This window comes from Massilia atriviolacea, assembly GCF_003953935.1.
GTDB lineage: Bacteria > Pseudomonadota > Gammaproteobacteria > Burkholderiales > Burkholderiaceae_D > Telluria_A > Telluria_A atriviolacea.
The window spans coordinates 1-54,213 of sequence record NZ_RXLQ01000025.1 but is presented as its reverse complement, the minus strand read 5'-3'; the positions used below and the strand labels follow the sequence as shown (position 1 = coordinate 54,213).

Here is a 54,213-nt window from a genome sequence, read left to right as displayed (position 1 = left end):
TACCCCTGCATAGATAGCCCATCCGACAAGCAGAGGCAAGCCGCCGCTGACGCGATCGATATCATTTTCTGTCAAAACGCCTAATGCCGGCGGTGCTTCCGTGTCGATGATCGAGGTCATAAAAACTCCAGATAGTTGAGATTAAAAAACACGTTCCGCTGGCTTATCAGAGGTCGAAAAATAGCGCCTTGCCGATGCTCCAGCCGCCCCAAGTTCCCAACACAAAAAGAACAGTGCCGATCATCTGTGCCAGCGAAGGTTGTGCCGTCATGTTTTTCTCCAGGAAGATATCAGGCCCACATTGCGCGGCCAACAGTCCAGCCGCCGACACATCCAGCGATGAACGCGCCGGCGTAGTAAGCCGCCACAACCATCGGTAAGCCACCGCTGATATTGTCGATATCGTCGTCATTCAGGACTTGCAGTGGCAAGCTTGCTTGAGGGATGACCATGTTCATAGCGTTTCCTTGTCGAAGTTGGAGGGATGCAGTGCAAGTGCACGTGGTAACAAAACTCAACCACGATGCACTAGGGGAAATCATATTCCGCAGCATTCTTTTGTCAGAGAGAATTATCAAATGGGAAGCACTGAGCTAGCCTCCCATTTGATTGCCGCGTCTTGGATTTTTGGCAAACTGCGATTTTTCCGAGAGGCTGGACTTCGTGTCCGGGCGAGTCGCGACCTTTTGCGCGATTCGCGCATGCGGAAACAAACGCCAACGCGACACTTCTATCTTGAAAGGAATGTCATGAACGGATCAGGTATCCAATTATCGAAGTCCCGGTCGACGTTCGCTCTTCAATGACGCGCGCAGCGTTTCCTGACCGGGCCCGGCCCGGCCAGCACGCGTTCATGCGCGCGACTTCACATTCACCGCATACCCAGCGCACACGCGCTGCCTACACTGGCTCCACCATCAATCGGGAGCCTCCATGCAAAAAACACTGTTGTACAAGATACTCGCCATCCTGGCGCTCACCTTGCTGATCTGCCTGCCGTTAGTGATGATCCAGGGCACCATCCGCGAACGCAGCGAGTTCCGTGCCGAAGCGGTCTCCAGCATCGCCGCCGATTCGGTGCGCGAACAGTCGATCGTCGGTCCGGTCATGGTCATCCCCTACACCGACGAATTCGACGCCGTGGTCCCGGCCGCCGATGGCACCGCCGGCAAGACCGAAACCATACGCCGCTCGGTCAGCCGCGTGCACCTGGTGTTTCCGAACCAGCTCAATGTCGACGGCAAGTTCGATACCGACTACCGTTATCGCGGCATCCACCGGGTGCTGTTCTACAGCGGCCAGCACAAGCTGAGCGGCGACTTCGACCTGCCGCTGAAATCGGCCCTGCCGCGCAATAACCCGCTCTCGCGCATCACCATCGGCCAGGTCAGCATCGCGGTCGGCATCGAGGATGTGCGCGGAATCCGCAACATCCCGTCGATTACCTGGGGCAAGCAGGCGATCGAGTTCCAGCAGGGTACCGGTACCACCGCCCTCGGCAGCGGCCTGCATGCCGACCTGCCGGCCATGGACCTCGAACAGACCGGCCGCGTTCCCTTCGCCTTCAACCTCGGCCTGGACGGCATCGAGCGCCAGCATTTTTCGCCGGTCGGGCGCAACAACCAGATCAGCCTGACGTCGAAGTGGCCCCATCCCCAGTTCGCCGGTAACTTCTTGCCGTCGACCAAGGACCGCGTCATCAACGACGATGGCTTCAAGGCCAACTGGGCGATTTCCTCCCTGTCCACGGCCGCCCAGCAGCAGTTGCTGGCCCTGCAAGCCGGCACGGCAGGCGCGGATGCCACCCCGGCCGCGCAAGCCGCCGCCGCGCGCGCCGCGGCCCAGGTGGACCGCTTCAGCGTGGCTTTTATCGAACCGGTGAACGTCTATTCGCTGGCCGACCGCGCCACCAAGTACGGCTTGCTGTTCGTGGCGCTGACCTTTGCCGCTTTCTTCATCTTCGAAATCCTCAAGCGCCTGCCCATCCACCCTGTGCAATATCTGCTGGTCGGACTGGCGCTGGTGCTGTTCTTCCTGCTGCTGGTCGGCCTGTCGGAACATATTCCCTTTGTCGTGGCGTACGCCATCGCCAGCACGGCCTGCATCCTGCTGCTGGGTTTCTACCTGAGTTTCGTGTTGCGCGACTGGCGGCGCGGGCTGGGTTTCGGCGTGGCGCTGACCGTGCTCTACGGCGCGCTGTATGGCTTGCTGGTGTCGGAGAATAATGCGCTGGTGCTGGGCAGTATCCTGCTGTTCGCCGTGCTGGGCGCGATCATGGTGGCAACCCGCAAGGTGGACTGGTACCAGGTCGGCAAGACCGAGGCGGAGCCGGTCACGGTGGTGTCCTGAAGAATCGCCGCCGGGCCTGCGCAGTGCGGGTCCGGCGGCGTGGACGGTCAGTCCTTGGAACCGGTGGTCCAGCGCAGGCCGAAGCCGAAACGGCGGTCCATCAGTTCGTGCGCGCTTTCGCGGCCGACCTGCGAGAAATACTCGGCCAGCTTGGTGACCTGCATGCTGCCGCCCCGGTTTTCGATCATGGCGATCGCGCACATCATCTGGTTGCCGCCCTGGTCGAGCCGCACTTCGATCGGCGCCTGGTCCGGCATGTTGATGGTCACCACGCCGTCGGTGGCGGACCAGTTCGGCGCGCCGTCGTAGATGAAGGCGAAGATCAGGGCGCGCTTCATGTCGTTGAAGTGGTCGCCGTTGATGGTCAGGTTTTCGCCGTCGGTCGATTGTCCGGTGCGGTCGTCTGCCGCCAGGCGGATGTAAGGCGGGCGGTCGAAGTCGCCCCAGGCATTGCCCAGCGCTTGCACCAGGCCGGGACGGCCGTCGGCCATCTCGTACATGCAGCCCAGGTCGAGGTCGATGCCCTTGCTGCCGCCGCCGCCGGTCAGGCGCGAGAAAAAGCCCGGCTTGGGCGCGGCCCCGGCGGGCGCGTTGCGGTTCCAGTTCAGGTTGACGTGGATGCGGCCGAAGCCCCGGCTGCCGCCGCGCTTGTCGAGCGAGACCTTGTCGCCGCGCTTGTCGAGCGTCACTTTCGACAGCGACACCGGCTTTTGCGGCGGCGGCGCCGGCGGGACCGGGACCGGGACCGCTGCGGGCGGCGTCGCGCTCGGCGATGCGCTCGGCGCAGCCTCCGTGCCGCCGAAGTGTTTCAGCAGCGCCGACAGGCCGCCGTTGAAGCCCTGGCCGACCGCGCCGAAGCGCCAGATGCCGTCCTTGCGATAGATTTCGCCGACGATGACGGCTTTTTCATCCTGGAAGTCGGCGCCCGACCAGGGGAACTGCACGCTGTCGCCGAGCTTGATGCTGCTGGCGCCCACGCTGCGCATGGTGCCGTTGCCGTCGATGGCGGCCACGAACACCAGCTTGGCGATCGAGGCCGGCAGCGCGTCCAGGTTGACCGCGAAGCTGGCGGCGCGCCCGGCCAGGGTCATGTTGATTTCATTGGCGGGACTGGCCAGCTGGTTGTAGAACACCATGTAGCGCTCGTCCGAGAGCTTGTCGCTGCCGTCCAGGCCGAAGCAGGAGATATCCACCACCAGCCCGGCCGTATCGATGTCGACCATGACATTGAAGGGGGCGCTCAGGCCCAGGTCGGTCAGCTTGCCTTTTTGTCCGCGCGAAAAATTATTCACCTTGTCGTCCTTTTCAATCAAATGATGATCAGATTTCCCTTGGGATTGCCGGGCTCATCGGAGGGAGCTCGTGATGAGCGCCGAATACCTTCGACTGTTCGACCGTGCGCTCGGCCCAGGCGCGGTGGGTCGCCACTTCGCACATCGAATCATGCATCTTGAACACGGCCGGCGCGCCGACCTCGAGGATGGCACGGGCCGCCGCCAGGTCGTTCGGCTTGACCCGGTAGTGCTGCTCGATGGGCGCGATCTGGCTCGGGTGGATGGCGGTCTTGCCGACCATGCCGTGCGCCAGGTCCTCCATCACTTCCTGGTCCAGCAGTTCGGGCAGGTCCAGGTGTTCGAACACCGGGGCGGTCAGCACGAAGCCGTACGGGCGGAAGGTGGTCACCAGGCGCGCGATGACCGGTCCGAGCGGCGTGCGGTACAGGGTCATGGTGCGCGGACGGCGCAGGCCCAGCAGGGCCAGCAGGTCGTTGCCGCCGATGCGCAGCGCCAGGATGCGCTGGCGCACGCCGGGCGCTTCGAGCATCTTGCGAAATTGCCGCATTTCCCAGTCGTTGAAGACTTCCGCCGTTTCCAGGGTCGGCATCAGCATGTGGTCGGTATGGCGGATCTGCTTGAAATAGGCGTCGAAGTTGTAGCGCGTCGCCTTCGGGATCACAAAGCCGGCCAGCTTGTCGGCGCCCGGCATGGCCAGCACGCGCGCCATGACGTCCGGATTGCGCACGCGCACGAAGCGTTCGGCCGTGCCTTCCCTGCGCATGTTCGCCAGCACCACCGACAGGTTGAACAACGCCCAGCTCAGGTCGGCGTCGGCGACCGCGTCTTCGGTGCAGAAAATCAGCGAACGCACGTGCCCCATGCGCTCGCCATTGGCCACGTCCATCAGGTATTTGTGATTCGCCGGCACGTATAGCGACGCTCCCATCGATTTAACCATCCAGTGCACTCCTGATCAATGAAACGGCGTGATACGGCAACGTGCTGTCGACGATCACGGGAATGTGTTTTTCTTGCGCCAGCAGGGCCAGGTGGGCCACGTCGGCCGCGCCGGCGTCGCGCAGGATCAGGAGGCGCGGGCTGCGCCGAAGCAAGACGCGGGTCGCTTCGCCGATGCCGGGCTTGATCATGTTGACGTCGCCGATGCCATGCTGCTCGAGCGCCGCCAGCATGTAGGCGCGCGAGATGGCGCCGGCCTGCTCGCGGTCGACCGCGACTGCCTCCGGCGCGCCGTCGGCGGCGGCGATCTCCAGCGCGGCCGCCACCAGGCCGTCGGCGAAGCTTTGCGACTGGTCGTGCGCTTCGAACTGCCGATAGTACACGCAGCCGTGGAAGTCCCCTGGTCCGATTGCCTCGTTCAGGATGGAACGGCTGATCAGGCCCGAGACCGTGGCGTTCAGTATGCTCGACGGAATCAGGTAGTCGTCGCAGGAGGCGGCGCAGGCGGCGCTGCCGGCCAGGTCCGACAGCACGTACAGGCCGCCGTCGATGGCGGTGCCGCGACGGGCGTTGAATTCGTCGATGGCGCTTGATAACTCGCGCGAAATCACGCCCTTGCCGGTCCAGCCGTCGATGAAGACGATCGATTCCGGCGCGTGGCCTTGCGCCAGGATGTGCTCGAGCGCGACCTGGTCGATGCCGCGGTCGCGGATGATCGAGACCGAATAGTGGGTGCTCGGGCGGCCGTAGACCTTGGGCAGCAGGCTGTTGAGCACGACGCCGACCGGGGTGCCGGCGCGCGCCAGCGAGACCAGCGTCACGGGGCCGCTGCGGCGCTGGGCGATCAGGCCGGCCAGGGTCAGGCAGTCGCGCGCCATGCGCGCCGTGTTGGCGGCGCAGGCTTCGCGGAACACGGCCAGGTAGCGCTCGGACGGCAACGATTCCGGCGACAGCATTTCGCTGTAGTGGCGCTGGCCCGACTGGATCAGGAATTCCTTTTCCGGGACGTCGACGAAGTCCTGCATGGCCAGCGGCTTGAGCAGGAAGCTGACGTCTTCCGAACGGTAACTGCCGGAAAAATTCATAGGGTCTCCAGGGTCAGGCCGGCCAGCTGGGTGCGGCTCGGCACGATGGCGTAGTCGCAGGCGGCCATGAAGCGCGCGTCGGATTTGCTGTCGCCCATGCCGAAGGTGAGGATGTCGCCATGCTCGGCGCGCAGGCGCGCGCTCACGTGCGCCACCGCGTGCGATTTGTTCAGCGCGCGCGGCAAAATCGCCAGGTTGTTGCCGTTGCGGTGGATGAAGTAGTCGCGCTTGCCTTCGCTGATCCACGGCTGGACCACCTCGCGCTCGATCGGCTCCAAGTTGGCCGCGATTTTGTGCGGGTCCTTCACCACCAGATAGAACGGCGTGTCGAAATCCTCGATCAGGCGGGCGCGGTTGCCGAAGCCGGTGCGCTCGGCCCAGGCGTCGATCAGGCCGGCGAGCTCCTGCAGGCCGGGCAGGGCGGCCTGCATGGCGCCGCGCATGTGCTCCAGCCATTCCTGGTCGACCGCGCCGTCGGGTTCAAGCACGATCCCGCCGTAGTCGAGCACGGCGTAGCTGTGGAAGTCGATGCCCACGCGCCGGAACGCATTCAGGTTGCGCGCGGTGGTCGGGATCATCGTCATGCCCTCCTGGGCGAACGCGAGAAAGGCGCGCTGGCCGGGCGTGGTGTACGAGATCGGGCTGCCGTCCTTGAGGAAGGCGGCCGCTTCGACCGGCAAGCCGCGGCCCTCGCACTTTTCCAGCGACTGGAACAGGGTGTCGTCCAGGTCGGCGAACAGGAATTTCTCAAACTTCTTCAATGTGGGTCTCGGTCTTAAAGTGGAAAAGACGCGCGTTCAGCGTGTCTGCAAGGTCGCGCAGCGCCGGGGAGGGCGCGGTTTCGTGGCACAGGAAGACGTGGTCGTACTGGCCGGGGGTGACGTTATACAGGAAATTGGCCACACCCTCGCCGTAATTGTCCGGGAAGCTGAGCGCGGCCCCGACCGCGCCCCAGGTCAGGATCGGCGAACGCGTGGTCGATTGCACCACCACGTCCAGGCCCAGGCCTTCGAGCGCGGCGCCCAGCAGGTAGGACGGGTGCATGAATTCGCCGGTGCCGAGCACCAGCACGCGCTCGCCCGGCTTGACGCCGGCCGCCAGCCCTTGGGCCAGAGCGGGCGGCAGGGCCAGGGCGCGGTGCAGGCCGTAGCGGCCGAACGCGCCGCTGGCGCCGCGGTCGGCCGAGGGGTCGAAGCGTTGCGCCGGGGCGCCGCCGCCTGCCAGCTGGCCGGGCGTGAAGCGGTACTCGCCGCTGACCGGCGCGCCCATCGTCACCGGCAGGCCGAAGCGCTCGGACAGGGCTTGCGTGGCAGCCTCGCCCATGAAGTTGGTGATGGTCGCCAGGTGCACGTGGGCGATGCCGGGATTGAGCTTGCGGCAGGCGTTTGCGAGGTTCAGGAAGGTGTTGCCGGTGCTGGCTTCATCGTCGACCAGGACCAGGGCTTTGGCGCCGAGCAGCAGTTCGCGCGTGCGCGCGTCCGGCGGCATGTGCAGGAACTGGCGCGGGGCGTGGCTGTGCGCTTCCTCGAATTCGATGATGGGGGCGTCGCCGACCCGGTAGCGCGAGGTGTGCAGGAACAGGCCTGCGCGCCCCGGATGGGCGGCCAGCCAGGCTTCGAACACGCCCTGGCCCAGGCCGATGGCGGTTTCGGCCATGGCGATGAAGACCACCGGGCCGGGCAGTTCGGGCACGGTGGCGGCCAGGCTCTGGTGCACACGGCGCATCATGGACGGGGTGACCGGCCAGTGCTTGCCCAGCACCTTGCTCAGGAACAGGAAGCCGCGCTTGGCGTTGGCGCGCGCGGCAAAACCCATCACCTCGTCCAAGGCGAAGGCGCTGTCGTGGATGTCGAGTTCGAGCTCGCCGGTCGGCAGGCTCAGGCGATGGCGTTCGGGGGCTTGCATCATGCTCACAGCAAGTCCACCGTGTGCAGCTCGGCCGGGGAAGTCAGCTCGGCCACGCGGATGCCGTTGCGCACCGGCGGCACCGCGACCTTGTCGAAACCGTCGGCAAAGCCTTTCAGGGCGATGTAGGGCAGGTTGGGACCGGCCACGCAGGCCATGCCGACGCCGCCCGACATGCGCGGGTTGATTTCGAGCAGGTGCAGCTTGCCGTCGCCTTCGCGGAACTGGACGTTGAACACGCCGTTCAGGCCGTGGATGCGGGCCAGTTCGGCAGTCGCTTCCAGGATGTCGTCGCGCATGTCGATCACCTGGCCGCGCCCGGCCTGCATCGGCTTCTTGCGCGCCACGGCGGCGACCAGGCGGCCGTTGTCGCCCACGCAGTCGACGCTGTATTCGACGCCGTCCAGGTAGGCCATCAGCAGCATGGTGCGGAACTCGCCCAGCTCGGCCAGGCCGCGCCGCATGTCTTCCAGGCCGATGTGGTATTCGGCGCCGGCCAGCAGCAGGGCGGCGCTGCTGCGCTCTTCGTCGAGGATGGCGAAGCCGAGGCCGTACACCGAGCGCGACGGCTTGACGCACAGCTTGGGATAGCGCGCGCGCAGTTCGGCATAGCCGGCGTCGAACTGGGCGATGTTTTCGAAGACGCGGAATTCGGCCACCGGCGCGCCGGCCAGCTCGGTGCTGGCGTAGAAGCGGCCCTTGTCGTGGATCAGTTCCAGCTGCGCCTGCGTGGCGGCGCTGAGCACGCGCGTGCCTTGCGCTTCGAAGCGGGCGTGGGCGCCGGCCAGTTCGGTCGACAGGCGGCCGGGAATGAAGATGTCCACCTCGTGCTCGCGGCAGAAGGCCAGGCACCAGTCGATGTACGCGTCGTTCTCCAGGCCGGTCGGCTCGACAAAGAATTCGTGCGCCACGCGGCCGGCGGCGGCGTGCGGATTGGCATTGCTGTAGATGAGGTGGAAACGGCCTTCCCCATCGGCTTCGCGGATGAGGTTGATTGCCGCGTACACGGACGAAAACGTCCTGTTGAACCAGACACGCATGAGTTGCTTTCTTATTGAATCGTTATTGTTATTGCTATTTCTAGGCGAGCAGGCGGTGCTGCTTGGCCAATCTTATCCAGCCCGGGTATTCTGCCATGAGCAGGTCGTATAACTCGGAATCCGAGTGTTCGTCGGGCGAACTGACCGAAAAATAGCCGGCGTTGTCGACCAGGCGCCCGGACAGCTCGTCGAGCTGTTCGAGGAAGGGGAAATCGGAATCGGCGAACTGGAGCAGTTTCTTGCTTTTCGACTTCTTGCCCTTGCCGATGCCCATGAATTGCCAGAAGATCGGTTCGTAGCTGGCCCAGCGCAACTGCTTTTCGGTGAGCGGCTTGTCGGAGGTGCCGCCATCGGTGACGAACATGACGAACACCGGCAGCGGCGCCGTCGCTGCGCTCTTGCGCTCGCCGCCCTGGGAGTCCGGAAAGTAAAAGCGGCGCACCGCTTCCATGGCGCGGCCGTAGCGGGTGTCGCCTTCGAGCGGATGGGCTTCGACGACGTCGCGCACGTAGCTGCGGGCATTGCCGAGGTTCATCGGAGCGGGCTGGTGCACTTTGGAGCCGAACAGGAAGACGTCGATCTCGCCGTCGTCGTCGAACTTGCAGCCGAGCGCCAGGATGCGGTCGGCGAACTGCTGCACCAGGCCCTTGCGGTAGAGCGTGCTCATGGAGCCGGAAATGTCGAGCACCAGGGCCACCTTGGCGCGGTGGCTGGCCAGTCCGACTTTTTCCAGCGAGACGGTGGCTTGCTTGACCAGGCTGACCAGGTGCGGGGCCTTGGCTTCGATGCGTTTTTCCAGCGAGATGCGGCCGGGCTCGGGGGCGGGGCGGGGCGCCGGCGCGGCCACCGGCGCGGGCGCGGCAACGGCGCCGCCGAAGTGGGCTACCAGCGCGTCGAGGCCGCCGTTGAAGCCCTGGCCGACCGCCATGAAGCGCCACTGGCCATCCTTGCGGTACAGATTGCCCAGCATGATGGCGCGTTCCTGCGCAAAATCCTGTCCTGAAAACGCGAAGCGCGCTTGTTCGGCGCCGCCGGCCAGCAGGCGCAGGTAGCCGCTGGAAAGCTGCGCCATGGTGCCGTCGCCGTCCACGCTGGCGGTGATGGCCAGCTGGTCGATCGCGGCCGGCAGCAGGCCGGTATCGATCGAAAAGCCGAGCAGGTCGCCGCGGATGTCGCACAGCGCGACCCCGCCGCAGGGCGTGCGCGGCTGGTTGAAGAAGGTCATGTAGGGCTCGTCGAGCAGCTTGCCGTCGGCGCCCAGGCCGAAGCAGGCGAAGTCGAGCCGCAGGCCGCTGGCGGCCAGGCCGATGTCGAGGCGGCCGTCGGGGGCGATGCCGGCCAGCGGCAGACGCTGCCCGCGTGTGAGGTTGTCCATGGTGTCCGTTCAGGAAAAGGCGATATCTGGAATGACGGCTTGACGGCTGCAGGCCGCAAAACGCGTGTTGCTATACATACGCACCCCCACACGTCACAACGCCCGCAAGGCGCCGCTCTGCAGCGGCATCCTTGCGGGCGCGGACCGGCGGGTGATGCCTTAAGCGTTAACGCCGAACGACTTGGCCAGCGGGCCCAGACCGCCCTGGAAGCCCTGGCCGATGGCCTTGAACTTCCATTCGGCGCCGGCGCGGTACAGTTCGCCGAAGATCATCGCCGTTTCGGTCGAGCCGTCTTCGGACAGGTCGTAACGGGCCAGTTCCTTGTCGCCGTCGGCGTTCAGGCAGCGGATGTAGGCCTTGCCGACCATGCCGAAGTTCTGCTTGCGCGACTCGGCTTCGTGAATCGTCACGCAGAACGAGATCTTGTCGACTTCGGGCGGCACCGCGCTCAGGTCGACATTGACCTTTTCGTCGTCGCCTTCGCCGGCGCCCGAGGTGTTGTCACCGGCGTGCACCACCGAGCCGTCGCTCGACTTGAGGTTGTTGTAGAAAATGAAGTCGGCGTCGCCACGGACCTTGCCGTCGGCCTTGAGCATGAAAGCGCTGCCGTCGAGGTCGAACGCGCTGCCGTCGGTCGCGCGCGGATCCCAGCCGAGGCCGATCACGACCCTGGTCAGTCCCGGAGCTTCCTTGCTCAGGTTGACGTTGCCGCCTTTTTGCAAACTGATTGCCATGTATAACTCCTTGTAACGGGTTGAGGGACACTTCCACGCCAGCGCACTGGCGACGATAACAAAATTACAGTGTTGCAATTTCCGGTCGTAATATACAACGTGCTTGCCAAGCTGTATATGGGCGCACATGAGCGGGAGGCAAGCGCTAAATTTTTATTCTGAGGTTTTCACGTCACGCCACTCTGGGCGTTGCTGGACAGAAATCAGCGCGGGCCATAAACTGGCGACGTTACCTCCAAGCTTTGCCGCCCCGTCCATGACCCCAGATCTTGCTATCCGCCGTTCCATCCGCAAGGTCACGCATGCCGACTTTGCCGCCTACCCTATCTGGGAATGGGCGATCGACGAGGAAGTCAATCTCGGCAACGGGGAATCGTTCGTGCGCCCGACCAGCCTGGACGCGGTGCCGCTCGACCCGCTCGGGCACTATATCGTGGCCGCCAACACCACCCTGAGCGACGGCGTGATCCTGCCGTCCTGCGTCGAAGTGAGCACGCGCGGCAAGAAGCAGCATGTCGAGCCCATGTTCGTGTTCCTGCTGGACCGCCACCTCGATTTCGCCGGGGTGGAAACCACCGCCTTGCTGAGCCGGTATACCAAGCGCGTCAATATTTACCCGGTGCGCTGGGAAATGGCGGTGCCGATGGCGGGCGAAACGCGCCTGCGCAGCGGCAAGGTGCGGCGCGGGCTGTGGGAGCGCCTGGCGCAGTTCTGGCTGCGCCTGCGCATCGGCGCCGGCGGCCAGCCGCTGGCACGCTAGGCCGCGGCCGCCCTGGCGCGGGAAGGGCGGTTTTTCGGATCAGGAATCGCTCCGGCGGCACCTGTCCCTGCCCCGTTTTACCCTCGAAAACAGCGCGTGCAATGCCTTCGAACCACCCCCGCCTCTCCCGCCTTACAACACATCGACATACCTCCAACTAAGTTGTTGCGTCAAGCCTTTTTGCGTGCTATCCTAGCCGGCTTCGGTATGGATTCGTGAATTTTTGAATCTGTCCTTTACTTGGTAGTTAAACATCAGCCCCGCCCAATCGCAGGTGGGAATGGAGAAAAAATGAGCCTAGGCCTTCTCGGTCGCAAGGTTGGCATGATGCGCATCTTTACGGATGAAGGGGATTCGATCCCTGTCACCGTTCTGGACGTGTCGAACAACCGTGTCGCACAAATCAAAACCCCTGAAACAGATGGTTATTCCGCTGTCCAGGTCGCATTCGGTCAACGTCGCGCATCCCGCGTGAACAAGGCTGTTGCGGGTCACCACGCCAAAGCGGGCGTCGAAGCCGGCACCATGTTGCGCGAATTCCGCGTCGACGCTGGTAAAGCCTCCGAACTGAAAGCTGGCGACGTCGTTGCCGCTTCCCTGTTCGAAGTCGGTCAGAAGATCGACGTCCAGGGCGTTACCATCGGTAAGGGTTACGCTGGCGTCATCAAGCGTTACCACTTCGCTTCGGGTCGTCAGACCCACGGTAACTCGCGTTCGCACAACGTGCCAGGTTCCATCGGTATGGCGCAGGATCCAGGTCGTGTTTTCCCTGGTAAGCGCATGACCGGTCACCTCGGTGACGTGAATCGTACCGTACAGAATCTCGAAATCGCCCGTATCGATGCCGACCGTCAGCTGTTGCTGGTCAAAGGCGCCGTACCAGGTGCGAAAAATGGCCAGGTGATCGTCTCGCCAGCTATTAAATCCAAAGTTCAGAAGGGAGCTTAATTATGGAACTCAAGCTTCTGAATGAGCAAGGTCAAGCAGGTTCGAACGTCGCCGCAGCCGATACCGTTTTCGGTCGTGACTACAACGAAGCCCTGATCCACCAGATCGTCGTCGCCTACGCTGCCAACGCACGTAGCGGTAACCGCAAGCAGAAGGATCGTGAAGAAGTTCACCACACGACCAAGAAGCCATGGCGTCAAAAAGGTACTGGCCGCGCACGTGCCGGTATGTCGTCCTCGCCACTGTGGCGCGGCGGCGGTCGGATTTTCCCGAACTCGCCTGACGAAAACTTCACCCACAAAGTGAACAAGAAGATGTACCGCGCAGGTATCTGCTCGATCTTGTCGCAACTGGCACGCGAAGAGCGTCTGGTCGTGGTCGAAGGCATCAATCTGGATGCGCCAAAGACCAAGCTGCTGTCGCAAAAGCTGCAGGGCATGGGCCTGGAATCGGTCATGATCATCACCGACAAGCTGGAAGAAAACCTGCTGCTGGCATCGCGCAACCTGCCGAACGTGCTGGTCGTCGAGCCGAAGCATGCTGACCCGATGTCGCTGGTGTTCTACAAAAAAATCGTGGTCACCAAAGCAGCACTGGCCATGATCGAGGAGATGTTCGCATGAGCGGCGTAATCAAATTTTCCGAAGAGCGCCTGATGAAGGTGCTCCAGGCGCCAGTCATTTCCGAAAAGGCCACCATGGTCGCGGAAAAGAACGAGCAGATCGTGTTCCGCGTATTGCCGGATGCGACCAAGCCTGAAATCAAGGCAGCCGTTGAACTGTTGTTCAAGGTTGAAGTGCTGTCGGTACAGACAGCCAACCGCGAAGGTAAGCAAAAGCGTTCGGGCCGTTTCAATGGCCGTCGCAACCATACCAAGCGTGCTTTCGTGTGCCTGAAGCCTGGCCAGGAAATCAACTTCTCCGAGGAGGCTAAATAATGGCACTCGTAAAGATGAAACCAACCTCGCCAGGCCGTCGCGGCATGGTGAAGGTTGTGAACGCGGACCTGTACAAAGGTCGTCCGTTCGCAGCCCTGGTTGAAAAGAAATCGAAAACTGCCGGCCGTAACAACAACGGTCACATCACCACCCGCCACATCGGCGGTGGTCATAAGCAGCACTATCGCCTGATCGACTTCAAGCGTCAGAAGGATGGCATTCCGGCAAAGGTCGAGCGTATCGAATACGATCCGAACCGTACCGCGAATATCGCCCTGCTGTGCTACGCCGACGGCGAGCGCCAGTACATCATCGCTACCAAGGGCATGGCCGTTGGCGACAGCGTGATGAATGGTTCGGAAGCACCGATCAAGTCGGGCAACTGCCTGCCTATCCGTAACATCCCAGTCGGCACCGTGATGCATTGCGTCGAGATGCTGCCAGGTAAAGGTGCCCAGATGGCACGTACCGCCGGCGCTGGTGTTGTTCTGATGGCGCGCGAAGGTACCTACGCTCAAGTGCGTCTGCGCTCGGGTGAAGTGCGCCGCGTGCACATCGAGTGCCGCGCAACCGTTGGCGAAGTCGGTAATGCCGAGCACAGCCTGCGCAAGATCGGTAAAGCCGGCGCGATGCGCTGGCGCGGTGTTCGTCCTACCGTTCGCGGTGTGGTCATGAACCCGGTCGATCACCCGCACGGTGGTGGTGAAGGTAAAACCGCAGCTGGTCGTCATCCAGTGTCGCCTTGGGGCCAACAGACGAAGGGTAAGAAGACGCGCCGTAACAAGCGTACGACTTCGATGATCGTCTCGCGCCGCGGCAAGAAATAAGGATAAGACATGACACGTTCATTGAAAAAAGGGCCGTTTATCGACGCCCACCTGGTGAAAAAAGTCGAAGCCGCGCAAGCGAACAAAGACAAGAAGCCAGTCAAAACCTGGTCGCGCCGTTCGACGATCTCGCCAGACTTCATCGGCCTGACGATCGCAGTGCATAACGGCAAGCTGCACGTGCCGGTATACATCTCCGAGAACATGGTTGGTCACAAGCTCGGCGAATTCGCACTGACCCGTACGTTCAAGGGCCATGCCGCTGACAAGAAGGCGAAGAAATAATGGAAACCAAAGCTATCCTCAAAGGTGTGCGCCTGTCCGACCAAAAAGGTCGCCTGGTTGCCGATCTGATCCGTGGCAAGAAAGTTGACGCAGCACTCAACATCTTGCAGTTCAGCCCGAAAAAAGGTGCGACGATCATCAAGAAGGTGCTGGAGTCCGCGATCGCGAACGCCGAGCACAATGATGGCGCCGACATCGACGAGCTGAAAGTCGTTCAGATCTACGTTGAAAAGGGCCCGATCCTCAAGCGCTTCACCGCACGCGCTAAAGGCCGGGGTGATCGCATCTCGAAACAATCCTGTCACATCTACGTGACTGTCGGCAACTAAGGGGTCACGATGGGACAGAAGATTCATCCAACAGGCTTTCGCCTGTCAGTAACCCGTAACTGGGCATCGCGTTGGTACGCGGGCAATGGTAACTTTGCCCAGATGCTGAACGAAGATCTCAAGGCACGTGCGTTCCTGAAAAAGAAACTGAAGAACGCTTCGGTTGGCCGCATCGTCATCGAGCGTCCTGCCAAGAACGCGCGCTTCACGATCTACAGCTCGCGTCCAGGCGTGGTCATTGGTAAAAAAGGCGAAGACATCGAAGTACTGAAGTCGGCGCTGACCAAGATCATGGGCGTTCCTGTGCACGTGAACATCGAAGAGATCCGCAAGCCGGAAATCGACTCGCAGCTGATCGCCGATTCGATCTCGCAGCAGCTGGAAAAGCGCATCATGTTCCGCCGCGCAATGAAGCGCGCCATGCAGAACGCCATGCGTCTGGGTGCCCTGGGCATCAAGATCATGTCGTCGGGCCGTCTGAACGGCATCGAAATCGCACGTAAAGAGTGGTACCGCGAAGGCCGCGTGCCTCTGCACACCCTGCGCGCCGATATCGACTATGGCACCAGCGAAGCGTCGACCACGTACGGCATCATCGGCGTCAAGGTCTGGGTATACAAGGGTGACCGCGCGCCGAACGGCGACGCACCAGTCATCGATACCCCGGCCGACGAGAAGAAGAGCCGCGGTCCGCGCCGTGACGATGGCAAGCCAGCCGGACGTCCGCGTCCAGCCGGCGCCCCAGGCCGTCGTCCTGAAGGTTCAACCCCAGCTGGCGCACCTGCCGGCGTTCGTGCCCGCCCTGCAGTCAAGGCAGCACCGGCCGCTGCCGCAGCACCAGCTGAGAAAGCAGGAGAATAACCATGCTGCAACCAGCACGCAGGAAGTATCGTAAAGAGCAGAAAGGCCGTAACACCGGCATTTCGCACACACGCGGCACCGCTGTCTCGTTCGGTGAATTCGGTCTGAAGGCAGTAGCCCGCGGCCGTATCACAGCACGCCAGATCGAAGCAGCTCGTCGTGCCATGACCCGTCACATCAAGCGCGGTGGTCGTATTTGGATCCGTATTTTCCCGGACAAGCCAATTTCGAACAAGCCAGCTGAAGTCCGTATGGGTAACGGTAAAGGTAACCCGGAGTACTACGTCGCTGAAATCCAGCCAGGCAAGGTACTGTACGAAATGGACGGCGTCGATGAGTCGCTGGCCCGGGAAGCGTTCCGTCTGGCCGCCGCCAAACTGCCACTGGCAACGACGTTCGTCGTACGCCAGGTCGGCCAATAAAAGGAGTCGTAAATGAAAGCAACAGAACTCCGCGGCAAAGACCAGGCAGCTCTCCAGAAAGAGCTGAATGACTTGTTGAAGGCACAGTTCGGCATGCGCATGCAAATCGCGACGCAGCAGCTGAGCAACACTTCGCAACTCAAGAAGGTACGCCGCGACATCGCGCGTGTGAAGACTGTCATGAACTCGAAGGAAGCCAAATGACCGAAACTACTAAAGTCGCCCTGAAGCGCACCTTGGTCGGTAAAGTGGTTTCCGACAAGATGGACAAGACTGTCACCGTCCTGATCGAGCGTCACGTCAAGCACCCGCTGTACGGCAAGATCATCATGCGTTCGAACAAGTATCACGCGCATGACGAGACCAACTCGGTCAAGACCGGCGATACGGTCGAGATCCAAGAAGGTCGCCCGATCTCGAAAACGAAGGCCTGGACTGTTACCCGCGTTGTGCAAGCAGCGCAGGTAATTTAATTANCCCGCGTTGTGCAAGCAGCGCAGGTAATTTAATTAGTTGCGGGACAGGGCGTGGTTCATCGCTTTCGCCCTGTCCTCAACTGATCAGATTGGTTGCGGGACAGGGCAGGATTCATCGCCTTGCCCTGTCCTCAACTGATCAGATTGGTTGCGGGACAGGGCGTGGTTCATCGCTTTCGCCCTGTCCTCAACTGACTAAAGTCTGACCAGTCAGGCAGCATCAGAAGTACCAGTAGTGCCGGATGGGGGTGTTGCATTTTTGTGCAGCAGCCAGCTTCCGGATAAAAGTTCTTGCGGGCCCGCCAGTATTATGTGATACTAGCGGGCTTCGTTCATGTAACGCCGCATTATTAGTCACCCCGGTGGCCGCGGCCTGCAACGAAAGTTTTTGGAAAGTCCATCACCCAATCAATCGACCCAGCAGGGGAGGTTGGCGGGACCAAGACTGACCGCAGGCCCACATTGTGGGGATTCTTCGGCTTAAGTTGGGAAAGAGAATACTATGATTCAAACTGAAAGCCGGCTCGAAGTAGCCGACAATACCGGTGCCAAGGAAGTCATGTGCATCAAGGTATTGGGCGGTTCCAAGCGCCGTTATGCTGGCATTGGCGACGTGATCAAGGTAACCGTCAAGGTTGCTGCGCCACGCGGCCGTGTCAAAAAAGGTGAAATTTATAACGCTGTGGTTGTGCGTACCGCTAAAGGTGTGCGCCGCCAAGACGGCTCCCTGGTGAAGTTCGACGGCAATGCTGCTGTTTTGCTCAACGCCAAGCTCGAGCCGATCGGTACCCGTATTTTTGGACCAGTCACGCGCGAACTGCGCACTGAAAAGTTCATGAAGATCGTGTCCCTGGCACCTGAAGTCCTGTAAGGAGTCGTAATGGATAAGATTCGTAAAAACGACGAAGTCATCGTTCTGACCGGGAAAGACAAGGGCAAGCGCGGTGTTGTTCAGCAACGTATCGATGCTGAGCATGTCGTGGTTGAAGGCGTCAACGTCGCTAAAAAAGCGACCAAGCCGAACCCAATGACCGGTGTAACTGGTGGTATCGTCGACAAGACAATGCCGATTCACGTGTCCAACGTTGCATTGTTCAATGCAGCGACTGGCAAGGCAGACCGCGTGGGCTTCAAAGACGTAGACGGCAAGAAAGTCCGCGTTTTCAAGTCCTCCGGCGAAGTAGTGAAGGTTTAAGACATCATGGCCCGTCTCCAAGCATTTTATAAAGATAAGGTCATTGCCGACCTGGTCGCCAAATTCGGCTACAAATCGGCAATGGAAGTCCCGCGCCTGACCAAGATCACCCTGAACATGGGTGTGGGTGAAGCCATCGCCGACAAGAAGGTCCTCGAGCACGCTGTCGCCGACCTGACCAAGATCGCCGGCCAGAAGCCAGTGACCACCAAGTCGCGCAAGGCAATCGCGGGTTTCAAGATCCGTGAAGGCTATCCGATCGGTACCATGGTCACCCTGCGCGGTGCCCGCATGTACGAATTCCTGGATCGTTTCATCACCGTGGCCCTGCCGCGCGTGCGTGACTTCCGTGGCGTCAATGGCCGTTCCTTCGATGGCCGTGGCAACTACAACATCGGTGTCAAGGAACAGATCATTTTCCCTGAAATCGAGTACGACAAGATTGACGCGTTGCGCGGTATGAATATCAGCATCACGACAACCGCTAAGACCGACGACGAAGCGAAAGCTCTGCTCGCCGCCTTTAAATTTCCGTTCAGAAACTGAGATCATGGCAAAACTAGCACTGATTAACCGCGAACAGAAGCGTGCAGACCTGGTGGAGAAATTCGCCCCGAAGCGTGCCGCTCTGAAAGCCATCATCGACGACCAGTCGAAGTCGGAAGAAGAACGTTATGAAGCCCGTCTGAAGTTGCAGGCTCTGCCGCGCAACTCGGCCCCGACCCGCCAGCGTAACCGCTGCGCCGTGACCGGCCGTCCACGTGGCACATTCCGTAAATTCGGTCTGGCCCGTATCAAGCTCCGTGAATTTGCCATGCGTGGTGAGATTCCGGGTATGACTAAAGCAAGCTGGTAATAGGAGAATAAGCAATGAGTATGAGCGATCCTATCGCCGATATGCTGACCCGCATTCGCAACGCACAAGGTGTTCAAAAGACGACCGTGGCCATGCCATCGTCGAAAGTTAAAGTAGCGATTGCCAACGTCCTCAAGGACGAGGGTTACATTGAAGATTTCGCCGTCACCGCAGCTGGTGGCAAGGCGGAACTGAAGATCGGTTTGAAGTATTACGTTGGCCGTCCAGTCATCGAGCGCTTAGAGCGCGTGTCCCGTCCGGGCCTGCGCGTCTACAAAGGCAAAGATGAAATCCCAACCGTGATGAATGGCCTGGGTGTGGCGATCGTGTCGACCCCGCAAGGCGTCATGACGGACCGCAAAGCACGCGCCACCGGTGTCGGCGGCGAAGTTATTTGCTACGTGGCTTAAGGAGTAGACGATGTCCCGAGTAGCTAAAATGCCGATCGCTGTCCCAGCTGGCGCCGATGTGGCGATCACTGCAGCAGCGATCACCGTCAAGGGCCCGCTGGGCACCATGACCCAGGCCCTGAACGGCCTGGTCAAAGTAGAAAACAACAATGGCACGCTGAGCTTCGACGTCGTCGACGACAGCCGTGAGTCGAACGCGATGTCCGGCACCCTGCGTGCCCTGGTCAACAATATGGTGACCGGCGTGACCAAAGGCTTCGAGAAGAAGCTGTCCCTGGTGGGCGTGGGCTACAAAGCCCAGGCTGCCGGCGACAAGCTGAACCTCTCGCTGGGTTTCTCGCACCCTGTCGTGCACTCGATGCCGGCCGGCGTGACTTGCGCCACCCCAACCCCGACCGAAATCATCATCAAGGGTATCGATCGTCAACAGGTTGGTCAGGTCGCTGCAGAAGTGCGCGCTTACCGCTCCCCTGAGCCTTACAAAGGCAAGGGCGTCCGCTATGTGGACGAAGTGGTTAAGCTTAAAGAAACCAAGAAGAAATAATAGGGCTGACCATGGACAAGAAAGAATCACGTCTGCGTCGTGGACGCCAGACCCGCATCAAGATCGCGGAACTGAAAGTAAATCGTCTGTCGGTACATCGTACCAACCAGCACATTTACGCCAACCTGATCAGCCCGGACGCGAAAGTCCTGGTCTCGGCCTCGACCGCCGAAGCCGAAGTTCGCGCCGAACTGGCAGGCAAGTCCGGCAAGGGTGGCAATGCCGCCGCTGCCGCCTTGATTGGCAAGCGCGTCGCCGAGAAAGCACTGAAAGCAGGGATTACCGAAGTTGCGTTCGACCGCTCCGGTTTCCGTTACCACGGCCGTGTGAAGGCGTTGGCAGAAGCCGCGCGTGAAGCCGGTCTGAAGTTCTAAGGAAGAATCGTCATGGCAAAAATGCAAGCGAAAATGCAAAGCGACAAGCCGGATGATGGCATGCGCGAAAAGATGATCGCGATCAACCGCGTGACCAAAGTGGTCAAGGGTGGTCGTATCATGGGTTTTGCAGCACTGACCGTTGTGGGCGACGGCGATGGCCGTATCGGCATGGGCAAGGGCAAATCGAAAGAAGTGCCGGTTGGCGTGCAGAAGGCAATGGAAGAAGCCCGTCGTAACCTGATCAAGGTTCCTCTGAAGAACGGTACTTTGCACCACACAGTAACCGGCCGTCACGGCGCATCGAAAGTAATGATGATGCCTGCCAAGCCTGGTACCGGCGTGATCGCGGGTGGCGCAATGCGCGCTATCTTCGAAGTAATGGGCGTAACCGATGTCGTGGCAAAATCCACGGGCTCGTCGAACCCTTACAACCTGGTCCGCGCTACCCTGGACGGTCTGTCGAAAATGAGTACTGCTTCCGATATCGCCGCCAAACGCGGCAAGTCGGTTGAAGACATTCTGGCTTAAGGCGGACAAAATGACACAAGCTACCAAAACAGTCAAAGTTCAGTTGGTCATGGGCTTGATCGGCACGCGCGAATCGCATCGCGCAACCGTGCGCGGTCTGGGCCTGCGTCGCGTCAACTCGGTTTCCGAGCTGGAAGACACCCCTTCGGTGCGCGGCATGATCAACAAAGTTTCGTACCTCGTTAAAGTTGTTTCGTAAGCCTTCGGGCTTGCGAACGGAGAAAACAATGGAATTGAATACAATTCAACCAGCTGAAGGCGCCAAGCATTACAAGCGCCGTGTAGGCCGCGGTATCGGCTCCGGCCTGGGCAAGACCTCCGGTCGTGGCCACAAGGGTCAGAAGTCGCGTTCGGGCGGTTTCCACAAGGTCGGCTTCGAAGGCGGTCAGATGCCTCTGCAGCGCCGTCTGCCTAAGCGTGGTTTCAAATCGCTGAACGCAACGTTCAAAGCTGAAGTGCGTCTGTCGGACCTGAACAACCTGGCGGTCGGCGATGTCGACATCCTGGTGCTCAAGCAGGCAGGCGTTCTGCAAGTGCTGGCGCGCGATGTGCGCGTGATCCTGTCCGGCGAGATCACCAAGGCGGTGAACCTCAAGGGCTTGAAAGTAACGGCAGGCGCGAAAGCGGCCATCGAAGCAGCTGGCGGCACGGTAGCGTAAGTTGCAGGCTAACAGCTTGATCGGAGCATAAATTGGCGACTAATTCACAACTTGGTAAAAGTGCAGCGGCCGGTTTCCCCTGGAGTCGGCTCTGGTTTTTGCTCGGCGCATTGGTCGTGTATCGTCTGGGTGCCCACGTCCCTGTTCCAGGGATTAACCCGGATGTACTGGCTGAGACGTTCAGCAGGAATCAAGGCGGCATCCTCGGCATGTTCAACATGTTCTCGGGTGGCGCGCTGGAGCGCGCAGCAGTTTTCGCTCTCGGTATTACGCCGTATATTTCGGCTTCGATCATCATGCAGCTGGCCGGCCTGGCAATTCCGGCCGTCGAGGCATTGAAGAAAGAAGGCGAATCCGGACGCCGCAAGATCACCCAGTACACGCGCTACTTTACCGTAGTGCTGGCACTGGTGCAGGCAACCTTCATCGCCATCGGCCTTGAAGCATTGCCCGGCCTGGTGATCGATCCTGGCATGGCTTTCCGTTTCGTGGCGGTCGTTTCGCTGCTGACCGGCACCATGTTCCTGATGTGGCTTGGCGAGCAGATTACCGAGCGTGGCCTGGGCAACGGCATTTCGATCATCATCTTTGCCGGCATTGCGGCTGGCCTGCCGTCGGCGCTGAGCAATCTGTTCCAGCTCGTGTCGAATGGTTCCATCAGCAGCCTGTCAGCGATTTTCATCATCTTGCTGGTTGGATTCGTTACTTTTGGTGTTGTTTTTGTCGAACGTGGCCAGCGCAAGATCCTGGTCAACTATGCGAAGCGCCAGGTTGGCAACAAAGTCGTTGGCGGTCAGACCAGCCACCTGCCTTTGAAGCTGAACATGGCCGGCGTGATCCCGCCGATCTTCGCATCGTCGATCATCTTGTTCCCGGCCACCATCGTGGACTGGTTCACGAAGGGCAAAGACGCCAGCACCCCGGTAGTCGGTTTCCTGAAAGACTTGGCAGCATCGATGGGGCCAGGCGAGCCTATCCATGCGCTGTTGTATGCAGTGGCAATCGTGTTTTTCTGTTTCTTCTATACGGCGCTGGTCTTTAACAGCAAGGAAACGGCGGATAACCTGAAGAAGAGCGGTGCCTTCGTGCCGGGGATTCGTCCCGGCGAGCAGACGGCGCGCTACATCGACAAGATCCTGATGCGCTTGACACTGGCCGGAGCGGTGTACATCACTTTAGTGTGCTTGTTGCCGGAATTTATGCAGGCCCGTTGGAAAGTGCCATTCTATTTTGGCGGTACTTCCCTGTTGATTATTGTGGTTGTCACCATGGACTTCATGGCTCAAGTACAAAACTACGTCATGTCGCAGCAATATGAATCGCTGCTGCGCAAGGCAAATTTCAAGGGCGGAATTCCGACGCGCTAACCGGCGGTTACCGCGAACCAGGAGTGTACAGACCGAATGGCAAAAGACGACGTCATACAAATGCAGGGCGAGATTCTTGAGAATCTCCCTAATGCAACGTTTCGAGTAAAGCTGGAAAACGGGCACGTGGTGCTCGGGCACATTTCGGGTAAAATGCGGATGAACTACATCCGCATCCTGCCCGGCGACAAAGTCACGGTGGAGTTGACGCCGTACGACTTGAGCCGGGCCCGTATTGTGTTCCGGACCAAGTAAATTTAAGTAATCAATCCGAACATAAGAGAGTGCAAATATGAAAGTTCTCGCATCAGTCAAGCGGATCTGCCGCAACTGCAAGATCATCAAGCGCAAAGGCGTCGTCCGCGTAATCTGCGTGGAACCGCGTCACAAGCAGCGTCAAGGTTAATTTAACGTTATTTATTGAGGAATAACGAATGGCACGTATTGCAGGGGTTAATATCCCCAATCATCAGCACACCGTCATCGGCCTCACGGCCATTTACGGTGTTGGCCGCCCGCGCGCACAGAAGATCTGCGCACAAACGGGTGTTGCGACCAACAAAAAGGTCAAGGACCTGGACGACAGCGAACTGGAAAAACTGCGTGATGCCGTCGGCACTTTCGTAGTCGAAGGCGATCTGCGTCGTGAACTGTCCATGAACATCAAGCGTTTGATGGATCTGGGTTGCTACCGCGGTATGCGTCATCGTAAAGGTCTGCCTTGCCGCGGCCAGCGTACACGCACCAACGCTCGTACTCGCAAGGGTCCGCGCAAGGCCGCACAATCGCTTAAGAAATAATAGGACAACACCATGGCTAAGCAACAAAGCAGCGCCGCAGCAGCGCGCGTTCGCAAAAAAGTTAAAAAGAACGTCGCTGAAGGCATCGCACATGTCCACGCATCGTTCAACAACACCATCATCACGATCACCGATCGCCAGGGCAACGCCCTGTCGTGGGCGACGTCCGGCGGTGCTGGCTTCAAGGGTTCGCGTAAATCGACCCCGTTCGCAGCGCAGGTTGCGGCAGAAGCAGCAGGCAAGGTCGCTGTCGAATGCGGCGTGAAGAACCTCGAAGTACGCATCAAGGGCCCAGGTCCTGGTCGTGAATCGGCTGTTCGCGCTTTGAACAACCTGGGTATCAAGATCACCGAAATCCAGGACGTGACGCCAGTGCCGCACAACGGCTGCCGTCCACCGAAGCGTCGTCGTATCTGATACGGCCCGCTGGCGACCGGAACCCCGTTTCCGGCCGTTCGTTGTAAATTAGTCGTTGATGATCGCCGGCGCAGTCCCCGAATAGGGTATACTGCCCGGCTGTTGTCGCCTGTCGCGGTTTTTCGCGCAGGCTTATTGTCAGCCACCGTCTGGCGCATTGCGCGTACGGACTAGCGCCTGGCCAGCATCGCAGGATGCCGCCGGGGCGTCATTATACTAAAGGAAATATTGTGGCACGTTATATCGGACCTAAAGCAAAACTGTCCCGCCGTGAAGGTACGGACCTGTTCCTCAAGAGCGCACGCCGTTCGCTCGATTCGAAATGCAAACTGGACGTCAAGCCAGGCCAGCACGGTGTCAAATCCGGCGCCCGTACCTCGGACTACGGCAACCAGCTGCGCGAAAAGCAAAAAGTCAAGCGCATGTACGGCGTCCTCGAGCGTCAGTTCCGCCGCTACTTCGCTGAAGCGAACCGCCGCAAGGGCAACACCGGCGAAGCGCTGCTGCGTTTGCTGGAAGCGCGTCTGGACAACGTCTGCTACCGCATGGGCTTCGGCTCGACCCGCGCCGAAGCGCGCCAGCTGGTCAGCCACAAGGCGTTCACCGTCAACGGTAACGTTGTGAACATCGCTTCGTACGCTGTCAAGACCGGCGACGTCATCGCTGTTCGCGAAAAGTCGAAGAAGCAAGTGCGTATCATCGAAGCGCTGTCGCTGGCTGAACAAGTCGGTATGCCTAGCTGGGTGTCGGTCGACTCGAAGAAAATGGAAGGCACCTTCCGTTCGTTCCCAGAGCGTAACGAGATCGCTAACGACGTCAACGAATCGCTGATCGTCGAACTGTACTCGCGTTAATCGACCACGCTGCGGGCGGCCTGGCTGCCCGCGCAATGGTCGTCCCGGCCGGTCCGGGAGCCAATTGTCGGCTTCCGCGACGTGGAAGCCGTCCCCGCGAAGGTGGGGAGCCAAGTTTCTCGCGCAAGCGAGAATTTTCATTTCTAATGCCATCAGCCTTATCGGTGTAATGAGCCGAGGGTATTGAAAAGGACATTTCATGCAAAACAGTCTGTTGAAGCCACGTATTATCGATGTCGAAACGCTCGGCGCCGGTCACGCCAAAGTCGTGATGGAGCCGTTCGAACGTGGCTATGGCCACACATTGGGTAATGCGTTGCGCCGCGTACTGCTGTCGTCGATGGTCGGCTACGCGCCAACCGAAGTGACGATCGCCGGCGTTGTCCATGAGTATTCGTCGCTGGACGGCGTGCAAGAAGACGTGGTCGACCTGTTGCTGAACCTGAAGGGCGTGGTCTTCAAAGTCCACAACCGCGATTCCGTCACGCTGACCCTGAAAAAGGAAGGCGAAGGCGCGATCCTGGCTTCCGACATCGACCTGCCGCATGACGTCGAACTGATCAATCCAGACCACGTGATTGCCCACCTGACCGCTGGCGGCAAGCTGGACATGCAGATCAAGGTCGAAAAAGGCCGTGGCTATGTGCCGGGCAACGTCCGCCGCCTGTCGGAAGACACCAACAAGACCATCGGCCGCATCATCCTGGACGCGTCGTTCTCGCCGGTGCGCCGCGTGTCCTACTTCGTCGAATCGGCCCGCGTCGAACAGCGTACCGACCTCGACAAGCTGGTGATCAACATCGAAACCAACGGCGTCATCACGCCGGAAGAAGCGATCCGTCAATCGGCGCGCGTGCTGGTCGATCAGCTGAACGTGTTTGCGGCGCTGGAAGGCACCGAAGCGGCTGCCGAAGCGCCGTCGCGCGCACCGCTGGTCGATCCGATCCTGCTGCGTCCGGTCGACGACCTGGAACTGACCGTGCGTTCGGCCAACTGCCTGAAAGCGGAAAACATCTACTACATCGGCGACCTGATCCAGCGTTCGGAAAACGAACTGCTCAAGACGCCGAACCTGGGCCGCAAGTCCCTGAACGAAATCAAGGAAGTGCTGGCATCGCGCGGCTTGACCTTGGGCATGAAGCTCGAAAACTGGCCACCAGCCGGCCTCGAGAAGTAATCGACGCGACAGCGTCGCCCCGCCCTTTGGGCGGAACGACTCCCCGCGCAGGCGGGGGTCACATTTTTTAATCAAGCTAGCAACCGGCCCGCGCTGAAAGGCGATCGAAGAGCTGGATTTAAACAACTCGAAAGGAATTACCATGCGTCACCGTCACGGCCTTCGCAAGCTGAATCGTACTTCGTCCCACCGTCTGGCAATGCTGCGCAACATGACCGTTTCCCTGCTGCGTCATGAAGCCATCAAAACCACCCTGCCGAAAGCCAAGGAACTGCGCCGCGTTATCGAGCCGATCCTGACCCTGGGCAAGACCGACACGCTGGCGAACAAGCGTCTGGCATTTTCCCGCCTGCGCGACCGCGAAATGGTGTTGAAGCTGTTCGCCGAACTCGGCCCACGTTACGCAAACCGCAACGGCGGCTACCTGCGTATCCTGAAAATGGGTTTCCGCGTTGGCGACAATGCACCAATGGCTTACGTTGAACTGCTGGACCGTCCAGAAGTCACCGAAGTTGAAGACGCACCAACCGCTGAGTAATCGGCGCGGTACGTAAAGAAAGCCAGGCTCAGCCTGGCTTTTTTTACGTCCTGTGGAAAGGTAATTGTCTCATCCGCCCTTGATGAAATCCTCCGCCACCTGTCCGATGTCGGGATAAATCCACTCCGCCTCGATGCAGTCGGCCGCGTGCTGGCCGATGAAGCGCACCAGCTCGCGCGCGGCGTACGGCAGGCGCCGGTCGCGCGGGGCCACCAGGTACCAGTTGCTTTCCAGCGGAAAGCCGTCGACATCGAGCACCGCCAGCCGCTCGCGCCCTTCCTGCAGGGTGTGCGCGGAAATCACCGACAAGCCCAGCCCCGAGGCCACGCTGAGGCGGATCGCTTCATTGCTTTCGATTTCCATGCTTTTCTCCAATCCCAGCCCGCGCCCGGACAGCCACGCTTCGAACATCATGCGGGTGGCCGAGCCGGGTTCGCGCATCAGGAAGCGCTCGCCGGCCAGGCGCGCGAAGGGCAGGCCGGCCAGCCCGGCCGCCCAGTGCCCTAGCGGCGCGATCAGCTGCAAGGGATTCTTGAGCATGCGCGCGCTGCGGACCGACGGGCCGCTCGGCGGATGGCTGAAGAGATACAGGTCGTCTTCGCGCTTGTCGAAGCGCTCCAGCACGCGCGCCCGGTTGGCCACGCTCAAGCGCACCTCGACGTTCGGATAGTGGGCCGCAAACGGCCCCAGCAGGCGCGGCAGCACGTACTGGGCGGTGGTGACCACGCAGATGCGCACATGCCCGGCATGGCCGTCGCGGGCCCGTTCCAGGAAGCCGGCAAAGTCGTCGAAGCGGTCCAGCACGTCGCAGGCTGCCTTGTACAGCTCGCGTCCGGCCAGGGTCGGCTCCATGCGCGCTGCGCTGGCATCGAACAAAGGTTCGCCCACCGCCTCGGCCAGCCGCTTGAGCTGCAGCGACACGGTCGGCTGGGTCAGGTGCAGCGCGCGCGCCGCCGCCGACACGCTGGCGCAACGCACCACCTCCACATAGACCTGCAAGAGCCGGAAACTCAGGTGACGCACATGCATTGACGATCCTCTATGGCTGGTGCTTGAACAATTTATTATCCAATATACGTAACTTTTGGCAAACTCGCCAGCCTGTCTTTTGCCGGAGTGCATATGTTGGATATCGTCATTGCTTTTTTTGCGCTCGGCCTGGCAGCCGGGCTGGTCAAGTCGGACCTGAAGGTTCCTGTCGCCATCTACGACACCCTGGCCATCCTGCTGATGCTGGTGCTGGGCCTGAAAGGCGGCATGGCCCTGCACGGCGCGATGAGCGCGGCCCTGCTGCCGGAATTGCTGGCGGTGGCGGGGCTCGGCCTGCTGCTGCCGCTGCTGTGCTACCCGGTGCTGCGCCGTCTGGTGCGCCTGTCGGCCGACGACGCCAGCAGCGTCGCCGCCCATTACGGCTCGGTCAGCGCCGGCACCTTCGCGGTGGTGGTGGCCCTGGCCGAGCGCTCCGGCCTGGCGCTGGCGCCGCAGACCACGCTCTACCTGGTGATGCTGGAACTGCCGGCGATCGTGCTGATGCTGCTGTGGCAGCGCCATCTGAGCGGGCGCGACGGCGGCACGCGTGTCTTGTGGGAAGCGCTGACCAGCCGCGGGGTGCTGCTGCTCGGCGGCGGCGTGCTGATCGGCTACCTGTACGGCCCGGTCGGGCTGGCGCCCCTGAAACCGGTGCTGATCGACGGCTTCAAGACCATGCTCTCGCTCTACCTGCTGGAAATGGGCTTGTGCACCGCGCGCAGCATCGCGGCCTCGTCGCCGCTGCGTCACTGGCGCCTGATGGCGTTCGCGGCGCTGGCGCCGTTCGCCCTGGCCTGGGCCGGGATCGCCGTCGCGCTGTTGCTGCGATTGCCCGAAGGCAGCGCCCTGGTGCTGGCCGCGCTGGCCGCCAGCGCCTCCTACATCGCCGCGCCGGCGGCGATCCGCAGCGCCATTCCGAATGCCGACCTGGGCCTTGCCACCCTAGCCACCCTGGGCATCACGTTCCCGGTCAACGTGCTGGCGGGGCTGCCGGTGTACCAGCGCTGGGTGCACTATTTCTACTGACGGGTGACGTTTTGCGAGCTGACGTGACGCGCCGATGTGTCTGCCAGTGTATCGACTAACTCATCGGGATGAGGATGCTGCGATGTGCTGTGTATGCGCCTGCAAGTCAGAAACAATCTGGCTTCTACACTACTTGGACCACTTCGCGGGCAACGTGCCCGTGTCTGCAAAAATTATCATTTATTCATGAAAAACATGCTGATTTATATTTTTAAAATATTAATATTTTTGTAAAAATGTGCGCTAGAATGCTTTGTATTTATCGTGTATTTTCGACATTATTCCAGAACAGAATCCTGCTCCGATGCATCAAGCTCCGCGCGCCATATTTTCCCCTCTGATCAGCAAACGTACTGCCGGCCTGGTGGTGTTGGCGGTCGCTGTTTTTCTTGCATGCATAATTTTGTTCCTCCCACAGAACGCCGACCTGTCGTGGATTTACCTGACGCCCGATGCCTTGGCGATGAGTCAACGAAGTTATTTTCCCTCGTCATTGGCGTTGGCCTATTCGTGCGCCATTTATGGCGGAGTCGCAAGCGCGCTGCTCACTTCGTTCGCCGAAGGGGATCTGCGTGCCCTATCGATGATCCGACAGAAGCATACGCCTGGCTGGCGTTTTCTGAGTGATCTCTTTGTTGTGATTTTTGTTTTGCTATTGCTGACGATCGAGTTTAGTAATTATGCCGCAATCGTGCTGCGTATAGATCTCGCCATCTCGACCAATAAATTCTTCGCAATCCTGTGGGTTGAAGGATTGTTTGGGTTTATCTACACAGGGTTAATCGTTTGTTTTTTTGATCTCGCGGAACTCATAAGGAAAAAATATGCAGGCAAACAACGTTAGTGCGATGGTCGTCGTGGCAAATAACAAGGATGAAGATGGCGGGATCGATCTCCTTGGATACTGGACAGGTATCACAGCCGCAATTTCCACATCGTTAACGCCGGTTGCTGAAACCGCCACTGAAGCGGCTGCGCGTAATGCCGGAGTCGGCCGCGCAATGACAGATCTAGCCGCGGATTATGCGAGCAGCCTGGCGAGGCTGGCCAGCGGTGTGGGCAATCCGGCGGAGCGCGAGGCTCTGCAGGCTGTCGCGGGGGAGATTCAGCAGGCAATCGACAATATCCGTTCCACAGGTACATCCGCTTACACTAGCGCTGGAGAGGCTGTTGTCACTGCCGCGCGTGCGAGCACCAAGGTCGTATTGGCAGAGTACGGGGGGGCGGCGGTTGATCTCGTCGATCTCACTATCAAGATTGTGGATGCTATCGATAGCGGCGATTGGAATGACGTAGGTGGCTCGGCTGCGGGGATTGGCGCTGCCGCGGTCGCCGGGGTGATTGCTGGCGCAGCGGTTGCGGCGGTCGCGACGTTTTTTGGCATAGCCGGACTGCCGGTTGTCGCCGCAACTTTCGTCATTGCTGGAGCGGCTGCCTATGGCGCCGCGAAATTGGGGCCGACCATCTTCGACGGCTGGAGCCTGATTTTGAATGGTGCAGGTAGCCTGATTAGTGATGCATTCGAATTCGCCCAACGCTTCCTGCGCGATCCGCTGATTCTGGATCTTGACGGCGATGGCCTCGAGACGCTGAGTCCCAGTGAGTCGGGTGTGCTTTTCGATCACAATGGCAGTGGTGTTAAAACCAGCAGTGGCTGGATCAAGAGCGACGACGGATTTCTGGTGTTTGATCGTAACGGTAATGGGACGATTGACAGTGGCCGTGAGCTGTTCGGCGACGCCACCGCATTATATGCCGGTGGCACGGCCGTCGATGGCTTCGACGCGTTGCGGCAGGAAGACAGCAATGGCGACAATAAAGTGAGCAGTGCAGATAGCAACTGGTCGCAGTTGCGAATCTGGCGCGATCTTAACAAAGACGGCCACTCTCAGAGTGATGAATTGTTCACGCTGGCCGACGCAGGCGTTGCTGCTATCAACGTCGGCAAGACCGAAAATAACGTGATGTTGGCAAATGGCAATCAGCTTGCCGACCTGGGCTCCTTCATCCGAACTGACGGCGCGCGCGGCACTTTGGCTGGTACCAGTATCGTTGCTGACATCAACCTTGCCCAAGATACTTATCATAGCCAGTTTTCGGACGAGATTCCAATTGATACGGATCTTAAATCGATGCCGGAAATTGAAGGAGTGGGATTGGTTCGAGATTTGCGCCAGGCCGCAAGCATGGACAGCTCAGCAGGATCGGCGCTCAAGGCGGCCTTGCTTGCGTTTGTGGGCGCAAACAGTGTTGAGCGCTTTGCACTTGTGGATGCGATTCTGCTTGCATGGGCGGATACGTCGACATTGATCGGGCATATGCAGGACCGTCAGCCGAGCACGACAAAAGTAGTCTGGTCGAATGCCAGCGTGCGCGCCGAATGGGAAGGCAAGCTACACATTCTTGAGGCCTTCAATGGCCGCTACTTCTTCAAACTACCTGGTGAAGCCCATCCAGGCGCGCCAACTGGATTAAGTCTTGGTGCAGCGGACACCAACGGCATGCGCACCGCGACGGTCAATATGCCGGAGGGCCAGATACGTCGATTGCAGGATGCCTACGAAAACTTGAAGGAGGCTGTTTATTCCGCCCTGATTGCGCCAGAGATTATGCAAAATTATCTCGGCCTGATCGACGTTCAAGCTGAGAATGACGGGCTGAACTTCGATTTCACTGCGATGAATGCTGCACTGGATGCGGAATTCCTGAAGGACCCTGCCGCAGGATTGGCGGATGTCTTAAATTTGGCTCGTTACGCTAACGCGCAGCTGGTTGAAACCGGTTACGATATTTGGACAAAGCTCGAGACGGCGGCCAGGAGTGGCGGCACGTCTGCGGCAACCCTGGACGCGCTGAACATCAGGATTTCGGGCGGGAATAACGACACGGTGGCGGGAACGGCATTCAGCGACGTCTTGTATGGCGGGTCCGGAAATGATTCGCTTTCTGGACAGGCGGGCAATGATGTTCTTGCCGGCGATGCGGGAAATGACACATTAGCTGGAGGACTGGGCAACGATATCTATCTGTTTAATCCAGGCGACGGTCTTGACCGGGTGGAGGAAGGTGTTCTTGCGGGCGAAGATACATTGCAGCTTGGAATCGACATTAACGCGGCATCGATTCAAGTATTACGCCAGAATTTAGACTTGACGTTAAAGGTGAATGCAGTCGATAGCGTTACAATTGCGGATTATTTCAAGCAAGGTTCAATTGAAAAAATCGTGTTTTCAAATGGCTTGAGTTGGGATTTTCAGGAGGTGATGCGACGGACTATCTATACGGGTTCGAGCGGAAATGATGAGCTGTACGGCTTGGCGACCGTCGGAAATAAAATCGATGGGATGGAAGGCAATGACCGCCTGTATGGTGGCGAAAAAAATGATAGTTTGCAGGGCAGCGCGGGAATTGATCAGTTGCGCGGCTATGTCGGCGACGACACCCTGCATGGCGGCACTGGCAGCGACACCCTGGATGGCGCAAGTGGAGATGATACCTATATCTTCGAGCTGGGCGATGGAAACGACACGGTGTTCGACAGCGGTGTGGCCCACAATAAGGACAAAGTGCAGTTCGGCGCGGGCATTGCAGCGGGTGGCGTGACCTTGAACCGCAGCGGGTCCGATCTGATCCTGCTGGTCAATGCGACCGACAAGCTCACCCTGAAGAGCTATGCGGATTCCCCGTCGTACAGGATTGAATCGATCGCTTTCNCGACACCTTGTCCGGGCAGAGCAAGGCCGATGTACTGCTCGGCGGTGGCGGAAACGATCAGTTGCGCGGCTATGTGGGCGACGACACCCTGCATGGCGGCAGCGGCAGCGACACCCTGGATGGCGCCAGCGGAAACGATACCTATATCTTCGAGCTGGGCGATGGAAGCGACACGGTGTTCGACAGCGACTCGGCCCTCAATAATGACAAAGTGCAGTTCGGCGCGGGCATTGCAGCGGGTGGCGTGACCTTGAACCGCAGCGGGTCCGATCTGATCGTGCTGGTCAATGCGACAGACAAGCTCACCCTGAACAAGTATTTTGATTCCTCGTCGTATCGAATTGAATCGATCGCTTTCGCTGATGGAACCGCGTGGAGTCCTGCAACTGTGGCAACGCTACTGACATCCAGTATGACGACGCCTGAAAATCCATACGGAACGGTGAGCGAATCAGCGGTCAGGGACGCGAGCTCCATGATCAGTTTAATTGGCCAGCCAGATCCCCTAGCCGTTTATTGTGGATAAAGGCTGAGTTAGTTGAGCAGGCGAATTCGAAATCCGGCCTTCACCATTCGGTCAGCTGTCGAGCGCTGTGCGACGGTAATGGGGGACGGGGTGACGTTGCGCAGTCCCGCAGCGTGGCCGATTGCATGCTGGACTTGGCGATGTGCCTGTTGTCCAGCGTTGCGCGGACTTGAAGATCAGTCAGGCATTCTGCGTCCTCGATCGCTTCGGATGGATTGAACGGAGCGTTATTCGTGTTTTTTACAATGGTGTACCGGGAATCGGGCTGTCCGCGCCTGTTGTGAGCATGTTTTCATGCCAGTCCCACTTTTCGTCGGCCAGCCAGGCGAACCTCGCTTTTTCTGCCAGAGACGCCAGCGCTGTCAATGGAATGTCATAACGTCGAAACAGGGCAATCAATTCCCACAGCGCTTCGCGGCCAAGCCGCTTTTGAACGAGGGTCACTTCCAGCTGGCGCGCAATTCCGCGGCAGCCGGAGACCGCCATATTGTCTCTCCATCCCTGGAAGAAGCGCCGTTCGTCTCCCGTGGAACAGCTTTATATGGTCCTTGCCAAGCTGGCATTTTGTTGTACCGACAGCGTTCCCGCATGCAGCACCGGACGGCACCGAGCGGGGGGGTGCATTATAGGCCTCGGCCATGCCCCGCCGCAGACGGGAACGCTTCCCCGGGTGTACTATTCGGCTTCGCATCCCGCTAAGGAAGTCATGTTTGCCTTTTCGTCGAAAGCGCCGGCCCAGGCCCTCGCGCTGTTTCTGCTTGCCCTCGCATTCCTGTTCGGCGCCCCCGCGCGCGCCGAAGAAGATTACCTGGCCCCCGAGGTGGCGTTCAAATTCTCGGCGCGCATGCTCGATCCCCAAACCGTCGCCGTCACCTACGACATCGCCGACGGCTACTATATGTACCGCGAGCGCTTCAAGTTCACCGCCGACAATGCCACCCTCGGCGCCCCGGTCATCCCGCCCGGCAAGATCAAGTTCGACGAAACCTTCCAGAAGGATGTCGAAACCTACCGCAAACGCGTCACCATCACCATCCCGGTCGAGTCTTCCGGCATGTTCACCCTGACCGCCTCCTCGCAGGGCTGCGCCGACGCCGGCCTGTGCTACGCGCCGCAGGACGCCGTCGCCCGCCTGGTCGGTTCCGGCGGCTCCTCGCCCGTGCCCGGCATGAAACCCGGCATCAGCATTCCGGGCGCCATGCAACCGATGCAAGCGATGCAAGAGAGCGGCAACCCGGCCATCCTCGACAAACCGGCCAGCGTCCCCGCCAGCGCCGCCCCCGCCGCGGCCAGCGGCGACGGCGCCGCGCTGCTCGGCGGCGGCAAGCTGTGGCTGATCGTTCCGGCCTTTATCGTCTTCGGCCTCGGCCTGTCCTTCACCCCCTGCGTGTTGCCGATGGTGCCGATCCTGGCGTCGATCATCGTGGGCGAGGGCGCCACCACCACGCGCGCGCGCGGCTTCATCCTGGCGCTGGCGTATTCGCTGGGCATGGCCCTGGTCTATACCGCGCTCGGCGTGGTCGCCGGCCTGATGGGCGAAGGCCTGGCCGCCGAGCTGCAAAAGCCGTGGATCCTGATCGGCGTCGGCATCATGATCGTCGGCCTGTCGCTGTCGATGTTCGGCGTCTATGAACTGCAAGTACCCACTTTCCTGCAAAGCCGCCTGTCCAGCGCGTCCGACCGCCAGTCGGCCGGCAAGCTGGCCGGGGTGTTCGTCATGGGCGCCATTTCGGCGCTGATCGTCGGCCCCTGCGTGGCGGCGCCGCTGGCCGGTGCCCTGACCTTCATCTTCCAGACCCGCGACGGCCTCATCGGCGGCGTGGCCCTGTTCTCGCTGGCGGCGGGCATGAGCATTCCGCTGCTGCTGGTCGGCCTGTCGGCCGGTTCCTTGCTGCCGCGTACAGGCGGCTGGATGAGCAAGGTCAAGAAATTTTTCGGCGTGTCGATGCTGGGCATGGCGCTGTGGATTACTTCGCCTGTGTTGCCGCCGCTGCTGCAGATGCTGCTCTGGAGCGCGCTCCTGCTCGGCTACGGCATCCATCTGCTGCGCGATACCCGCCACTGGGCCGCGATGGCGCTCGGCGCCGCCTTCGCCATTCTGGGCGCGCTGCAACTGGTGGGCCTGGCCACGGGCGGGCGCGATCCGCTGGCGCCGCTGGCCCACCTGGGCGTGGGCGGCCAGCAGCATGGGCTGGCGTTTACCCGCATCAAGACCGTGGCCCAGCTCGACGCCGCGCTGGCGCAAAACGCCGGCAAGACCGCGATGCTCGATTTTTATGCCGATTGGTGTGTGTCCTGCAAGGAAATGGAAAAGCTGACCTTCGTCGATGCCCGCGTCAAGCAGCAACTGGCCAATACCCTGCTGTTGCAGGTGGACGTGACCGCCAACGATGCCGACGACAAGGCCATGCTCAAGCGCTTCGGCCTGTTCGGGCCGCCGGGCATCATCCTGTTCGACAAGCGCGGCCAGGAAATCGCCGGCAGCCGCGTCATCGGCTATCAGAATGCGGACAAGTTCACGGCCTCGCTGCAGAAGTTGAACTGAGCTTGAACTGAGCTTGAACCGAGGCGTCTTACGGCAGCGTGAAGTCGTCGTGCTCGGGCGGGCCGCCCAGCAGTTCGTCGAGACGGCCGCGCAGGCTGCGCGCCATCTCGCTGCCCTTGGCCTTGAGCACCGCTTCCAGGTACTGCAGGCGCAGCGCGCGGAAGTCGTCCACGTTGCCGCACTTTTCCACCTTGAGCTGCAACATGATGCCGCGCAGCCCGATCGTGCTCTTGATGGTCTGGTTGTAGAAATCGTACAGGTGGCGAAAGCGCGTGGCGTCGTCGAGCTGGCTTTCTGCCAGCGCTTGCGGCGACTGCACGGGAGCGCTTGGCGCCCGCGGCACCGGGACCGGGACCGGGGCCGGGACCGGGGAATCCTCGGGCAGGTCGGCTTCCTGATGGGCGCCCTCGACGCCGGCCGCGCGCCGCGCGATCTGGCGCGCCCGCGCCGACATCGGCAGCTTCGACGGCGGTCCCGCCGCCGGTTCCGGTTCGGACCCGCTGGCAAGGTAGATATAGCCTTCGTGCAGCAATTCCTTGACGCTATCTTCGGTCACGCCCACGCCGGCAAAATTGCGCAGCAAATCGTCCAGCGAATGGCGGCCGTCGATCATCACCAGCAAGGTGCGCAGGCGTGACGCCAGCTGGTGCTTACGTGTAGATATTTCTTCCCGACCCTTGTCGGTCTTGTCGTACACCATCGCGCTCATATTGCCCCCGGATTGTGTTTTTTGATGCCGCAGCCGGAAACTGGTTTGGGATTGCCGCGCGGATAGATTTTCCTCAGGATACACCACGTACCACGTTGTGAGAATGCCGTAGCGCCTTTATTTGAGGCAGCGGGCAACAAGTGCGGTGTAAGTACAACATTGTTAAAAAATAAGCCCTCCGCGCCGGCGCGGCGGGGAGGACTTTTTCATGCTCGATGCATGCGCAAAAGCGCGTCAGGCGACGGCTCAGGCAGGGCGCTTGTGCTTGCCGTGATGACCGTGATGGCCGCGCCGCATGCTGTGCTCGTCAAACACTTTCTTCTGCTCCGGCGTGAGCGTGGCATAGAAGGTGTTCAGCGCGGCGAGCCGGGTTTCCATGCTGGCCACGTGTTTCTTGGCCATTTCCAGCTGCATTTCCATGCGTTCCGGGGCGCTCTTGCCGGCCCACTGGCCGCGCTCGCCACGCGGGGGGCGCTCTCCCGGCTTGCTGGCGGCGCTCCAGGCGGCCCAGGCCGGTTCCTGTTGCGCCGTCAGCTTGAGCTGCTCGTGCAGGCGCGCCTGGCGCTTGGCCATGTGCGCCGCGCGCTCGGCGTGGTGGCGTTCCACGCTGGCCGCTGTCGGATGGCTCTCTTGTGCGTGCACGGCAACGGCGGCGCCGCCCATGCCCAGTACGGCCAGGCTGATCACGAGAGTGTTGCGGACGGTATTGAGTACGTTCATGGCGTTTCCTTTGGGTGAAATGTGCGGGGTGCAACTGCATCATCTGCCCTGCATGTTTCCATGCCGTTTCCGCTGCCAACCAGTTTGTATCTATTTGTATCGGCCCCATGCCAATATACATGACGATACAAAACCGCTATCCGGGGCCTCGCTAAGTGGGGATAATTGCGGGCATGGATACTCCTTCTACCATTCTCATCGTCGACGACGACCGCGACATTCGTTCGCTGCTGGCCGACTACCTCGAATCGAACGGCTACCGCGCCCTGGCCGCCGCCGATGGCACAGCCATGTGGAAGACGCTCGACGAAGCCCGTCCCGACCTGATCGTGCTCGACCTGAACCTGCCGGGCGACGACGGCCTGACCCTGTGCCGCAAGCTGCGCGCCAATTCGACCTTGCCGGTCATCATGTTGACCGCCCGCAATGAACCGCTCGACCGCATCCTCGGCCTCGAAATGGGCGCCGACGATTATCTGCCCAAGCCCTTCGAGCCGCGCGAGCTGCTGGCGCGCATCCGCAGCGTGCTGCGCCGCAGCCATGCGATGCCGTCCAACGCCCCGTCCGACAATGCCCAGCAGATGCGCTTTTCCGGCTGGACGCTCGACCTGACCGCGCGCCACCTGCTCAATCCGGAAGGCATCGTCATCATGCTGTCCGGCGCCGAATTCCGCCTGCTGCGCGTGTTCCTCGAGCATCCCAACCGCGTGCTCAACCGCGACCAGCTGCTCAACCTGACCCAGGGCCGCGACGCCGATCCTTTCGACCGCTCGATCGACATCCAGATCAGCCGCCTGCGCCAGAAGCTGGGTGAAGACGCGCGCCTGCCGCAGATCATCAAGACGGTGCGCAACGGCGGCTATGTGCTGGCCGGCCAGGTGACGGTGGAGCCGGGCACGTGAAGGCCTTCTTCGGTTCGATGACCGGGCGCGTGTTCCTCACGCTGCTGCTCGGCGTCGTGATCACGGCCGTGCTGACCCAGCTGCTGGCCGAAAACGAACGCCAGCGTGTCATCGAAGCCTTCCGCGACCAGCACGCCATGGACCGCGCCGAGCAACTCATCACCGCCACCGAAACCGTACCCGCCTCGGCCCGCCTGGCTTACCTGTCGGTCGCCAACCGCCCCGGCATCCAGCTGGTGGTGATCGACGACGACCTGCCGGTCAAGGCGGCGCCGTCGCCGTTCACGGCGGCCCTGGCGGTGCGCATGGGGCCGCAGTACAAGCTGGCCACCATCGCCGCCCGGCCCGCCGCCTGCGACGTGCCGCGCATCCAGAACAGCATGTTCGGCCCCACCGAATCGCAGTGGAAGGGCGCTTGCGAAAGCATCAACGTGCGCCTGCGCGACGGCGAACTGCTGCGCCTGCAGGTGCTGCCGCCGCCGCCGTCCGTGATCGCCCACGAAACCGATTACCGCATGATCATCGGCATGTTTCTGGTCAGCATCGCCTTCCTGGCCTACCTGGTGGCGCGCATGACCACGCGTCCGCTCAAGCAGCTGGCGCAGGCCGCCAAGGATCTCGGCAACGACATCAACCACCCGCCCTTGCGCCTGTCCGGCGCCAGCGAAATCCGCCAGGCCAGCGCGGCCTTCAACGCCATGCAGGCGCGCATCCGCCAGTACATCTTCCAGCGCACCCAGATGCTGGCCGCCATCACCCACGACCTGCAGACGCCGCTCACGCGCATGCGCCTGCGCCTCGAAAAAGTCGGCGACGGCGAACTGCGCGACCGCCTCGTGGGCGACCTGTCGGCCATGCAGGAAATGGTGCGCGAAGGCCTGGACCTGGCGCGCAGCACCGACACCACCGAAGCGATGCAGGCGCTCGACCTCGATTCCCTGCTCGATTCCGTCAGTTGCGACGCCACCGACGCCGGCCAGCAGGTGGTGGTGCACGGCCACGCCGGCATGGCCTTGCTGGGACGGCCGATGGCGCTGCGGCGCTGCCTGGTGAACCTGATCGACAACGCCGTCAAGTACGGCCAGCGCGCCGATGTCACGGTGGAGGCGGGCGCCGGCGCGGCGCGCATCCGCGTGCGCGACAACGGCCCCGGCATCGCCCCGGGCGAGCTGGCGCGCGTGTTCGAACCGTTCTACCGGGTCGAAACCTCGCGCTCGCGCGAGTCCGGCGGCACCGGGCTGGGGTTGACGATCGCCCGCAACATCGCCGAGCAGCACGGCGGCAGCATCGCGCTGATCAACCATCCGGAAGGCGGGCTGGAAGTGAGCCTGGTCCTGCCGGAGTATTACGCCGGCACGTAAGCGCCGGCGCAGCATCGCCTTCGCCTCAATGAATTGAACCGATCATAAGCCGCCCGCAGTGGCGACCAGGGAAACGCATGAAAAAGAAGAGCATTGTCATCATCGTCGGCCTCGCCGTCCTTATCGGCGCGGGCGCGTGGTATCTGGGCCGTGATGACAAACCGGCCGACGGCGCCGCAGCGGCAGGCAAGGGCGCAGCGGGTACGAACGGCGGCGCCCAGCCGCCGGCCATCGTCAACGTGGTGGCGCCGCAGCGCCAGGACGTGCCGGTGGTTTTGCAGGCCAATGCCAGCGTGACCCCGGTCAGCACGGTCGACCTGCATCCGCAGACGACCAGCACGATCCGCAAGGTGCATATCAAGGAAGGCCAGTTCGTCAAGGCCGGCGACATGATGTTCTCGCTCGACGACCGCGGCGAGCGCGCCAATATCGACAAGGCGCGCGCCCAGATGGCGCGCGACGCCGCCACCGCCGCCGACCTGGAACGCCAGTACAAGCGCAGCCAGGAATTGTTCGCCCAAAAATTCATCGCCCAGAGCGCGGTCGACACCCTCAGGAGCCAGCTCGATGCGGCGCGCGCGCTGGTCGGCGCCGGCCAGGCCGCGCTCCAGGCCGAGCAGGTCAACGCCAGCTACAGCAGCATCCGCGCGCCGATGGCGGGCCGGGTCGGCGCCATCAATGTGTTCCCGGGCAGCCTGGTGCAGCTGGCCACCTCGCTCACCACCATCACCCAGCTCGACCCGATCAACATCGCCTTCAGCCTGCCCGAGGCGGCGCTGGGCGAGCTGCTGGCGGCCCAGAAAAACGGCGCGGTCGTTGTCGACGCCACCTCCGGCCCGAACGCGAAAGCGGTCAGCGGCAAGCTCAGTTTCATCGACAACACGGTCGACCCGCTGGCCGGTTCGATCAAGGTCAAGGCCCTGTTCGACAACAAGGATGCCAGCCTGTGGCCGGGCCAGTACGTCACCGCGCGCGTGACCGTGCAGACCATCAGGAACGCGGTGGTGATCCCGCAGGCGGCCATCATCAGCAATACGCGCGGCACCTTCGTGTACGTGATGGACGCCGACCAGAGCGCCAGGCCGGTGCCGGTGGCGCGCCTGCACGCCTTTGGGCTGAACGCGGCCGTCTCGGGCCTGAACGGCGATGAAAAAGTCATCACCGAGGGCAAGCAGAACCTGCGTCCCGGGGCCAGGGTCAAGCTGGCCGACAATGCCCAGCCCAAGCGCGATGCCAAGGCCACGGTGGCGGCCCAATGAATTTGTCCGAACTGTGCATCCGGCGCCCCGTCATGGTGGTGCTGCTGTCGCTGAGCATGATCCTGGTCGGCGTGCTGTCGTATCTGGCCATTCCGGTCGCGGCGCTGCCAAGCTATAACACCCCGGTCATCAACGTCCAGGCCAACCTGTCCGGGGCCAGCCCGGAAACCATGGCGTCCTCGGTCGCGCTGCCGCTCGAAAAGCAGTTCTCGACGATTGCCGGCATCAGCCTGATCACCTCCACCAGCACCCAGGGTTCGACCTCGCTGACCCTGGAGTTCGACCCCAGCATCGATGTCAACGTGGCCGCCATCGACGTGCAGGCCGCGCTGCTCGGCGCCCAGCGCCAGCTGCCGCAGGAGATGACGGAACTGCCGTCCTACCGCAAGGTCAACCCGGCCGACGCGCCGGTGCTGTTCATGGCCATGACCTCGCCGTCGATGAACCTGTCGGAGCTGAACGACTACGCCGAAAACCTGGTCGCCCCGAGCCTGTCGACCCTGCCCGGCGTGGCGCAGGTGACGGTCAACGGCCAGAAGCGCTTCGCGGTGCGGGTGCGCGCCAGGGCCGACCTGATGAACGCGCGTAACCTGTCGATGGACGAACTGGCGCTGGCGCTGCGCGCCGCCAACTCGAACGCGCCGCTCGGCGTGCTCGATGGCCCGAGCCAGACCATGACCATCCAGGGCAATGCGCAGCTGATGAACGCGGCCGCGTTTTCCGACCTGATCGTGGCCACCCGCAACGGCGAACCGGTGCGCCTGAAAGACGTGGCCTCGGTCGAAGACAGCTACCAGTCGGTCAAGGCGGCCGGCAGCTACAACGGCGAGCGCTCGATCGTGCTGCTGGTGCAGCGCCAGCCCAACGCCAACACGGTGCAGGTGGTCGACGCCGTGCGCAAGCTGCTGCCGCAGTTCCAGGCCCAGTTGCCGAGCTCGATCAAGATCACCCTGGTCAACGACCGCTCGGTGTCGATCCGCGAAGCGATCCACGACGTCAACCTGACCCTGGCCGGCACCGTGGCGCTGGTGGTGCTGGTGATCTTCCTGTTCCTGCACCGCGCCGCCGCCACCTTCATCCCGGCCGTGACCATGCCGATTTCGCTGCTCGGCGCCCTGTCGCTGCTGTACGCCTTCGGCTACAGCCTCGATAACGTGTCCTTGCTCGGCATCACCCTGGCCGTCGGCCTGGTGGTCGACGACGCCATCGTGGTGCTCGAAAATATCGTGCGCCATATCGAGATGGGCAAGAAGCCGGTCGACGCGGCCCTCGTCGGCTCGCGCGAAATGGGCTTTACCATCGTCTCGATTTCGATTTCGCTGGTGGCCGTGTTCATCCCGATCTTCTTCATGCCGGGCGTGATCGGCCTGCTGTTCCACGAATTCGCGGTGGTGGTCGGGCTGTCGGTGCTGGTGTCGGCGCTGGTGTCGCTCACGCTGGTGCCGATGCTGGCCAGCCGCCTGCTGCCGGCCCACTCGGAAGAGGAGGGCGGCGAAAAGAGCTTCATCGGGCGCCACTTCGAAGCCGGCTTTGCGCGCGTGCGCGACGGCTACGCCAGGTCGCTCGATCTGGCGCTGGCGCACCGCTTCATCGTGCTGGCGGTCGCCGTCGGCACGTTTGTCCTGACGATTATCATGTACACCACCATTCCCAAGGGCTTCTTCCCCGAGGAAGACCTGGGCCAGATGCGCATGACCATCGAAGCGGCCGAGGATACCTCGACCGACGCCATGCTGCTGCTGCAGGAGAAAGTGGTGGCCGTGATCCGCGCCGATCCGGCCGTGCAGGATGTGACGTCGTTTACCGGCGGCGGCAATACCGGGCGCGGTTTCATCGCCCTGAAACCGCGCGACCAGCGCGTGAAGATGCCGCAGGTGGTCGAGCGCTTGCGCAAGGCCACGCGCCAGGTGGCCGGGGTGTCGGTGTTCCTGTCGCCGATCCAGAACCTGCAGCTGGGCGGACGGCCGAGCAAGAGCCGCTACCAGTACACCCTGCAAAGCGTCAGCTCCGACGCCCTGGGCGACTGGGCCAACAAATACCTGGAGCGCATGCGCGCCGACCCGGCCTTCCGCGACGTCACCAGCGATTCGCAGAACCGCGGCCTGCAGGCGACCCTGAAGATCGACCGCGACAAGGCCAACGCCATGGGGGTGCAGATCGCCGACGTGCGCACCGCCCTGTACGCGGCCTTCGGCGAGCGCCAGGTCTCGACCATCTATTCGCCCGCCGCCAGCTACAACGTGATCCTGGAAGCCGAACTGGCCGACCGCCAGTCGGAGGACGCGCTGGGACGCGTCTCGGTGCGCAGCAGGGGCGGCCAGCTGGTGCAGTTGTCCAGCTTTTCCACGGTCGAACGCACGGTCGGCCCGACCTCGGTCAACCACCAGGGCCAGCTGCAGGCGATTACCCTCTCGTTCAACCTGCCGGCCGACGTGCCGCTGGGCGTGGCCACCGGCAAGATCGACCAGATGGGCGTGGACATGAAGCTGCCGCCCTCGGTCATCACCAAGTACGGCGGCGACGCCGCGGTGTTCCAGGATTCGCAGTCGAGCCAGATCATCCTGATCGTGGCCGCGCTGGGCGTGATCTACGTGCTGCTGGGCGTGCTGTACGAAAGCTTCATCCACCCGCTGACCATCCTGGCCGGCCTGCCCTCGGCCGCCGTGGGGGCGCTGCTGACCCTGCGCATCTTCGGGCTGGACCTGACCATGATCGCCATCATCGGCATCCTGATGCTGATCGGGATCGTGAAAAAGAACGCCATCATGATGATCGACTTCGCCCTGCATGCGCAGCGCAACGAGGGCCTCACGCCGGCCGAGGCGATCCGCGAAGCCTGCATCCTGCGCCTGCGCCCGATCCTGATGACCACCCTGGCCGCGCTGATGGGCGCGCTGCCGATCGCGCTCGGCCTGGGCGCCGGCGCCGAACTGCGCCAGCCGCTCGGCCTGGCCGTGGTCGGCGGCTTGCTGTTCTCGCAAGTCATCACGCTCTACATCACCCCGGTGATCTACCTGTTCCTCGACAAGTACAGCGGCAGCGGACCGATGACCGACGACCAGCTGGCCCAGTTCGAGAAGGCGCATTGAGCGGATTGATATTTCTGTAAGGTATTTAGTTGACTGGAAACAACACGACGTTCTGACCGCCTGCCACCATGGAAGCCTGCATTTCATCGACAGGCGGTCAGCATGAAACCTTACAGCGTCACCCTCATCGGCATGGGCCCGCGCGGCCTGTCCGTGCTAGAACGCATCGCCGCCTTCGCGCGCGCCCACAACACGCCCCTGCACGTGAACCTGGTCGACCCGGGCGAGTGCGGCCCGGGCGTGCATTCGCCGAACCAGCCGCAGCATCTCCTGATCAATACCGTGGCCAGCCAGGTCACCATGTTTCCCTTCCGCGAGGCGGTCGAGCTGGCCCCCGTGTGCGCCACGCCCTCGCTGACCGAGTGGGCGCGCGCCCAGGGCTACCGCCGCTTCGGCGAGGAATTCGTGCAGGTGGCGCCGGGGGAAGAGGGTGGCGCCGCGATTACCGAGCTGGACTACCTGCCGCGTCAGTTGCTGGGGCGCTACCTGGTCTGGGCCTACGATGCGATCCGCGCGGCCTTGCCGCCGACGGTGGCGCTGACCCACCTGCGGCAGCGCGCGATCGATATGTTCCAGATGCCGGACGGCAGTTTCATGGTGGAGCTCGACAGCGGGTTTTCGGTCGGCAGCGATTTCGTCTTCATGACGACCGGCCACAGCCGCAATAACCTGACCGACGAGGAAGCCTGGTGCCACAAATTTGCCCAGGACCATGCGCGCTACAACGGCAAGCTGGCTTTCATCCGCCATGTGTATCCGCTCGACAAGCTGGTCGGCATCGCCAGCGATGCCCGGGTCGCCATCGAAGGGCTGGGCCTGACCGCGCACGATGTGGTCTCGCAGCTGACGGTGGGCCGGGGCGGGCGCTTCGCGCCGTCCGGCAGCGGCCTGCGCTACCTCCCGTCCGGGCGCGAGCCGGCGCTGCTGCTGTTTTCGCGCAAATGCCTGCCGGCGGCGGCGCGCGGCGTCAACCAGAAAGGGCTGAACGGACGGCACCAGGCGCGCTTTTTCACGCGCGAGGCCGTACGCGCCCTGCGCCAGCACGCCCAGCGCGAGCGCGGCAGCGCGCAACTCGACTTCGACCGCGAGCTGCTGCCGCTGTTGATGCGCGAAATGGGCTACGCCTGGCGCTGCGCGCTGGCCGCGTCCCGGGGCGGCGCCGCGCCCGAGCCGCTCGGCTACGAGCCGGGCGCCGAGGAAAGGGCCGCCATCGAGGCCATGCTGTTCCCCCTGCAGGGGCGCAACTTCGCCAGCGCCGATGCGTTTTCGACCTTTTTCACCTGCATGATCGCCGACGACCTGTCGGAAGCGCGCCGGGGCAACCTGGGCAGCCCGATCAAGGCCGCCGCCGACGTCCTGCGCGACGCCCGCACCGTGCTGCAGGACATGATCGAGCATGGCGGCCTGACGTCCGGCTCGCACCGCAAGTTCCTCAGCGTCTACAACCCGGCCATCAACCGGGTCACCTTCGGCCCGCCCAGCCAGCGCAACGAGCAGCTGCTGGCGCTGCTCGAAGCCGGCATCCTGAGCGTGGCCGCCGGTCCCAACGCGGCAGTGCGCATCGACGAGGACCGCTCCCAGTTCGCCCTGCACACGCGCTTTGCCTCGGGCGCGGCGGTCCAGCACGTCGACGCCCTGGTGGTGGCCCGGCTCGACGTGTTCTCGCCCGAGACCGACGACAGCCCGCTGATCCGCAACCTGCTCAAGCGCGGCACCATCCGCCCTTATTACAATGGCACTTTTCATCCGGGCGGGGTGGATATCGACCAAGCCAACCATCCGCTCGACAGCGCGGCGCGCCCGACTCCCAACCTGTGGGCGCTCGGCTACCTGGTGGAAGGGCCGCACTACTACACCCACGCGCTGCCGCGTCCGCAAATGCATTCGCGCGCCGTGCTCGACGCCGAGCGCTGCGTGCGCGAACTGTTCGGCCAGATTGCCGAGCGCGACAGCGCCCGGCGCCAGGTCCGTGCGCGCGTCTTGACGGCCGCCGAGCGTGTCACCAGCTGACCCCGGGCCTGGCATATTGTTGCAGCACTGATACATTGTGTAACAACCATCAAGACAGGCATCTTGTAAGCTGCACAGGGTGAGCTTGCCAATGCGCAAAAACCACAAAACGTATAGACTTCGGCTCCTGAGCCGCATTTCGCTGGCGCCGTCCCCTGGAAAGTTGTTTACATTTTGCGCGACCATTCCCACCATTCGACCGACAACACGGGCTACTGCGCGCATTGCGGTCAGCCCTTGCCCGGTTACGCGGTGCCCAGTTACGAGGTCAAGCGCTTCAATCCGGCCGGGATCGCCGTCACCCTGGCCCTGCACGTGCTGTTGGTGCTGCTGTGGGTCCTGAAGCCGCAGGAAGAGAAAAAAGCGCCGCCGCCGAAGTCGGGCGGGGAAATCACCTACGTCACGCCGCTGCCGCAAGCCAAGCCGCAGCCGAAGGAACAGCCCACAATAACGCCGAAGCCGACCACCCAGGCGCGCCCCAAGCCGCCGACCGTGGCCAGGGTGCGCCGCTTGCCCGACACCATCACCATCCCGAACGAAAAGCCGGTCAGGGAGGCCGAGATTGCCGAGCCGCCCAAGCCGGTGCGCCCGACCGCGGTGGCGCCCGAGACCGACATGGCGGCCGCGATCGAAGCGCGGCGGCGCGCGCGCGGCCAGACCGAGAGCGAGCAGCCGGCCGAGGAAAGCGCGGCCGAGCGCGGCATGCGCATCGCCAAGGCGAATATCGCGGCGGCCAACGGACGCAGCGTCGGCGACGACCGCAACGATACCGGCGGCGTGTTCGAGGTCAAGAAGAATGCGATGACGGCCACCGTCAAGTTCCGTGGCTGGAACCCGAGCTTCAAGCGGCGCTGGCTGCAGGAAGTCACGGTCGAGCTGGGCAACGAGAAGGATATCGAGACGGCCGTGATCAAGAAGATGATCGAAATTATCCGCAAGGAAAAGACCGGCGACTTCGAATGGGATTCGCACCGCTTGCAGCGCGTGGTCAAGATGAGCGCCCGGGTGGAGGATACGGCCGAATTGAGCGACTTCCTGTACAAGGAAATGTTCCCCGAAAACCGCAGGGGACGCTGAGAACGACAAGGGACGCCGCAGCGTCCCTTGTTTATCCGTCCACGGCGTCGAGCAACTTTCCTATGCGCGCGCCTTGAGCAAACGCGCGATATCGAGCGCAAAATAGGTCAGCACGCCATCGGCGCCGGCGCGCTTGAATGCCATCATCGCTTCCATCATCACCTTGTCGTGATCGAGCCAGCCGTTCTGCACGGCCGCCTTGATCATCGCGTATTCGCCGCTGACCTGGTAGGCGAAGGTCGGCACCCTGAATTCGTCCTTCACGCGGCGCACGATGTCCAGATAAGGCATGCCCGGCTTGACCATGACCATGTCCGCCCCTTCGGCGATGTCGAGCGCCACTTCGCGCAGCGCTTCGTTGCCGTTGGCCGGGTCCATCTGGTAGGTGAACTTGTCGCTTTTTCCGAGCGAGGCCGCCGAGCTGACCGCCTCGCGGAACGGGCCGTAGAAGGCCGACGCATACTTGGCCGAATACGCCATGATGCGGGTGTGGATATAGCCTTCGCGCTCGAACGCCTGGCGCAGCGCGCCGATGCGCCCGTCCATCATGTCCGACGGCGCCACCACGTCCACCCCGGCCTCGGCGTGGCACAGGGCCTGGCGGATCAGCATGGCGGTGGTTTCGTCGTTGAGCACATAGCCCTGGTCGTCGATCAGGCCATCCTGGCCGTGGCTGGTGTACGGGTCGAGCGCGATGTCGGTCAGGATGCCCAGTTCGGGAAAGCGTTGCTTGAGCGCGCGCACGGCGCGCGGGATCAGGCCGTCCGGATTGGTCGCTTCGACGCCGTCGGCGGTTTTCAGCGAGACATCGATCGAGGGAAACAGGGCCAGCACCGGAATGCCGAGCGTGACGCATTCCTGGGCCACGTCCAGCAACAGGTCGACCGAGAGGCGCTCGATCCCCGGCATTGCCGAGATCGGCTGGCGCTGGTTGACGCCGTCGACGAGGAAGACCGGATAAATCAGGTCGGACGAGGTGATCGTGTTTTCGCGCACCATGGCGCGCGAAAACGGGTCGCGCCGCATGCGGCGCATGCGCGTGGCGGGGAACTGCACTGGGAGAGTAGACATCGTTTTTTTCCGAGTGAACAAAAAATCAGGGGGCAGGACAGGCCGGCGCGCTTACTCGTCGCCGTCGACCGGGTCGACCAGCGGCGTATCCGGATCGCTCTCGATCGGCGTCAGGCCCAGCAGGTCGATGATCTTGTCGTTGGCTTCCTCGATGCCGATGCGCTTGAGTGCCGAGAACAGTTGCACCGTGAACGGGAAACCTTCGCCATCTTCGTCGACATAGCTTTCGAGCATCATGCGCGCCTGGCGCAGGGCGTTGGTCGATTCGTTGCGGTTGAGCTTGTCGGCCTTGGTCAGGATGCAGTGGATCGGCTTGCCGGTCGGGGCGAACCATTCGAGCATCTGCACGTCCAGGTCGGTGAACGGACGGCGCGAATCCATGATCAGCACCAGCGCGGCCAGCTGCTCGCGGCGCTGGACGTAGTCGCCCAGCAGCTTTTGCCAGTGCAGCTTGGCCGAACCGGACACTTCCGCATAGCCGTAGCCCGGTAAATCGACCAGCAGCGCCTCGATTTCCTCGACGATGGTGGGATCCTTGCGGTGTTGCCCGACGTGCGCGCCACCGATCGAAAAATAATTAATGTGCTGGGTGCGGCCGGGCGTCTTGGAGGCGAAGGCCAGGCCTTTCTGATTTGTCAGAATGTTAATGGCGGTCGATTTTCCCGCGTTGGAGCGCCCGGCGAAGGCGATTTCCGGCGCTTGCGTATTCGGCAAATCACGCAGTTGGTTGACGGTCGTAAAGAAGCGGGCTTGCCAGAGTTTGGACATGGGATGGGCAGAAAATGCAACAAGAGGGGCGATAACGCGAGAAAGCTATTGTACAATAAGGGGTTACGAATTGTTGCCACGCAAAAGCCATGGCGAGCACACAAGATCGTTTGCACTACATTAGAACCGAATTCCCGGGGCGCGGCTGACCAGGAATTTTCAACAAAACCAATTTTCGACTTGTCTCAGGGTGTTTGAATGAATCGTGCGTTTTTACCGGCCGCCGGAGCGGCGTTTGTGAAATCCTTGCTGGTGGCTACTTTTGCCGTGTCGGGCCTCGTGTCCGCTGCCGAGCATGCACCCGCCCCAGCCAAGGCCGATCCCGCTAAAGGCGCCACCCTGTACGACAGTGGCGACGCAGCGCGCGGCTTGCCCGCCTGCGCATCCTGCCACGGCGCGGCCGGCAATTCGACCATCGCCGCCAATCCCAAGCTGTCGGCCCAGTTCGAGGCTTACACCCACAAGCAACTGATCGATTTCACCACGCCCCAGCGCGTCAATCCCGTCATGAGCGGCTTCGCCAAGATGCTCTCGGACGAGGAAAAGAAAAACATCGCCGCCTACCTGTCGACCCAGACCCCTAAGGCGGGCGCGGCCAAGAACAAGGATACCGTCCTGCTGGGCAAGCAAATCTATCGCGGCGGCATCCCCGCCACCGGCGTGGCCGCCTGTGCCAGCTGTCACGGCGCCAGCGGCAACGGCATCCCGGCGCAATTCCCGCGCCTGGCCGGCCAGCACCAGGATTACACGGTCAGCCAGCTGCAAGCCTTCAAGGGCGGCGCGCGCAAGAACAGCGTGCAGATGACGACCCTGGCCAAGCGCATGTCGGACGACGAAATGAAAGCCGTCGCGGACTACATCGCCGGCTTGAAGTAAACGAAACGACGCAAGACGCGCGCCGCACGGTGCGCGTTTTGCCAGGGAAGGTCGACAGGGCGGCGGCGCGCAAGCGGGCTGCCCTTTTTGTTGGTATCCTCGCGGGTTACGTCGCCTGCACATAGGGATCTGTAGAGAATGAGCACCACCGGAATCGTAGTAAACACGCGCCGCCCCTTCTTCGATGAGGCGGTCGAGCTGGTCTCGTCGATGCGCTTCGCCATCAGCTTGCTGACCATCATCTCGGTGGCCTCGATGATCGGCACGGTGCTCACGCAGAACCAGCCGATGCCGAACTATGTCAACCAGTTCGGTCCGTTCTGGTTCGATGTCTTCGACAAGCTCGGCCTGTACGCCGTGTACTCGGCCTGGTGGTTCCTGCTGATCCTGGTGTTCCTGATCCTCTCGACCGCCCTGTGCATCGTGCGCAATGCGCCGAAAATGATCAAGGACATGCGCAGCTGGCGCGAAAACGTGCGCGTAACCTCGCTGCGCAATTTCCACCACAAGGCCGAATGGACGGCGCAGCTGTCGCGCGCCGAGCTGGCGCGCCAGAGCGCCGCCCGCCTGGTCGATGCCGGTTACGCGGCCAAGATCGTTGAAAAAGAGAACGGCACCCTGGTGGCCGCCAAGAAGGGCGCGGCCAACAAGTTCGGCTATATCTTCGCGCACAGCTCGATCATCATCATCCTGGTCGGCGGCATGCTCGATTCGGACATCCCGATCCAGTTCCAGGAATGGTTCCTGGGCAAGACGCCCTTTGTCGGCGGCGGCCTGATTTCCGACATCCCCGCGCAGCATCGCCTCAGCCTCGCCAATCCGACCTACCGCGGCAATACCCTCATTCCCGAAGGCCAGGCCAGCGATATCGCGATCATTGCGCGCCCGGAAGGCTCGCTGCTGCAGCCGCTGCCGTTTACGATCCAGTTAAAACGCTTCAATATCGATTTCTACTCGACCGGCATGCCCAAGCTGTTCGCCAGCGACGTCGTGATCCGCGACCATGAAACCGGCAAGACCTTTCCGGCCACCATCAAGGTCAACGAACCGCTGATCTACAAGGGCGTGGCGGTGTACCAGTCGAGCTTCGAAGACGGCGGCAGCAAGCTCAAACTGGTCGGTTACCCGATGAGCGGCACCGAGCAGGCCTCGTTCACCATGGAGGGCGAGGTCAACGCATCGACCCCGCTCAAGCGCGGCGCCGACGAGTACACGGTCGAGTGGAGCGCGTTCCGCCCCTTCAACGTCGAAAACACGGCGGGCAACCAGGATCCGCGCGCCGTCACCAAGGGCCAGAGCCTGAACGAGCAGTTCGCCGCCACCCTGGGCAAGCATTCCGGTTCGGCCGGCAAGAATGCCAACAACAAGGACTTGAAGAACGTCGGCCCGAGCGTGCAGTACAAGCTGCGCGACAAGACCGGCCAGGCGCGCGAATACCAGAATTACATGCAGCCGGTGACCATCGACGGCGCCGAAGTATTCCTGGCCGGGGTGCGCGCCTCGCCCAACGATCCCTTCAGCTATCTGCGCATTCCCTCGGACGAGGCGCACACGGTCAAGGAATGGATGCGCCTGCGCGCCGCCCTGGCCGACAAAGACTTGCGCGAACTGGCGGCCCAGCGCTACGCGCGCCGCGCCATGCCGTCCGGCGCCAACAGTCCGGCCGCCCACCTGGCCAGCCAGCTGCAGGATTCGGCCTCGAAGAGCCTGTCCATCTTCGCCGGCGACGGCAAGCTGGGCGGTTACTCGGCGGTATCGCGCTTCCTGGAAAAAATTCCTCCCGCCGAGCAGGAAAAGGCCGCGAACATCTTCATGAAGATTCTCAACGGCACCCTGTGGGAGCTGTGGCAGGCCGCGCGCGAAAAAGAGGGCCTGGCGCCGGTCACGGGCGACGAGAACCAGGCGCGCTTCCTGCAGCTGGCCACGAATGCCCTGTCCGACAGTTTCTTTTACGGCGCCCCGGTCTACCTGCAGCTCGACGAATTCGTCGAAGTCAAGGCCTCGGTCCTGCAGGTGACCCGTTCGCCGGGCAAGGCGGTGGTCTACCTCGGCTGCGTATTCCTGGTGCTGGGCGTGTTCGCCATGTTCTACATCCGCGAGCGGCGCCTGTGGGTGTGGGTGCGCGACGGCGAGGACGGCGGCCCGGCGCACGCCCTGATGGCGATGAGCACGCAACGCAAGACGCTCGATTTCGAGCATGAATTTAACGATCTGAAAGCCAAGCTGCCGCAGTTGGCGTAAGCTGTGCCGACAAGCGGTTCAGCAGGTTCAGCAGGACTGGAGAAGATGATGGAAGCGACACAAACCCCTCAAGGCGCTCAGGCGCAGACTTACCGGCAGGCGCCGGGCTATTTCAAGCGGCTCGATGCGTTCGACTGGGTCTTCGCCGCCGTGCTGCTGGGCGCGGCGCTGTTCGCGCTCAACCGTTACGGCGCCTACATGGACATCTACGAAAAGGTGATCCTGGTGCTGACCGCGCCTACCTTCGCCGCCCTCGGCTGGCACTGGAAGCCGGTGCGCTGGCTGATGCCGGTGGTGGCCCTGCTGTCGTTCTGGGCGATCAGCATGTACGACCACAACCTGGCCGCCGCGAACAGCAAGTTCTTCCTGAAGTACATGCTGTCGAGCCAGTCCGCGATCTTGTGGATGAGCACCCTGTTCGTGTTTTCGACCGTGTTCTACTGGGTCGGGCTGGCCAGCCGTTCCAACTTCGGTTCCTCGGTCGGCTCCAAGCTGTGCTGGGCCGCCGTGGTGCTGGGCTGGACCGGCATGATGGTGCGCTGGTACGAGTCCTACATGATCGGCGCCGACGTCGGCCACATTCCGGTGTCGAACCTGTATGAAGTGTTCATCCTGTTCTCGATGATCACCGCCATGTTCTACCTGTACTACGAGCAGCACTACGCCACCCGCCAGCTGGGCGCCTTCGTGCTGCCGGTGATCGCCGCCGCCGTGGTGTTCCTGCTGTGGTACACGGTGTCGCGCGACGCCGCCGACATCCAGCCGCTGGTGCCGGCCCTGCAGAGCTGGTGGATGAAGATCCACGTGCCGGCCAACTTCATCGGTTACGGCACCTTCGCGCTGGCGGCCATGGTCGGCTCGGCCTACCTGATCAAGTCGCACGGCTACCTGGAAGACCGCCTGCCGTCGCTGGAAGTGCTCGACGACGTCATGTACAAGTCGATCTCGGTCGGTTTCGCCTTCTTCACCGTGGCCACCATCCTGGGCGCCCTGTGGGCGGCCGAAGCCTGGGGCGGCTACTGGTCCTGGGATCCGAAGGAAACCTGGGCCCTGATCGTCTGGCTCAACTACGCGGCCTGGCTGCACATGCGCCTGATGACCGGCCTGCGCGGCCGCGTGGCGGCCTGGTGGGCCCTGATCGGCTTGCTGGTGACCACCTTCGCCTTCCTGGGCGTGAACATGTTCCTGTCCGGCCTGCATTCTTACGGCAAGCTTTAATGACGAAACTGTAATCGGCCGAAGCGGCAAGTTGGTGTAAGGTAGCTTCTACCCTAGTTGACTTGCCGGAGCCGCCCATGCTGATCAAACGTTCCCCCAACGGTATCGACCTGCCGTTGCCATCCGAAATCACCCCGCAGGCGGTGTACGCATCGCGCCGTCGCTTCATCGCCCAGATGGCGGTCGGCGCCGCCGCCGGCAGCGCACTGTGGGAAATGGCCAACCGCGAAGCCTTCGCGGCGGCCCCGGCGCCGGCGCAAAAGCTGGCCGCCAGGCTCAATCCGGCCTACGCCGCGCTCGACAAGCAGACCCCGTTCAAGGATGCCTCGACCTACAATAATTTCTACGAATTCGGCCTCGACAAGTCCGATCCGGCCCAGAACGCCCACACGCTCAAGACGCGGCCGTGGACGGTGACGATCGAAGGCGAAGTCAAAAAGCCGATGACGCTCGAGATCGACGCGCTGCTCAAGCTGGCGCCGCTCGAAGAGCGCATCTACCGCCTGCGCTGCGTGGAAGGCTGGTCGATGGTGATTCCCTGGATCGGCTATTCGCTGTCCGAGCTGATCAAGAAGGTGGAGCCGACCGGCAACGCCAAATACGTCGAATTCGTGACCCTGGCCGACAAGGCGCAGATGCCGGGCGTGGGCAGCCGCGTGCTGAACTGGCCGTATGTGGAGGGCTTGCGCATCGATGAAGCCAACCATCCGCTGACCTTGCTGACCCTGGGCATGTACGGGCAGACCCTGCCGAACCAGAACGGCGCGCCGGTGCGCCTGGTGGTGCCCTGGAAGTACGGTTTCAAGTCGGCCAAGTCGATCGTCAGGATCCGCTTCGTCAAGGACCAGCCGCGCACGGCGTGGAATGTGTCGGCGCCGTCCGAATACGGCTTTTACTCGAACGTCAATCCCGAGGTCGACCACCCGCGCTGGTCGCAGGCCAGCGAGCGCCGCATCGGCGAAGACGGCTTCTTCCAGAAAAAGCGCAAGACGCTGATGTTCAACGGCTATGACGTCGGCTCCCTGTACAGCGGCCTCGACTTGAAGAAGAATTTCTGAGCACGATGGCCTTCAATCCCGCATCCCGGCAGTTGCTGGCGATCAAGGCCGCACTGTTCGCGCTGGCGCTGTTGCCGCTGGCGCGCATGGTGTACCTGACCGTCAGCGGGCAACTGGTCGAGCCGCTCGAATTCATCACGCGCGCGACCGGCGACTGGACCCTGTACCTGCTGTGCGTCACCCTGGCGCTCACGCCCCTGCGCCGCCTGACGGGCTGGAACTGGCTGGTCAAGCTGCGCCGCATGGCGGGCCTGTTCACCTTTTTCTACGGCTTCCTGCACTTCCTGACTTTTTTGTGGTTCGATCATTTTTTCGACGTGGCGGCGATGTTGCGCGATGTCGTCAAGCGGCCCTTCATCACGGTCGGCTTCATCGCCTTCGTGCTGCTGATCCCGCTGGCCGTCACCAGCACCAACGGCATGATCAAGCGCCTCGGCGGCAAGCGCTGGCAGTGGCTGCACCGGCTGATCTACCTGATCGCGCCACTGGCCATCCTGCACTTCTGGTGGATGAAGGCGGGCAAGAATAACTTCACTGAACCGCTGATTACCGGCGCCATCGTCGCGTTACTGCTGGGTCTGCGGGTGTTGTGGGCGCGACAGAAGGCTGCCGCGCGCGTTTGAGGCAGCGCAAAGGCGGGGCAGGGACGCTGGCTAGAATGCCTCATGCCTACCCAACAACACGACCTCGGATACCGCGCCCTGTTCGCCCACCCGGAAATGGT

The 54,213-nt window shown here is 62.0% G+C and carries 61 protein-coding genes and 2 pseudogenes (1 of these 63 only partly in view); 47 read left to right on the top strand and 16 right to left on the bottom strand.

Features of this window, described 5'->3' with window-relative positions:
- A protein-coding gene (locus tag EJB06_RS32100) for a hypothetical protein (protein WP_164558068.1) crosses the window boundary here: on the bottom strand, positions 1-120 show its 5' portion. The gene continues 57 nt to the left of window position 1, outside the view; 120 of the gene's 177 nt are visible here — the first part of the coding sequence; the start codon lies at positions 118-120; its stop codon lies off the left edge, out of view.
- 170 nt (positions 121-290) lie between these two features.
- Positions 291-458, bottom strand: a complete 168-nt coding sequence (locus EJB06_RS32095; RefSeq protein ID WP_164558067.1) for a hypothetical protein — start codon at positions 456-458, stop codon at positions 291-293.
- A 475-nt stretch (positions 459-933) separates the two neighbouring features.
- On the opposite strand from EJB06_RS32095, the gene creD reads away from it, so the two are divergent.
- On the top strand, positions 934-2,349 hold the full coding sequence (creD, locus tag EJB06_RS29325; RefSeq protein ID WP_126077566.1) for a cell envelope integrity protein CreD: 1,416 nt from the start codon (positions 934-936) through the stop codon (positions 2,347-2,349).
- Positions 2,350-2,396: 47 nt separating this feature from the next.
- On the opposite strand, the gene EJB06_RS33020 is transcribed toward creD, so the two are convergent.
- The 8 genes from EJB06_RS33020 to EJB06_RS29285 form a co-directional block, all read right to left on the bottom strand.
- A complete protein-coding gene (locus EJB06_RS33020; RefSeq protein WP_126077565.1) occupies positions 2,397-3,641 on the bottom strand; it encodes a TerD family protein in 1,245 nt (414 codons plus the stop codon).
- Positions 3,642-3,669: 28 nt separating this feature from the next.
- Positions 3,670-4,584, bottom strand: coding sequence for an HpcH/HpaI aldolase/citrate lyase family protein (locus EJB06_RS29315; RefSeq protein WP_126077564.1), 915 nt, complete (start codon positions 4,582-4,584; stop codon positions 3,670-3,672).
- Positions 4,577-5,668, bottom strand: coding sequence for a cysteine protease StiP family protein (locus EJB06_RS29310; RefSeq protein ID WP_126077563.1), 1,092 nt, complete (start codon positions 5,666-5,668; stop codon positions 4,577-4,579). The genes EJB06_RS29315 and EJB06_RS29310 overlap by 8 nt, the downstream gene beginning before the upstream one ends.
- Positions 5,665-6,429, bottom strand: a complete 765-nt coding sequence (locus EJB06_RS29305; protein WP_126077562.1) for an HAD family hydrolase — start codon at positions 6,427-6,429, stop codon at positions 5,665-5,667. The genes EJB06_RS29310 and EJB06_RS29305 overlap by 4 nt, the downstream gene beginning before the upstream one ends.
- Complete coding sequence (locus EJB06_RS29300) at positions 6,416-7,576, bottom strand: phosphoribosyltransferase domain-containing protein (protein ID WP_126077561.1); 1,161 nt, start codon at positions 7,574-7,576, stop codon at positions 6,416-6,418. Before EJB06_RS29300 ends, EJB06_RS29305 begins: the two co-directional genes overlap by 14 nt.
- A 2-nt stretch (positions 7,577-7,578) precedes the next feature.
- Positions 7,579-8,613, bottom strand: a complete 1,035-nt coding sequence (locus EJB06_RS29295) for an ATP-grasp domain-containing protein (protein ID WP_126077560.1) — start codon at positions 8,611-8,613, stop codon at positions 7,579-7,581.
- Between the two features lie 40 nt (positions 8,614-8,653).
- Complete coding sequence (locus tag EJB06_RS29290) at positions 8,654-9,988, bottom strand: VWA domain-containing protein (protein ID WP_126077559.1); 1,335 nt, start codon at positions 9,986-9,988, stop codon at positions 8,654-8,656.
- 159 nt (positions 9,989-10,147) lie between these two features.
- Positions 10,148-10,723 (bottom strand): TerD family protein, encoded by a 576-nt coding sequence (locus EJB06_RS29285; RefSeq protein WP_126077558.1) that lies wholly within the window; start codon positions 10,721-10,723, stop codon positions 10,148-10,150.
- 256 nt (positions 10,724-10,979) lie between these two features.
- Between EJB06_RS29285 and EJB06_RS29280 the strand changes: the two genes are divergently transcribed.
- The 29 genes from EJB06_RS29280 to rplQ all read left to right on the top strand — a co-directional run bounded on the left by EJB06_RS29280 (position 10,980) and on the right by rplQ (position 26,290).
- On the top strand, positions 10,980-11,483 hold the full coding sequence (locus EJB06_RS29280) for a hypothetical protein (protein ID WP_126077557.1): 504 nt from the start codon (positions 10,980-10,982) through the stop codon (positions 11,481-11,483).
- A gap of 291 nt (positions 11,484-11,774) precedes the next feature.
- Positions 11,775-12,431, top strand: a complete 657-nt coding sequence (gene rplC / locus EJB06_RS29275) for a 50S ribosomal protein L3 (RefSeq protein ID WP_126077556.1) — start codon at positions 11,775-11,777, stop codon at positions 12,429-12,431.
- A 2-nt stretch (positions 12,432-12,433) separates the two neighbouring features.
- Entirely contained in the window at positions 12,434-13,054 is a 621-nt protein-coding gene (gene rplD / locus EJB06_RS29270; RefSeq protein ID WP_126077555.1) for a 50S ribosomal protein L4, read from the top strand.
- On the top strand, positions 13,051-13,368 hold the full coding sequence (gene rplW, locus EJB06_RS29265; protein ID WP_054265822.1) for a 50S ribosomal protein L23: 318 nt from the start codon (positions 13,051-13,053) through the stop codon (positions 13,366-13,368). Before rplD ends, rplW begins: the two co-directional genes overlap by 4 nt.
- Positions 13,368-14,195: a 50S ribosomal protein L2 gene (rplB, locus tag EJB06_RS29260; protein WP_073222550.1), complete on the top strand. Its 828-nt coding sequence runs from the start codon at positions 13,368-13,370 to the stop codon at positions 14,193-14,195. The genes rplW and rplB overlap by 1 nt, the downstream gene beginning before the upstream one ends.
- Positions 14,196-14,204: 9 nt before the next feature.
- On the top strand, positions 14,205-14,480 hold the full coding sequence (gene rpsS, locus EJB06_RS29255; RefSeq protein ID WP_126077554.1) for a 30S ribosomal protein S19: 276 nt from the start codon (positions 14,205-14,207) through the stop codon (positions 14,478-14,480).
- Entirely contained in the window at positions 14,477-14,809 is a 333-nt protein-coding gene (rplV, locus tag EJB06_RS29250; protein ID WP_181002795.1) for a 50S ribosomal protein L22, read from the top strand. Before rpsS ends, rplV begins: the two co-directional genes overlap by 4 nt.
- Positions 14,810-14,818: 9 nt before the next feature.
- The gene (gene rpsC, locus EJB06_RS29245) at positions 14,819-15,670 is read left to right on the top strand and encodes a 30S ribosomal protein S3 (RefSeq protein ID WP_126077553.1); all 852 of its coding nucleotides are present in this window, start codon (positions 14,819-14,821) and stop codon (positions 15,668-15,670) included.
- Positions 15,671-15,672: 2 nt separating this feature from the next.
- Positions 15,673-16,092, top strand: a complete 420-nt coding sequence (rplP, locus tag EJB06_RS29240) for a 50S ribosomal protein L16 (protein ID WP_126077552.1) — start codon at positions 15,673-15,675, stop codon at positions 16,090-16,092.
- Between the two features lie 12 nt (positions 16,093-16,104).
- Positions 16,105-16,296: a 50S ribosomal protein L29 gene (gene rpmC, locus EJB06_RS29235; RefSeq protein ID WP_054265828.1), complete on the top strand. Its 192-nt coding sequence runs from the start codon at positions 16,105-16,107 to the stop codon at positions 16,294-16,296.
- Positions 16,293-16,565 carry a 30S ribosomal protein S17 gene (rpsQ, locus tag EJB06_RS29230; protein WP_054265829.1) on the top strand — a complete coding sequence of 91 codons (273 nt, stop codon included), beginning with the start codon at positions 16,293-16,295 and terminating at the stop codon, positions 16,563-16,565. The genes rpmC and rpsQ overlap by 4 nt, the downstream gene beginning before the upstream one ends.
- Positions 16,566-17,070: 505 nt before the next feature.
- A complete protein-coding gene (gene rplN / locus EJB06_RS29225) occupies positions 17,071-17,439 on the top strand; it encodes a 50S ribosomal protein L14 (protein ID WP_008444317.1) in 369 nt (122 codons plus the stop codon).
- Between the two features lie 9 nt (positions 17,440-17,448).
- On the top strand, positions 17,449-17,763 hold the full coding sequence (rplX, locus tag EJB06_RS29220) for a 50S ribosomal protein L24 (RefSeq protein WP_099873836.1): 315 nt from the start codon (positions 17,449-17,451) through the stop codon (positions 17,761-17,763).
- 6 nt (positions 17,764-17,769) lie between these two features.
- Positions 17,770-18,309 (top strand): 50S ribosomal protein L5, encoded by a 540-nt coding sequence (gene rplE / locus EJB06_RS29215; protein ID WP_126077551.1) that lies wholly within the window; start codon positions 17,770-17,772, stop codon positions 18,307-18,309.
- Between the two features lie 4 nt (positions 18,310-18,313).
- The gene (gene rpsN, locus EJB06_RS29210; RefSeq protein ID WP_054265832.1) at positions 18,314-18,619 is read left to right on the top strand and encodes a 30S ribosomal protein S14; all 306 of its coding nucleotides are present in this window, start codon (positions 18,314-18,316) and stop codon (positions 18,617-18,619) included.
- Positions 18,620-18,633: 14 nt separating this feature from the next.
- Positions 18,634-19,029: a 30S ribosomal protein S8 gene (gene rpsH, locus EJB06_RS29205; protein ID WP_126077550.1), complete on the top strand. Its 396-nt coding sequence runs from the start codon at positions 18,634-18,636 to the stop codon at positions 19,027-19,029.
- A gap of 10 nt (positions 19,030-19,039) precedes the next feature.
- Positions 19,040-19,573: a 50S ribosomal protein L6 gene (gene rplF, locus EJB06_RS29200; protein ID WP_099873837.1), complete on the top strand. Its 534-nt coding sequence runs from the start codon at positions 19,040-19,042 to the stop codon at positions 19,571-19,573.
- A gap of 11 nt (positions 19,574-19,584) precedes the next feature.
- Entirely contained in the window at positions 19,585-19,947 is a 363-nt protein-coding gene (rplR, locus tag EJB06_RS29195) for a 50S ribosomal protein L18 (RefSeq protein WP_126077549.1), read from the top strand.
- 12 nt (positions 19,948-19,959) lie between these two features.
- Positions 19,960-20,478: a 30S ribosomal protein S5 gene (gene rpsE / locus EJB06_RS29190; RefSeq protein ID WP_054265836.1), complete on the top strand. Its 519-nt coding sequence runs from the start codon at positions 19,960-19,962 to the stop codon at positions 20,476-20,478.
- 10 nt (positions 20,479-20,488) lie between these two features.
- Positions 20,489-20,677, top strand: coding sequence for a 50S ribosomal protein L30 (rpmD, locus tag EJB06_RS29185; RefSeq protein WP_054265837.1), 189 nt, complete (start codon positions 20,489-20,491; stop codon positions 20,675-20,677).
- 28 nt (positions 20,678-20,705) lie between these two features.
- Positions 20,706-21,137, top strand: a complete 432-nt coding sequence (rplO, locus tag EJB06_RS29180) for a 50S ribosomal protein L15 (protein ID WP_126077548.1) — start codon at positions 20,706-20,708, stop codon at positions 21,135-21,137.
- A gap of 32 nt (positions 21,138-21,169) precedes the next feature.
- Positions 21,170-22,504, top strand: a complete 1,335-nt coding sequence (gene secY / locus EJB06_RS29175) for a preprotein translocase subunit SecY (RefSeq protein ID WP_126077547.1) — start codon at positions 21,170-21,172, stop codon at positions 22,502-22,504.
- A 36-nt stretch (positions 22,505-22,540) separates the two neighbouring features.
- The gene (infA, locus tag EJB06_RS29170) at positions 22,541-22,759 is read left to right on the top strand and encodes a translation initiation factor IF-1 (protein WP_005663428.1); all 219 of its coding nucleotides are present in this window, start codon (positions 22,541-22,543) and stop codon (positions 22,757-22,759) included.
- Between the two features lie 37 nt (positions 22,760-22,796).
- Positions 22,797-22,910: a 50S ribosomal protein L36 gene (gene rpmJ / locus EJB06_RS29165; RefSeq protein ID WP_010394471.1), complete on the top strand. Its 114-nt coding sequence runs from the start codon at positions 22,797-22,799 to the stop codon at positions 22,908-22,910.
- Between the two features lie 28 nt (positions 22,911-22,938).
- Positions 22,939-23,304: a 30S ribosomal protein S13 gene (rpsM, locus tag EJB06_RS29160; protein WP_054265840.1), complete on the top strand. Its 366-nt coding sequence runs from the start codon at positions 22,939-22,941 to the stop codon at positions 23,302-23,304.
- Positions 23,305-23,316: 12 nt separating this feature from the next.
- Positions 23,317-23,721: a 30S ribosomal protein S11 gene (gene rpsK / locus EJB06_RS29155; RefSeq protein WP_008444339.1), complete on the top strand. Its 405-nt coding sequence runs from the start codon at positions 23,317-23,319 to the stop codon at positions 23,719-23,721.
- Positions 23,722-23,951: 230 nt separating this feature from the next.
- Positions 23,952-24,575 (top strand): 30S ribosomal protein S4, encoded by a 624-nt coding sequence (gene rpsD / locus EJB06_RS29150; protein WP_126077546.1) that lies wholly within the window; start codon positions 23,952-23,954, stop codon positions 24,573-24,575.
- A 199-nt stretch (positions 24,576-24,774) separates the two neighbouring features.
- Positions 24,775-25,752, top strand: coding sequence for a DNA-directed RNA polymerase subunit alpha (locus EJB06_RS29145; protein WP_126077545.1), 978 nt, complete (start codon positions 24,775-24,777; stop codon positions 25,750-25,752).
- Between the two features lie 142 nt (positions 25,753-25,894).
- Positions 25,895-26,290, top strand: coding sequence for a 50S ribosomal protein L17 (gene rplQ, locus EJB06_RS29140; protein WP_126077544.1), 396 nt, complete (start codon positions 25,895-25,897; stop codon positions 26,288-26,290).
- 69 nt (positions 26,291-26,359) lie between these two features.
- Here rplQ and EJB06_RS29135 read toward each other — a convergent pair whose 3' ends face one another.
- Positions 26,360-27,319 carry a LysR family transcriptional regulator gene (locus EJB06_RS29135; RefSeq protein WP_126077543.1) on the bottom strand — a complete coding sequence of 320 codons (960 nt, stop codon included), beginning with the start codon at positions 27,317-27,319 and terminating at the stop codon, positions 26,360-26,362.
- Positions 27,320-27,412: 93 nt separating this feature from the next.
- Here EJB06_RS29135 and EJB06_RS29130 point away from each other — a divergent pair, with 93 nt between their 5' ends.
- From EJB06_RS29130 to EJB06_RS29115, 5 genes and pseudogenes are all read left to right on the top strand, one after another.
- Complete coding sequence (locus EJB06_RS29130) at positions 27,413-28,345, top strand: sodium-dependent bicarbonate transport family permease (protein ID WP_126077542.1); 933 nt, start codon at positions 27,413-27,415, stop codon at positions 28,343-28,345.
- 304 nt (positions 28,346-28,649) lie between these two features.
- Entirely contained in the window at positions 28,650-29,189 is a 540-nt protein-coding gene (locus EJB06_RS29125; RefSeq protein ID WP_126077541.1) for a hypothetical protein, read from the top strand.
- Positions 29,170-31,851, top strand: a pseudogene (locus tag EJB06_RS33015) (calcium-binding protein); the annotation flags it as partial. The gene EJB06_RS29125 and the pseudogene EJB06_RS33015, both read left to right, overlap by 20 nt.
- Positions 31,852-32,066: 215 nt before the next feature.
- Positions 32,067-32,177, top strand: a pseudogene (locus tag EJB06_RS33155) (hypothetical protein); the annotation flags it as partial.
- 57 nt (positions 32,178-32,234) lie between these two features.
- Positions 32,235-32,585, top strand: a complete 351-nt coding sequence (locus tag EJB06_RS29115) for a calcium-binding protein (RefSeq protein WP_229427345.1) — start codon at positions 32,235-32,237, stop codon at positions 32,583-32,585.
- 240 nt (positions 32,586-32,825) lie between these two features.
- Here the strand turns inward: EJB06_RS29115 and EJB06_RS29110 are convergent, their stop codons facing one another.
- A complete protein-coding gene (locus tag EJB06_RS29110; protein WP_126077538.1) occupies positions 32,826-33,071 on the bottom strand; it encodes a hypothetical protein in 246 nt (81 codons plus the stop codon).
- Positions 33,072-33,291: 220 nt separating this feature from the next.
- On the opposite strand from EJB06_RS29110, the gene dsbD reads away from it, so the two are divergent.
- Entirely contained in the window at positions 33,292-35,130 is a 1,839-nt protein-coding gene (gene dsbD, locus EJB06_RS29105) for a protein-disulfide reductase DsbD (protein ID WP_126077537.1), read from the top strand.
- 28 nt (positions 35,131-35,158) lie between these two features.
- Here dsbD and EJB06_RS29100 read toward each other — a convergent pair whose 3' ends face one another.
- Positions 35,159-35,839 carry a hypothetical protein gene (locus EJB06_RS29100; RefSeq protein ID WP_229427344.1) on the bottom strand — a complete coding sequence of 227 codons (681 nt, stop codon included), beginning with the start codon at positions 35,837-35,839 and terminating at the stop codon, positions 35,159-35,161.
- A 246-nt stretch (positions 35,840-36,085) separates the two neighbouring features.
- Positions 36,086-36,559, bottom strand: coding sequence for a Spy/CpxP family protein refolding chaperone (locus EJB06_RS29095; protein ID WP_126077536.1), 474 nt, complete (start codon positions 36,557-36,559; stop codon positions 36,086-36,088).
- Positions 36,560-36,732: 173 nt separating this feature from the next.
- Between EJB06_RS29095 and EJB06_RS29090 the strand changes: the two genes are divergently transcribed.
- From EJB06_RS29090 to EJB06_RS29065, 6 genes are all read left to right on the top strand, one after another.
- Positions 36,733-37,461: a response regulator gene (locus EJB06_RS29090; RefSeq protein WP_126077535.1), complete on the top strand. Its 729-nt coding sequence runs from the start codon at positions 36,733-36,735 to the stop codon at positions 37,459-37,461.
- Complete coding sequence (locus EJB06_RS29085; protein WP_126077534.1) at positions 37,458-38,822, top strand: ATP-binding protein; 1,365 nt, start codon at positions 37,458-37,460, stop codon at positions 38,820-38,822. Before EJB06_RS29090 ends, EJB06_RS29085 begins: the two co-directional genes overlap by 4 nt.
- A gap of 77 nt (positions 38,823-38,899) precedes the next feature.
- On the top strand, positions 38,900-40,081 hold the full coding sequence (locus tag EJB06_RS29080) for an efflux RND transporter periplasmic adaptor subunit (protein ID WP_126077533.1): 1,182 nt from the start codon (positions 38,900-38,902) through the stop codon (positions 40,079-40,081).
- The gene (locus EJB06_RS29075; RefSeq protein WP_126077532.1) at positions 40,078-43,170 is read left to right on the top strand and encodes an efflux RND transporter permease subunit; all 3,093 of its coding nucleotides are present in this window, start codon (positions 40,078-40,080) and stop codon (positions 43,168-43,170) included. Before EJB06_RS29080 ends, EJB06_RS29075 begins: the two co-directional genes overlap by 4 nt.
- Before the next feature lie 102 nt (positions 43,171-43,272).
- Complete coding sequence (locus EJB06_RS29070) at positions 43,273-45,180, top strand: FAD/NAD(P)-binding protein (protein WP_126077531.1); 1,908 nt, start codon at positions 43,273-43,275, stop codon at positions 45,178-45,180.
- Positions 45,181-45,354: 174 nt separating this feature from the next.
- Positions 45,355-46,257, top strand: a complete 903-nt coding sequence (locus tag EJB06_RS29065) for a hypothetical protein (RefSeq protein WP_126077530.1) — start codon at positions 45,355-45,357, stop codon at positions 46,255-46,257.
- Positions 46,258-46,317: 60 nt separating this feature from the next.
- Here EJB06_RS29065 and hemB read toward each other — a convergent pair whose 3' ends face one another.
- Positions 46,318-47,328 carry a porphobilinogen synthase gene (gene hemB / locus EJB06_RS29060; RefSeq protein WP_126077529.1) on the bottom strand — a complete coding sequence of 337 codons (1,011 nt, stop codon included), beginning with the start codon at positions 47,326-47,328 and terminating at the stop codon, positions 46,318-46,320.
- A gap of 51 nt (positions 47,329-47,379) precedes the next feature.
- Positions 47,380-48,096, bottom strand: coding sequence for a ribosome biogenesis GTP-binding protein YihA/YsxC (yihA, locus tag EJB06_RS29055; protein ID WP_126077528.1), 717 nt, complete (start codon positions 48,094-48,096; stop codon positions 47,380-47,382).
- 198 nt (positions 48,097-48,294) lie between these two features.
- Between yihA and EJB06_RS29050 the strand changes: the two genes are divergently transcribed.
- The 5 genes from EJB06_RS29050 (at position 48,295) to msrQ (ending at position 54,112) form a co-directional block, all read left to right on the top strand.
- Complete coding sequence (locus EJB06_RS29050; protein ID WP_126077527.1) at positions 48,295-48,972, top strand: c-type cytochrome; 678 nt, start codon at positions 48,295-48,297, stop codon at positions 48,970-48,972.
- Positions 48,973-49,110: 138 nt separating this feature from the next.
- Positions 49,111-51,213 (top strand): cytochrome c biogenesis protein ResB, encoded by a 2,103-nt coding sequence (locus EJB06_RS29045; RefSeq protein WP_126077526.1) that lies wholly within the window; start codon positions 49,111-49,113, stop codon positions 51,211-51,213.
- A 45-nt stretch (positions 51,214-51,258) separates the two neighbouring features.
- Positions 51,259-52,431 (top strand): c-type cytochrome biogenesis protein CcsB, encoded by a 1,173-nt coding sequence (ccsB, locus tag EJB06_RS29040; protein WP_370660159.1) that lies wholly within the window; start codon positions 51,259-51,261, stop codon positions 52,429-52,431.
- A gap of 77 nt (positions 52,432-52,508) precedes the next feature.
- The gene (gene msrP, locus EJB06_RS29035) at positions 52,509-53,489 is read left to right on the top strand and encodes a protein-methionine-sulfoxide reductase catalytic subunit MsrP (protein WP_126077524.1); all 981 of its coding nucleotides are present in this window, start codon (positions 52,509-52,511) and stop codon (positions 53,487-53,489) included.
- Between the two features lie 5 nt (positions 53,490-53,494).
- Positions 53,495-54,112, top strand: coding sequence for a protein-methionine-sulfoxide reductase heme-binding subunit MsrQ (gene msrQ, locus EJB06_RS29030; RefSeq protein ID WP_126077523.1), 618 nt, complete (start codon positions 53,495-53,497; stop codon positions 54,110-54,112).
- Positions 54,113-54,213 lie beyond the last annotated feature (101 nt).

Excerpts from the sequence above, each read along its gene's own strand:
- rpsS (WP_126077554.1), top strand. The coding sequence starts at position 14,205 with ATGACACGTTCATTGAAAAAAGGGCCGTTTATCGACGCCCACCTGGTG.
- rplF (WP_099873837.1), top strand. The coding sequence starts at position 19,040 with ATGTCCCGAGTAGCTAAAATGCCGATCGCTGTCCCAGCTGGCGCCGAT.
- rpsK (WP_008444339.1), top strand. The coding sequence starts at position 23,317 with ATGGCTAAGCAACAAAGCAGCGCCGCAGCAGCGCGCGTTCGCAAAAAA.
- msrP (WP_126077524.1), top strand. The coding sequence starts at position 52,509 with ATGCTGATCAAACGTTCCCCCAACGGTATCGACCTGCCGTTGCCATCC.
- rplP (WP_126077552.1), top strand. The coding sequence starts at position 15,673 with ATGCTGCAACCAGCACGCAGGAAGTATCGTAAAGAGCAGAAAGGCCGT.
- EJB06_RS29280 (WP_126077557.1), top strand. The coding sequence starts at position 10,980 with ATGACCCCAGATCTTGCTATCCGCCGTTCCATCCGCAAGGTCACGCAT.
- rplB (WP_073222550.1), top strand. The coding sequence starts at position 13,368 with ATGGCACTCGTAAAGATGAAACCAACCTCGCCAGGCCGTCGCGGCATG.
- EJB06_RS29090 (WP_126077535.1), top strand. The coding sequence starts at position 36,733 with ATGGATACTCCTTCTACCATTCTCATCGTCGACGACGACCGCGACATT.
- EJB06_RS29125 (WP_126077541.1), top strand. The coding sequence starts at position 28,650 with ATGCATCAAGCTCCGCGCGCCATATTTTCCCCTCTGATCAGCAAACGT.
- msrQ (WP_126077523.1), top strand. The coding sequence starts at position 53,495 with ATGGCCTTCAATCCCGCATCCCGGCAGTTGCTGGCGATCAAGGCCGCA.
- rpsH (WP_126077550.1), top strand. The coding sequence starts at position 18,634 with ATGAGTATGAGCGATCCTATCGCCGATATGCTGACCCGCATTCGCAAC.
- dsbD (WP_126077537.1), top strand. The coding sequence starts at position 33,292 with ATGTTTGCCTTTTCGTCGAAAGCGCCGGCCCAGGCCCTCGCGCTGTTT.
- rplE (WP_126077551.1), top strand. The coding sequence starts at position 17,770 with ATGGCCCGTCTCCAAGCATTTTATAAAGATAAGGTCATTGCCGACCTG.
- rpmD (WP_054265837.1), top strand. The coding sequence starts at position 20,489 with ATGACACAAGCTACCAAAACAGTCAAAGTTCAGTTGGTCATGGGCTTG.
- hemB (WP_126077529.1), bottom strand. The coding sequence starts at position 47,328 with ATGTCTACTCTCCCAGTGCAGTTCCCCGCCACGCGCATGCGCCGCATG.
- EJB06_RS29145 (WP_126077545.1), top strand. The coding sequence starts at position 24,775 with ATGCAAAACAGTCTGTTGAAGCCACGTATTATCGATGTCGAAACGCTC.
- EJB06_RS29300 (WP_126077561.1), bottom strand. The coding sequence starts at position 7,576 with ATGATGCAAGCCCCCGAACGCCATCGCCTGAGCCTGCCGACCGGCGAG.
- EJB06_RS29295 (WP_126077560.1), bottom strand. The coding sequence starts at position 8,613 with ATGCGTGTCTGGTTCAACAGGACGTTTTCGTCCGTGTACGCGGCAATC.
- rpmC (WP_054265828.1), top strand. The coding sequence starts at position 16,105 with ATGAAAGCAACAGAACTCCGCGGCAAAGACCAGGCAGCTCTCCAGAAA.
- EJB06_RS29070 (WP_126077531.1), top strand. The coding sequence starts at position 43,273 with ATGAAACCTTACAGCGTCACCCTCATCGGCATGGGCCCGCGCGGCCTG.
- rplC (WP_126077556.1), top strand. The coding sequence starts at position 11,775 with ATGAGCCTAGGCCTTCTCGGTCGCAAGGTTGGCATGATGCGCATCTTT.
- ccsB (WP_370660159.1), top strand. The coding sequence starts at position 51,259 with ATGATGGAAGCGACACAAACCCCTCAAGGCGCTCAGGCGCAGACTTAC.
- rpsQ (WP_054265829.1), top strand. The coding sequence starts at position 16,293 with ATGACCGAAACTACTAAAGTCGCCCTGAAGCGCACCTTGGTCGGTAAA.
- EJB06_RS29315 (WP_126077564.1), bottom strand. The coding sequence starts at position 4,584 with ATGGTTAAATCGATGGGAGCGTCGCTATACGTGCCGGCGAATCACAAA.
- yihA (WP_126077528.1), bottom strand. The coding sequence starts at position 48,096 with ATGTCCAAACTCTGGCAAGCCCGCTTCTTTACGACCGTCAACCAACTG.
- rplO (WP_126077548.1), top strand. The coding sequence starts at position 20,706 with ATGGAATTGAATACAATTCAACCAGCTGAAGGCGCCAAGCATTACAAG.
- rpmJ (WP_010394471.1), top strand. The coding sequence starts at position 22,797 with ATGAAAGTTCTCGCATCAGTCAAGCGGATCTGCCGCAACTGCAAGATC.
- EJB06_RS29135 (WP_126077543.1), bottom strand. The coding sequence starts at position 27,319 with ATGCATGTGCGTCACCTGAGTTTCCGGCTCTTGCAGGTCTATGTGGAG.
- EJB06_RS32095 (WP_164558067.1), bottom strand. The coding sequence starts at position 458 with ATGAACATGGTCATCCCTCAAGCAAGCTTGCCACTGCAAGTCCTGAAT.
- EJB06_RS29110 (WP_126077538.1), bottom strand. The coding sequence starts at position 33,071 with ATGGCGGTCTCCGGCTGCCGCGGAATTGCGCGCCAGCTGGAAGTGACC.
- EJB06_RS29045 (WP_126077526.1), top strand. The coding sequence starts at position 49,111 with ATGAGCACCACCGGAATCGTAGTAAACACGCGCCGCCCCTTCTTCGAT.
- rpsC (WP_126077553.1), top strand. The coding sequence starts at position 14,819 with ATGGGACAGAAGATTCATCCAACAGGCTTTCGCCTGTCAGTAACCCGT.
- EJB06_RS29130 (WP_126077542.1), top strand. The coding sequence starts at position 27,413 with ATGTTGGATATCGTCATTGCTTTTTTTGCGCTCGGCCTGGCAGCCGGG.
- rplQ (WP_126077544.1), top strand. The coding sequence starts at position 25,895 with ATGCGTCACCGTCACGGCCTTCGCAAGCTGAATCGTACTTCGTCCCAC.
- rplR (WP_126077549.1), top strand. The coding sequence starts at position 19,585 with ATGGACAAGAAAGAATCACGTCTGCGTCGTGGACGCCAGACCCGCATC.
- EJB06_RS29310 (WP_126077563.1), bottom strand. The coding sequence starts at position 5,668 with ATGAATTTTTCCGGCAGTTACCGTTCGGAAGACGTCAGCTTCCTGCTC.
- EJB06_RS29290 (WP_126077559.1), bottom strand. The coding sequence starts at position 9,988 with ATGGACAACCTCACACGCGGGCAGCGTCTGCCGCTGGCCGGCATCGCC.
- EJB06_RS29075 (WP_126077532.1), top strand. The coding sequence starts at position 40,078 with ATGAATTTGTCCGAACTGTGCATCCGGCGCCCCGTCATGGTGGTGCTG.
- EJB06_RS29095 (WP_126077536.1), bottom strand. The coding sequence starts at position 36,559 with ATGAACGTACTCAATACCGTCCGCAACACTCTCGTGATCAGCCTGGCC.
- EJB06_RS29080 (WP_126077533.1), top strand. The coding sequence starts at position 38,900 with ATGAAAAAGAAGAGCATTGTCATCATCGTCGGCCTCGCCGTCCTTATC.
- infA (WP_005663428.1), top strand. The coding sequence starts at position 22,541 with ATGGCAAAAGACGACGTCATACAAATGCAGGGCGAGATTCTTGAGAAT.
- rplD (WP_126077555.1), top strand. The coding sequence starts at position 12,434 with ATGGAACTCAAGCTTCTGAATGAGCAAGGTCAAGCAGGTTCGAACGTC.
- rpsM (WP_054265840.1), top strand. The coding sequence starts at position 22,939 with ATGGCACGTATTGCAGGGGTTAATATCCCCAATCATCAGCACACCGTC.
- rplX (WP_099873836.1), top strand. The coding sequence starts at position 17,449 with ATGGATAAGATTCGTAAAAACGACGAAGTCATCGTTCTGACCGGGAAA.
- rplW (WP_054265822.1), top strand. The coding sequence starts at position 13,051 with ATGAGCGGCGTAATCAAATTTTCCGAAGAGCGCCTGATGAAGGTGCTC.
- EJB06_RS29050 (WP_126077527.1), top strand. The coding sequence starts at position 48,295 with ATGAATCGTGCGTTTTTACCGGCCGCCGGAGCGGCGTTTGTGAAATCC.
- EJB06_RS29100 (WP_229427344.1), bottom strand. The coding sequence starts at position 35,839 with ATGAGCGCGATGGTGTACGACAAGACCGACAAGGGTCGGGAAGAAATA.
- rplN (WP_008444317.1), top strand. The coding sequence starts at position 17,071 with ATGATTCAAACTGAAAGCCGGCTCGAAGTAGCCGACAATACCGGTGCC.
- rpsN (WP_054265832.1), top strand. The coding sequence starts at position 18,314 with ATGGCAAAACTAGCACTGATTAACCGCGAACAGAAGCGTGCAGACCTG.
- rpsE (WP_054265836.1), top strand. The coding sequence starts at position 19,960 with ATGGCAAAAATGCAAGCGAAAATGCAAAGCGACAAGCCGGATGATGGC.
- EJB06_RS29285 (WP_126077558.1), bottom strand. The coding sequence starts at position 10,723 with ATGGCAATCAGTTTGCAAAAAGGCGGCAACGTCAACCTGAGCAAGGAA.
- creD (WP_126077566.1), top strand. The coding sequence starts at position 934 with ATGCAAAAAACACTGTTGTACAAGATACTCGCCATCCTGGCGCTCACC.